Below are 42,508 nucleotides of genomic sequence, written 5' to 3'. Positions count from 1 at the left end.
CGCCTTCCTTGGACAACCGCTATGCCGACGGTGAGCGGTTGCTGAGCCTGACGCTGTTTAGCGACTGAACTTCTACTAAGTCCATAGTATGAATGCTGACTGAAAGTCCTTAATCCGCAGACTGAACTGCGGACTAAAGACGATTAAAGACACGGGCGCAGATACTGGCGGGGATTCGGTCTATCGTTCGACTGATCGAAGCTGTTGGATATTAGGTGTCGGCATCTACCATGCCGTTGGATGCACTATCAACCACTGTCTTTTTTGCTTTGCAAGCCGGTTTCGATCGACATCAAACTACCATTTTAATCATATCAATATCCTGCAGGCACTCACTTATAAACCCATCAATGTATTCATTATTCAATAAACGCAACAGATTATCGCAGTCCGAGTGAACATTAAATAGTGGCTTTGAACACCAGTTCATAGCCTCCCAATTGCTTACCTCAAATCCTTTTTGACAATCCTCCCTTTTCTCTTTCGAAAGAAAGACTCCATTATTGCTGTTAGTGGTTTTTACAAAACCGTAACGCAACCATGTATCTGCAACTTGCACGTGAAATAAAGTGTCTGTAATTCCTATATCAACAAAAAACCCAATATATTTGATGCTCCTCTTGCCTGTATAGAACCATTTTTTGCATTTTTCTTTATTGTAAATCCTGGCCACATCTGATATGTCAACGCATGGGTATTTTTCTTCTTTAAGTGCACTCGAGACCTTATTAAAAAACTCAAACAATATTTCGCCTTTTGCGTCGGCGATTGAATTCGCAACCTGCTGTGCGTATTTGATATTATCATCTTTCAGCAACAGCTCGACGATTTCTTTGTTATATTCATCGGACATAGCAAGCCCCGTTATTTTTTTAACCAAGTACAGGTATTGAACAATAGCCTCTCGAACTACTGGAATCAATGCTGCGCTTTTTATGCAATCCTCCAGCCATTTGGAAATATCGTGACTATATGAAATAGGCGTATATTGTGCACCGTTATGGCTTGCATCTGATGCTTCAGATCCATATCTTGTCAAGTAAAGCACATAAACTTCCTTGCCCAGCTTTTTTTCTAACTCACAATATCTTTGTATCTGCCCATCACCATCGCTTGCATCTATCTTATTTTCAATGAAGATATTCCGGTTTTTGAGTTCTATAGCAATGTCTATGCGCTCTTTTCCGTTATTGTAAGGCTTTTCCTTGAATACTTTTGCGTTATTCAGGTCCGACTCTGTAAAATTTAATTTTTCGCAAACGGTCTCAATAAAGCTTTTTAAGAAAATCGTTCCTTGGCCATGACTTCCGTTTGGGTTGAGCAGTTCGCTCAAAATCGCTGAATGCGTTGAAACCTCGTAACGTTCTACTTTTGTAATAGAAAAGATGTTAAATTTGACCCCCATATTTTTTTCGATCTTTTCATAGTATCGACTAATACTCGAAACCTGCTTTAACAAGAGTGCTATATTCACAGTCATTTCCTTTATTGTTTCGGCCTTGATCATACCCTGTTCCATCTGCTTCAGCTAGCCCAAGAGCAGTAGATCAAGAGTCTAATTTTGCTCACTTATTCGGAGTCGTCCAGGGGGCATCCGGATCGGCGATCCGAGCGCGCATCGAGGCGCAAACCGCCTGATCGATCCGCTTGCAACCATCCCAGACGGGCATTCAATCACACCAGGCGATCGATGTCCTCCGGGCTGAAGTCGTCGTCCGCCGTCTGCTGGGCGGGGAAGAGCGCCTGCATACGGTCCGTTTTACGACGCAGCCGTTCCAGTGCGTCAACTGCGTCGCCGATTCGATGTTGCAAGTCCGCCAGGGCTTCACGCTGTTTGGGTGTCATCGATGATCTCAACGCCTAGATGCTGAATCCCGGCGTGCTTAGCAACGTTGTGCGACAGAGTCGGCCACTAGGGATATAGCGCCGCCATCTTGCGCGCCTGCTCGGCCACGACGTGGCGCAGTTCCTTCGGTTCCAGCACGTCGAGCTTGTCGCCCGCCCCCAGCAGCCAGCGCAGCAGTTGCCCGGTCTGCGGCAATCGAGCCTGGATGCGCAGCTTGAAGCCGGAGTCCTCGGGTTCGTCTTCGCTGGTCTGCTCATCGCTGAGCGGGCAGTCCAGCAAAAACTGCGTGAGATATCCACGCACGCGAATCACCAGATCGATCACTTGGCTGCGGCCGAAGTCGACTTTGCCCTCGGCCATGGCTCGGTCCAGATCGAAGTCTTCGGCAACGCGGGCGGGCATCTGGGGCTTGGGCTCAGCACGAATGAAGCGGTGCAGCGCATAGAAGCGCAACAGGTCTTCGTCGTTCTTGAGCGCGAAGAGATACGGGATGGGGCCGCGCTGCACCAGGGCTTGTGGATGCAGGATCGGCGTGCTGCGCTCGTCGGACGCGTTCTTGTAGATCACCTGCAGGGCGCAGCCCTGGGCGAGCGCGCTGATCACGGCATGCAGGACATCGGGGTAGAGTTCGACCGGGCGCAGCCGCAGACTATCGGGCACCACGCGCAGTTGCTGATCGCTGAGCAGCGGGCGGTCGCGCTCGTAGAGCAGGCGCTCCCAGAGGCGGTCGAGCTGGCGTTTGGGCACGACCTCGGCGATGAGATCGCGCACCTGGCGCAGAGTGAAGTCCCAGATCAGCGCATCATCGTCGAGCGTGTCGTTGATGCGCCGATACCGCAGCGGCTTGCCGCCCGGATTGACGATCTCGATGCGCTGATCCTTGACCAAGGCCTCGAGGTCGCGCTGCAGTGCGCGGCGGCGTGCGGTGGGGCTGCCTGTGCCATAGGCTTGATCGAGGATCTCGAGCAGGCGGGCGCCGTCGAGGCAGTCGGCAGGTTTGGTGTCCGGTTTCGGCAACAGGGCCTCGAGCCGGCGTAGGCGTTGGATGCGGTCGTGGTGGGTCGCGCTCATGGGTGGAGTATCGGTCAAGGGATGAGACATGGATTGTCGCACAAGTGCGGTTCAATGGCCCTCGTCAACCAACCACACCGAGGTGTCGCCCATGAGCCGCAAAGACCGTTCTCTCTCCTCACGCGAACTGCTCAATCGCATCGGTCTCAATGAGGAGACGCCGCACAGCCTGCTTCAGGATCAGCCGCTCGATGATCTGCTGGAGGATCTTGAGGGGGATCTGGGCTCGGTGCTGAAGGAGCGCTATACACTGCTCCACCAGCCCCACCGCTTCCAGCCCGGCGATCTGGTGTGCTGGAAGCCGGGGCTGAAGAACCGGCGGGTGCCCGCCTATGGGACGCCAGCGGTGGTGCTCGAGGTGCTCGATGCGCCAATCGCGGACAGCGAGACCGAGAGCGGCAGCACCTATTTCCGCGAGCCGCTGACTCTGGTACTGGGGCTGTTCTGGGATCGCGAGCCGGGGCGCGGGGATTTCGTCGCCTTTCACTTCGATGGGCGGCGGTTTGAGGCTTGGGACTCGGGGCTCGCCTGAGCCGTAGTCGATACCCGCACCGGAGCGCAGGTGACCCGTGCGTCCATGGTGTGCAGCGCACACCGGTTCGCCGTGGCGTTGGAGGCCGAGATAATCAACGATGATGTTCGCGCGACCAGAGATGACTTCAGAATGTGACCCTGACAACCCTCATCCCCGAGACCTTGCGGTCGTTCAGCATCGGGGACTGATTTCTCGGCCACAGCAGGACGCGGTCTTGGCTGGCGGCGCGGTCGCGCAAAAGGCGGACCTGTCGCCATCCAGTGAATCCATCGACCCACGCGCTGGAGTCTGCGCGGTCGCCGATGGCGTCGCCGTCAGCTTCAAACCTCAACTCGCCAGCAAGAGGTTGCTTGAAGTCCTCCGAGACCTTCCGTCCGAGCGCGCTGAGCGTGACGCATCAGGTCTCAGCCGGGAACTCCAGGATGGCTGGATCGGCCCGCGCGCGTTGCGACGCTCTATCCATCCGCGTCTGTGCCGTCGCCTATCGATGCGCGCTTCGTTCAACCGAAGCGCGACCACCCTCGCGCTGCTGCAGTGGCGCGAGGGTCGCTTCAGCGCGCTCAATGTCGGGGATTCGCGCATCTACTGCATCAGCGCGGACGGGGAGTGGTCCCAGGTCTCGATGGACCACACCTATTATCAGTCGATGCTGCAGCGCGGCGAGCTGGCCCCGGGCGACGATGTCGGTCAGCTCTACCACGACCTCGAGCACATGATCAGCAGCGACGAGTCCGAGGACGATTTCGCCATCCACTGGCAGAGCGGTGTCTGGCCAGCAGGATCAACCTGGCTGCTGTGCACCGACGGATTGCACGACAGCCTCAACCCATCCGCGATGCAGGCCTTGTTCGCGCCCGATGCAACCCTCGTCGACCTGGCCGGACGCTACCAGCAAGCCGTGCTGGAGGCCGGCGCGCCGGATAATGTCTCCATCATCCTGTTGCGCTGAGCTGAGCGCCACCGCAGCGCGTTCCTTTGGGAGACCGCGTTATACGTCAATCAATGACGTATTCCTGTGGTCTCATGGCTTCATGGGCAGCGGAGGTTTCTACGCCTCACGCCACAAGAGCACCACGTGGAGCGCATATCATGACGGCAACCAGCCCAGCTGGACCTGTGCTAACGTAACGGGATGAAACCAAATTGGCTCACTCAGGCGACCAGGCTCGCACAGTCGGTGTCGCTTGTTTGCGGATCACAGAGTGCTGAGCCTGATTATGCTGAACAAGTTCATGACTTGTTGGGCAAGAAAATCCTCGCAACAAAATGCGATCCACAACCACAATGCGCAATACAAGACTCGACACGCTGCCGGTAAAGACCATGCACGCTACGATCAACATTCCTGATGAAGTCGCTGGCGAGCTATTCCGGAGAGCCCCTGAACCGGATGAGCGCTCAGCCTTACTAGAAAGAATTCTTAAAGAATATTTTCAAGCCCATCCCAAAAGTGAACAGTCAGACATTGATCTAATCAACGAACATGCTGACGAACTGAACAGGGAAGCGATAGACGTACTTGATTATCAGAAAATCCCGTGAAGCGCGGTGAACTATATCGTGTTGCTCATCCTTCTGCACGCGACCCAAAGAAATCCAGAGTCTTTGTTGTAGTCAGCAGACAAGTGCTTATTGACTCCAGGTTCTCGACGGTGATCTGTGCGCCGATCTACTCCGCTTATCATGGTCTCGAAACGCAAGTGCCACTGGGAACCGAAAGTGGCCTAAAGCACGAAAGTAGCATACATTGTGACGAGTTGGTCAGCTTGCCGAAAAGCGCTCTAAGCAATTTCGTTGGATGTTTGTCTGCCACAAAAACTGCGGAACTGCGTGCGGCACTGATTGCTTCACTGGAACTCTGAGACCCGCAAGACCAGACCTTTTATAGTAGGCGTCTTGGAGCCAATCTTGATGCAGATCACCTCACTGCCGTCCTCGTCATCCCGCAGGGTATGAGCGACGAGGAGCAACAGGTTGCCCTCCACGATGCCCAAGGTTTGCCAACGGTACTCTCCGTCCTCGATCCGCTCTTGCCTGACCAGTGCGAATGGGTCGGCAAAGACACGCACGGCCGTCGCGAAGCTCAGATGATGCTTCTTGAGATTGCTCTCGGCCTTTGCAGCATCCCATTCAAATCGGGTGTACATCTCAAGATGTTACTACATTTTTGTTTTTACATGCTCGGCGTGGTGTTGGAGACCAGGATCATGGAAGCTTGCTGACATCGGCAAAGATCGTCGCCATCTCATCCTCGTCGTAATCAAAGATCGGTTCCTGCTCAACCCTCAGGCGCTCGATGAAATCGAGCCTTGAATCGCCGGCAAGCTCCGCCGCCTTGCCCAGGGAAAGACGGCCCTTGCGATACCAGGTCAGCGCGGCAAAGAACCGCAGATCGCGGGTGAACTCAGGCGCTCTTTCCCTGAGTGCCAGCAGGATGTCGTCATCGATCGAGAACGAGATATGCATACCGATGCCTCCGGGGATAGGTCGGACAAGGCGAATTGAGGTTGCGGGCTCGGATGCGGTAAACCCCTTGCTTGATGGCCTCAACGGCGCTGTGTCCGAGCGCCGCCGCCCGCGCACGCGGCAGGTCGAGTGCCTCGCGGCATCGCGTCGCCTGCACGGGTGAATCGGCACAGGGAAGCACGGTTAAGTGGTTCATGATGCCTCCGTCGGCGTATTCCGCCAGTCGAGAAACTGCCGCACACTCTCGCAGGCGGCGATGAGCCGCTCGCAGTCCTCGGCGGCACAGCCGATGCTGCCGTCGCGGTACCAGACCGTCGGGGCGGCAATGGCGTCATCGAGCATCCAGCGCGCCTGCTCGCCGTCTCCGATGAAGGTCCAATCAGCTGGTGGCGGCGTGGTCTCGACACGGCGGTACTGGCCATTGGGCTGGCGTTGCAGGCCGAACAGGCGCTCGATCTCAGGCTCCAACTGGACGGCGAGGTAACTGGCGGCCTGGCGCACGGCCTCCTGCAGCACGCCATAGTCGGGATCATCGACATCGGGCTGGATCGCGCCATCCAGCGTCAGTGCGCCGGTCTTGCACAGGGTCATGCGCACCGGCGGCAGGCTGATCTGCAGATCGCCAAGGTTGTTACCGAGCGCATCCTCCTCGTTCTGCGCCTCGTTGAGGAGGTCACGATCCTCCGGCTCGAAGGAGATCTCGACCTGATCCTCAGTGATGCTCCAGCTCACGCGCGGATCATCCAGGGTCGGTGGCGGCTGCACCGGTTGCAAGGCACCGGCGACGACGCGATAACCGAGATGATCAGCGATCCAGGCGAGCTTGTCATTCGGTGTGACGCCGAGCGCCGCCAGCAGCCCTGGCAAATCGGCCCGCAGTGCCTGTGGATCGCCGATCAGGCCAGCATCCCGCAGTTGCTTGTCCTTGGTGAGCCGCAGGATCAGCACCAGGCGCTCCTGCGCGTCGAAGACCAGGAGTCGGCGCGGGCTGCCACCAAGTCGGTATCCGGTCGTGCCGATCGGCTCCTCAGAGGCGACCGGCCGACCGCGCTTGGTCAACAGCAGGGCTTCCTGGGGCTGATCGAACAGGAATAGCTGATGGTCGGTGACGAAGTCGGAGAACTGATTCGTCAGCTTGGCGACCTCGATGGCGCGCTTGAGTAGGGACAGCCCACGCGGGTCATGTCCAGGAGCTTGGATGTAGAACAAGCGCTTTCTAGGGCCTTGATGACGCACCAGCAGACCGGCGACGGGGCCATGGTCACGATGCCAACAGAGCCATTGTTCGCTGTCCTTGGCCATCGGCTGGTGGTCGTCGACTGGGCGGGAGCGGACCTCATAGACACGGTCTTTGGAGTGACCGCGTACCCGCCAACCCTGATCGGCGTCGACGCGCTGACCCTGATGGATGGTCGGCTCGAGGACCGGCGCGCCGACGACATCGTGATGCAGATCCGGATAGGCGAGGCCCAGATCCGCGAGGGCGTTCCAGAAAAACACGGGGCGTTCGTAGCGCTCGGCGACCTGTCGGAGCATGCGCTCACGCAGCGTCGGATCGATGGGGCGGTCATCGGCCTCGGTGTCGTACCAGACATAGGCCAGGCGGCGACCTGGCTCGGTGACCCACCAGGCGCGCTCGCCATGCGCGAGCAAGCGTCCCATACGGGTGGTGATGGCGCTCTCCAGCCCGTCACGCCAGTAGAAACCATCATCGGCGAACTCGTGAAAAGACGTCAGGTTGAGGCTCAGCTCATCGGCCTGAACCGCTTGGCTGAGGGCTCGGCAGAGTCGATCGAACCCCGGCCCATCGATCAGGGCGGGATCGATCTGGCGGCGCAACGACACCAGCCCGTAGGTACCGGCAGGCCAGTCGCAGCCCGCCTCATCGTCGGCCATGACGAACCCGCGATCAGCCTCATAATCGATGTCGATCTGGATGGCGAAGCTGCGTGCTAAGGGTCGAACGATCAGAGCGTTTTCAGACCACTGATACCAGAATCGGAACCCGTCGGCCTCGGCGAACTCGCAGTCGTTCAGATCGATTCGGCCGCAGATGCCGACGCGCTCGATCAACTCGCCGCGGTCGCCGAGATGGTGATCAGAGCGGCGATTGAGCGGACTGACCTCGAACCCGCAGTCGTTGAGCAGGTCGAGCAGATCCTCCTTGTACTGCCTGGCGGCCTCCTGGCGCGCGGATCGGTCTGACCCTTCGGCCTCAAAGTCATCGAGTTCACCGAAGTAGAAGGAGGCAGCGGCCACGACCTTGCCGGTGAACTCGAGATCATCATGCAGGTAGAACAGCCGCAGCCCGCTGTTGGCGCGATCCTCGAAGTCCTCGTCATAGTCGTCATCGGCGAGACAGTTGCCGAGCCGCTCCCCGACCCAGTGGACCTGCTTGAGGGTCTCGCACTCGCGCCATTGACCATGCCGGGTGTTGGGCAGATCGCCGCCATCGAGATCGCCGGTGGCTTGCAGCTCCTCCAGTCGAGCCGGGTCCAGCAACCAGGGCTGGCGTTGCGCGAGCAGCTCGGGCACCCCGATCTGGCGCCGCGTGAGACTCTTGAGCAACTTGCGCGCTCGGCGCTTGAGGGCTTCGTGGTCGCTGTCGTTGACGACGATCTGGGCTTCGCGCACCAGCCCGAGCACCTGGTGCAGGGTCTGTCGGGTCGCGTCCGAGGGGACGAAATGGTGCAGTGCCTGGCCTTGCGCGTTGAGGTCAACCGCCCAGTTGGGTGCGCCGTCGGGGAGTGCCTGAATGACCTGCGCGTTGTCCTCGCATTGGCGCGCCCAGTGGGCGAGTTGGATCTCGAGTGCCTCGAGGATGTCCTCTGGGAGCGGGAGGCCGGCCAGTTCGCGACGCGACCAAGCGCGGGCGGCTTCGGGGTAGAGATAGTTGGGCATGCGTGGACTCCTTGTGATGACGGGTTGCGATCAACGACCTCGATGGCCGTGACCGCTATCAGACCTGATTCGTCAGACAGGCCTTGTCGCACGCAGTCCTGTTGAGTCCCTGTTAGGGTCAGCTACCCGTGCTTGGCAGGCTGGCGGTAGCTGGTTTCAGGCATCGTCTGTGGCATCGGGCGAGATGGCAACGACCGGTGCCTGAGTCGGTACCGGCGGATACACGGCCGCCATCTTGCGAGCCTGTTCGGCCACGACGTGGCGCAACTCCTCCGGTTCCAGCACTTCGAGTTTATCGCCCGCCCCCAGCAGCCAGCGCAGCAGTTGTCCGGTCTGCGGCAGGCGGGCCTGGATGCGCAGATCGAAGTCGGAATCCTCTGGCTCGTCCTCGCTGGTCTGCTGATCACTGAGCGGGCAGGCCAGCAGCAGTTGGGTCAGATAGCCGCGCACGCGGATCACCAGCGTGATCTGCTGGCCCTGACCAAAATCGACCTTGCCCTCGGCCAAGGCACGGTCCAGATCGAAGTTCGCCGCAGCGCGGGCGGGGATCTGCGGCTCGGGCTCGGCACGAATGAAGCGATGCAGCGCATAGAAGCGCAGGTGGTCCTCGTCGTTCTTGAGGGCGAACAGGTAAGGAATCGGCCCCCGCTGCACCAGGGCTTGCGGATGCAGGATCGGCGTGCTGCGCTCACCGGCCGCGTTTTCGTAGATCACCTTCAAGCCGCAGTGCTGGGCGAGCGCGGTGATCACCGCGTGCAGCACATGCGGGTAGAGTTCGACCGGGCGCAGGCGCAGACTGTCGGGGACCACGCGCAGTTGCTGATCGGTCAGCAGGGGGCGGTCGCGATCATAGAGCAGGCGTTCCCAGAGCCGGTCGAGCTGGCGTTTGGGCACCGCTTCGGCGATCAGGTCATGCACTTGGCAAAGCGTGAATGCCCAAACCCCTGCGTCATCGTCGAGGGTGTCGTCAAGGCGCCGATAGCGCAGCGGCTTACCGCCGGGATTGACCGCCTCGATGCGCCCGTCCTTGACCAGGGCGTCGAGATCGCGCTGCAGCGCCCGACGCCGGGACGCGGGACTGGCGGTTCCATAGGCCTGATCGAGGATCGCGAGCAGGCGGGCGCCGTCGAGGCAGTCGGCGGGTTTGGTGCCCGGCTTCGGCAACAGGTCCTCGAGCCGGCGCAGGCGTTGGATGCGGTCGTGGTGGGTCGCGCTCATGGGTGGAGTATAGGCGCTCATGGGGGTCATATAGGCGATGGTGAGACAAGGACTGTCGTATCGATGCGGTCTAATGCCCCTGAAATCCTGGAGAGCCAACCACACCGAGGTATTGCTCATGTCCCGTCAAGACCGCTCCCTCTCCTCGCGCGAACTGCTCAATCGCATCGGCCTCAATGAGGCGGCCCCGAACAGCCTGCTGCAGGATCAGCCGCTGGATGATCTGCTAGGTGACCTGGAGGGCGATCTCGGCTCGGTGCTTTTAGAGCGCTATGCGCAGCTGAACCAACAGCAGCCGTTCAAGCCCGGTGATCTGGTGTGCTGGAAGCCGGGGCTGAGGAACCGCCGGGTGCCGGCCTATGGCACGCCGGCGGTGGTGTTGGAGGTCCTCGATCCACCGATCGCGGACAGCGAGCGCGAGAGCGGCAGCACCTATTTCCGCGAGCCGCTGAGTCTGGTGTTAGGGTTATTCTGGGATCAAGATCCGGGACGGGGGGATTTTGTCATCTTTCACTTCGATGGACGGCGGTTCGAGCGCTGGACCTCGACAACGGCCTGAGGGGGTCACCAGAGAAGCATGAAGCGCCACGGAACAGGGTGCCGGGAGCGGTGTGCGTCCAGCATCCATTTTGACATCAAGGCTACCGCCCTTCTTCGCGTTCAGCTTGGGACGACAGGCCACGATCAGTCTAGGAGCCGAATGTATTACTCCCGCGGCAACGGCGTTTCAACCACCTGCAAAAAAACCTCGCCATTCTGGATCATGCCCAGTTCGCTGCGCGCGCGTTCCTCGATGGCATCGAGGCCGGTCTTCAGATCCTCGACCTCGGCCGCGAGCGCGCTGTTGCGCGCCTGCATCCGCGCCAACTCGGCTTCGGTCTCGGCGATCAGCCCGCGCAGCGCGTGCAGCTCGGCCAGGCTGCCGTCACCGACCCAGAGCCGGAGCTGCAGCACGCCGAGCAGCACAGCCAAAGTTAGAACAAGCCAACGCATCGTATCAGCGCCTCTTGGCTAGTCAGTGGCGAGCCAGCATCAATCCAGCATCAATCGACGAGCGACGATCTAGAGCGACTGCTTGAAGGCGTCGCGACCGGCATAGATGGCCGCGCCGGCGAGCTGATCCTCGATGCGCATCAGTTGGTTGTACTTGGCCACCCGGTCGGTGCGCGAGAGCGAGCCGGTCTTGATCTGACCGGTGGCGGCGGCGACGACCAGATCGGCAATGGTCGTATCCTCGGTCTCGCCGGAGCGATGCGAGACCACAGCCGTATAGCCCGCCTGCCGCGCCATCTGGATCGCCTCCAGGGTCTCGGTCAGCGAGCCGATTTGGTTAACCTTGATCAGGATCGAGTTGGCGATGCCCTTGTCGATGCCCTCCTGCAGGATCTTGGTGTTGGTGACGAAGAGGTCATCACCGACCAGTTGCACCTTGCCGCCGAGGCGCTCGGTGTGGTCCTTCCAGCCGTCCCAATCGCCCTCGGCCAGGCCATCCTCGATGCTGATGATCGGATACTGACCGACCCACTCGAGCAGCAGATCGGTCATGCCGGCGGCGTCGAGCGTGCGGCCCTCGCCCTTCAGATCGTACTGCCCATCTTGGTAGAACTCGGAGGCGGCGACATCCATGCCGAGATAGATGTCCTGACCGGCCTTGTAGCCGGCCTTCTCGATCGCCTCCAGGATGACCTCGATCGCCGCCTCGTTCGAGGGCAGATCCGGCGCGAAGCCGCCCTCGTCACCGACGGCGGTCGCCAGCCCGCGCCCGTTGAGCACGGCCTTGAGTGCATGGAACACCTCGGCACCCCAGCGCACCGCCTCGCGCAGGTTCGGCGCGCCGACTGGCAGGATCATGAATTCCTGGAAATCGACGCTATTATCAGCATGCTCGCCGCCATTGATGATGTTCATCATCGGTACCGGCAGGCGATAGTCCCCCGTGCCCAGCGATTGATAGAGCGGAACCGCCTTTTCCTGCGCGGCGGCATGGGCCGCAGCCATGGACACGCCGAGGATGGCATTGGCGCCAAGCCGTGCCTTGTTCTCGGTACCATCGAGTTCGATCATGTGGCGATCGAGCGTCTCCTGCTCGGTCACTTCCAGGCCCGCGACCGCGTCCCGCAGCTCGCCGTTGACATGGGCGCAGGCGTTCAGTACGCCTTTGCCGCCATAGCGGGATTTGTCGCCATCGCGCAGCTCCAGCGCCTCGCGCGAGCCGGTCGAAGCGCCGGATGGCACTGCGGCGCGCCCGAGCGCGCCCTCGGCGGTGATGACATCGACTTCGACGGTGGGATTGCCGCGCGAGTCCAGGATCTCGCGGGCACGGACATCAACGATCTCGGACATGATTCAATCCTCTTTCCAAGCACAAAATGGTCGGTCTTTTCGGTAATTTTTGCCAATGGTGACGTCAGCGGTGACTCAAGCGCTGCCGATACGCTAGAGCCGCTGCTCCGCCAACCCTTGGGCCTTGACCAAGCGGTCCAGCCCCATCAAGGTCTCTAGCAGCTCAGCCATCAGAGGCAAGGGCCAGGCATTGGGTCCATCGCTCTTCGCCTGAGCCGGATTGGGATGCGTCTCCATAAAGACGCCGGCCACGCCAGCGGCGACCGCCGCGCGAGCGAGCACCGGCACAAACTCGCGCTGGCCGCCGGAACTGTGGCCCTGACCGCCTGGCAGCTGTACCGAGTGAGTCGCATCGAAGACCACCGGGCAGCCGGTCTCACGCAGCACGGCGAGTGCGCGCATGTCCGAGACCAGGTTGTTATACCCGAAGCTAGCTCCGCGCTCACACACCATCAACTGCTGATTGCCACTCGAGCGCGCCTTCTCGACCACTCGCAGCATGTCCCAAGGTGCCAGGAACTGGCCCTTCTTGAGGTTGACCGGTAGCCCTTGCGCAGCCACCGCAAGGATGAAGTTGGTCTGCCGACAGAGGAACGCAGGCGTTTGCAGCACATCGACCACCGCCGCGACCTCGGCCAGCGGCGTGTCTTCGTGCACATCGGTCAGCACCCGGACGCCGATGCGCTCGCGCACCCCCTCCAGAATCCTGAGGCCGGCCTCGACGCCGAGGCCGCGAAAGCCATCGATCGAGGAGCGATTGGCCTTGTCGAAGGACGATTTATAGATAAAGGGGATGCCCAACCGAGCGGTCAGCTCCTTGAGCTGCCCCGCCGTGTCCTGCGCCAGTGTCTCGCTCTCGATCACGCACGGCCCGGCGATCAAGAACAGCGGATGCTCGAGGCCGACCTCGGTGCCACAGAGCTGCATCAGACCAGCTCCTGCGACCCTTCGGCGCGCAGCAGTTCTGACTGCGCGGCGGGGTTCTCCCCTACGTTCGCATCCGGGTCCGCCTCCTCTGGGCGCTCGTCCAGCTTGGCCGACGGGCGCCCCTGCCGCTGTTGATAGGCCAGGGCCGCCTCGAGGAAACCGCGAAACAGCGGGTGGCCGTCGCGTGGCGTCGAGGTGAACTCGGGGTGGAACTGGCAGCCGACGAACCAAGGATGGTCCGGGATCTCGATGATCTCGACCAGGCGCGAGTCCAGCGACCAGCCCGAGAAGCGCATGCCGGCATCCTTCATCGCATCACAGTAGCGATTATTGAACTCGTAACGATGGCGATGGCGCTCACGCACCTGTGGCGTGCCATAGGTCGCGCGCGCCAGACTGCCCGGCTCCAGGCGGCAGTGTTGTCCGCCGAGACGCATGGTGCCGCCCTTGTCGGAGTCCGCGCTGCGCGTCTCGCGTCGGCCCTGCTCGGTCTGCCATTCGGTGATCAAGGCAATCACCGGATGCGGTGTGTCGGCGAGGAACTCGGTGCTGTGCGCGCCTTCGAGCCGGGCGACATTGCGCGCGTACTCGATCACGGCAACCTGCATGCCGAGACAGATGCCGAGGTAGGGGATGCGTTGCTTGCGCGCATAGCCGACCGCAGCGATCTTGCCCTCGATCCCGCGCTCGCCGAAACCGCCGGGCACCAGCACCGCATCCAGTCCATCGAGGCAACCGGGGCCTTGGGTCTCGATCTCCTCGGCGTCGAGGTAGCGAATCTTGACCCGGGTTCGGGTGTGCACGCCGGCGTGGATCAACGCCTCGGAGAGCGATTTGTAGGCCTCGGTCAGCCCCATGTACTTACCGACCATGCCGATAGTCACCGCCTCGCGCGGATGCTCGAGCCCTTCCAGTACACGCTGCCATTCGGAGAGATCGGCCTCGGGCACCTCGAGTCGAAACTGGTGCACTACCAACGCATCCAGCTCTTGGGCGTGCAGCAGCATCGGGATGCGGTAGATGTGATCGGCGTCGATGGCCGAGATCACCGCGCGCTCGGGGACATTGGTGAAGAGCGCGATCTTACGCCGCTCCTCGTCGGGCAGATCGCGTTCGGCCCGACAGAGCAGGATGTCGGGCTGGATACCGATCGAGCGCAGCTCCTTGACCGAGTGCTGGGTCGGCTTGGTCTTGATCTCGCCGGCGGCTGGGATAAAGGGCACCAGCGTCAGATGCATGAACAGCGCGTTGTCGACCCCGAGTTCGACGCGCATCTGGCGGATCGCCTCGAGGAACGGCAGCGACTCGATGTCGCCGACGGTGCCACCGATCTCGACGATGGCGATGTCGGCATCACAGGCGCCGAGCCGGATCGCATCCTTGATCTCATCGGTGATGTGCGGGATCACCTGCACGGTGCGACCGAGGTAGTCACCGCGGCGCTCCTTGCGGATCACGCTCTCGTAGATCTGACCGGTGGTGAAGTTGTTGTTGCGCCCCATGCGGGTGCGCAGGAAGCGTTCGTAGTGACCGAGATCGAGATCGGTCTCGGCGCCATCATCGGTGACATAGACCTCCCCATGCTGAAACGGGCTCATGGTGCCCGGATCGACATTGATGTAGGGGTCGAGTTTGATCATGGTCACCTTGAGACCGCGTGCTTCGAGCAGCGCGGCCAGGGACGCGGACGCAATACCTTTGCCGAGCGACGAGACGACGCCGCCGGTAACGAAAATATACTTGGGCATGACCTGAACAGGCAGACGACTTGGGTCCAGATAGGATACCCCTCTCAAGGTAGCAAAATGGCCCCAACCTCACAATTCGCACCGTGATCAAGCGCGCACTTCACAAGTCCCCGGTCGGTACGTATACTCGGTGATGTTCGTTACTCTACGGACCTCCACTCGGTTCGATGCGGGGCCAAACTCGAATACCGTGCGAGCCGGGATGGATCGATTCACCACCCTTCGGAGCATCACCAAATGAATAAGTTTGCAAAGGTTATGGGTATCGCCGCCATCGCCACGAGCGCGGCCTTCTCGATGAACGCTGCTCAGGCTTGGTGGGGGGGTCCTGGCTACGGTGGCCCTGGCTACGGCAACGGCTGGGGTGACGGTATGGGCGACATGTTCAGCGACATGGTCGGCGACGGCTACGGCGACTTCAACATGAGCATGAGCGGTGGCGGTCGTGGCTACGGTCGCGGACGTGGAAATGGCTATGGTCGTGGTTACGGCAACGGCTATGGCTATGGCCATCCGTATGGCTATGGTGGCGGCTACCCGGGCTACGGCTACGGCGCCCCCTACGGCTATGGCGCGCCTTACGGCATGCCCTATGGTGCTCCGATGGCTCCCGCCGCACCGGCCGCTCAAGAAGCCAAGTAAGGCACGGTCCACGACTGCTGCCTAAAGCCGCGCCTCGGCGCGGCTTTTTTGTATCAGGGCGAGCACCACTCCAAGGTCCCCAAGCCGGGTCGACCTTCCCTTTCCGAGGTTGTCTGAACCCCCTCCAAACTCCATCGAGCCAGACGCGACGGTTGGCCGCCACCGGCGCGCGCGATCGAAAAGCACGCTCGGGACAACCCGATCCATCGCCTCTCGGCCTCACGGGCGGGCCCTTCGGGCTGACGGACCTCGGAGCACGTATTTCATCGCGCAGTACGCGTGTATGTAAATCATATTGACGCTTGATGCATGTCAACTTGAGTTGCAGAATACAACCAAACCACACACTGGAACCTTGCCTTGACTCAGCGAAAAGTAATCTCGTTCGACACGATCCGAGTCGCCTGCAAGAACTGCTCTCTGTCGCAGCTCTGTCTACCGATGGGCTTGGCGCCGGAAGATGTCGAGCGACTCGACTCGATCATCAAGCGCTCCCGGCCCCTTCATCGCGGTGATCATCTGTTTCGTGGCGGCGAGCGCTTCCGCTCGCTCTACGTGGTCAAGACCGGCTCCGTCAAGACCTACGCGCCGAGCGAGGAAGGCGGCGAGCAGGTGCTCGGCTTCCATCTCCCTGGCGAGATCATCGGCCTTGATGCGATCGACAAGTCCTGCCATGCCTGCTCGGCCAAGGTGCTTGAGACCTCGGCCATCTGCGAGGTGCCCTTCCAGCGCTTCGAGGAGCTAGCGACCTCGATCCCCTCGCTGCAACACCAGATGTATCGGTTGCTGAGTAAGGAGATCGGACAGGATGCCGACATGCTGCTGCTGCTCGGCAAGAAGAACGCCGAGGAACGGCTCGCGGCCTTCCTCACCAGCATGTCCAGCCGCTTGAGCAAGCGCGGCCTCTCGCCGACCGACTTCTACCTGAGCATGTCGCGCCATGAGATCGGCAGCTATCTCGGCTTGGCGGTCGAGACCGTGAGCCGCCTTTTCACCCGTTTCCAGGAAGATGGACTGCTGCGCGTCGACCGCAAACATGTCGAGCTGCTGAATCTCCCAGCGCTGGAGATGATGGCGGGCTCCGCGCCCTCCAGCACGCATAAGCAACGCTCGAATTGAGCCCCCGAGGCTCGGGGCACAAGACCTAGCCTGATCGTCACACACCAGGGGCCGAGCGCCCACCAATGCCAGCGTTCAGGCCGTGCGTGACACCGTCCGCGCGTTCTCGTCGGTCAGCGACAGCCAGACACAGCCACTGGCGCTCGCGGTGCCAATCGCCTGCAGACGATCGCGATGCGCCTCGAGTTCCGAGTCGCTCGCGCGCACCACGCGCAGCGCGGGCCTATCCGCTCGTAGGCGCCTTGGGCGAGCCTCCGCTTCGGCGCGCGCGCCCTGTTGACCTCCACTCGCGTCACTCCCGAGCGCCAGTGCCACCTGCCCACCGGTCATCGCCAAGTAGACATCGGCGAGGATCTCGGCATCGAGCAATGCCCCATGCAGATCCCGGCGCGCGTTGTCGATCTCGTAGCGCCGACAAAGGGCGTCGAGGCTATTGCGCTGCCCTGGATGGCGTTGGCGCGCCAAGCCCAGGGTGTCGACGACCGTGCAGAGATCCTCGATGCGCGGCGCATCAGCGCGCCACTGCCTCAACTCGTGATTGAGGAAGCCGATATCAAAGGCCGCGTTATGGATCACCAGCTCGGCGCCACGAAGATACGCGATGAGTTCCTCGGCGATGTCGGCAAAGCGCGGCTTATCCGCGAGGAAGGCATTCGAGATCCCATGCACCGCGACCGCGCCGGCATCGATCTCGCGATCCGGTTGCAGATAATGGTGGAAATTGGCCTTGGTGAGCCGCCGCTCGATCACCTCAACGCAGCCGATCTCGATGATCCGATGTCCCTCGCTCGGCTCGAGCCCGGTGGTTTCTGTATCCAGTACCAGTTGTCGCATCCGGTTTGCTCCCACGTCAACGAGGCTCAGCCTCGCTTTGAAAGGCCCTTGGGAATGCCCTTGTTGGCAAGCTGATCGGCACGCTCGTTCTCGGCATGCCCGCTATGCCCGCGCACCCAGTGCCAACGCACCCGATGGCCGGCGAGCGCCTGATCCAAGCGTTGCCAGAGATCTTGGTTCTTGACCGGGGTGCGCTGTTTGGTCATCCAGCCGTTGCGCTTCCAGCCTTTCATCCAGCGCTCGACGCCATCGCGCACATAGCGTGAGTCGACGGTCAGGATGACCTCACTCTGGCGCTTGAGCGCCTCTAGGGCCTGGATCACGGCCATCAGCTCCATGCGATTGTTCGTCGTCTGCGCTTCACCGCCAAACAGCTCCTTCTCGTGTGCGCCATAGCGCAGCAAGGCTCCCCAGCCGCCCGGCCCCGGATTGCCCTTGCAGGCCCCGTCGGTGAACACCTCGACCGCTGGTGTTGGTGTTGGCGCCTGTGTTGGTTCCGGTGTTGGCGCGGGCGCTTGATGCTGGCCCGCAACCTCTGCTGAACGGCTATCGAGCATGGTTCGTCTCACGAGCGGTGGGTTTCATGGCTCCTCCAGGTAAAAAGGCCGGACGAGGCTTCCAGCGTTGGCGAACGGGGGTCGACAGACTCACCCGCTTCACGGCCCGAATCACATACACACCGCCAAACACCGGCCACCAGCGCGCGCCCGCTTGCTCCAGCCCCTCGAGACGGCTGTGATAGGCTGAGCGCAGCGGTGGCCGAAACAGTAGCCATTCGCGCACCTCGAGCTGAAAACCAAGCAGATCGAGCCAGTCGCCGAGCCTGGAGGCCGTCAACTGATGACCGCACCAGGGAACGCGCGGCTTGCGGAAGACCCCGCGCATCAGCCCCCAGGCGCTCAACGGATTGAAGCCGATGATCAAGATGCGCCCTTCCGGGATCAAGACGCGCTCAGCCTCGCGCAGCACGGGTTGCGGGTGCTCCACGAAATCGAGAGTGTGCGGCAGAAGCACTGCATCGACACTGGCCGCCGCAAGCGGCAATTCACTCGGGCGCGCGCGCAGTGGCGAACCGCCCCCCTGTGCGTAAGGCTGCTCGCCGAGGACCACCCGGGTCCGGATCCGGCTGCGCTCGAGCACATCGCCGAACTGCCCGCCACAGCCGATCTGCACCAAGAAGTGGCCGAATGAGTTCTCGATCATGCGTTCGACGCAAGCGCTCTCGGCGCATGCCACCCGACGGCCGATCGGCGTCTTGTACCACTTAGCGAGCACCTCAAGCGGCTCGCCATCCTGCTGTGAGCAGGATCTCATCGGACGCTCGCCCCTAGGTGAAGGTGCGAACGACTGGCACACCTCCGGGGTTTCCCGTATATTTTGGCCGCTAAGCGCATCAAAATAAGAACAAAGCGCATCATCTTCACATTCCAGCTGCTGCGTCATCTCTTATGCCAAGTGCTCTCCGCACCCCTCTGCTCGCCTATTCCGCCTCCAGCCTAATCCTTTTACTGAGCGGCTGCGCGACTCAGCCCACCGGTGAAGACAGCACCCTCCCGCAAAGCTTTTCCGTCTCGGCCCGTGAATATGGCTATGTGAGACCCGCCGTCGATGTCAGGGTCATCGGCCGGGCGCAGGGTACAAGCAGCAGCCAGCGGCATCGCTTCGCGCGTTCGGGCGACGACCTCTGGGATCGGGTTCGGTATGGAGACAGCCTGGGCGTGACGCCGCATGCGCGGATCGAGCGCGCCCTGCACAGCCTCAAGCGCAACCCGGATTATCTCACGGATCTGACCCGCCGAGCGCGACCTTATCTGCATCTGATCGTTGAGGAATTAGAGCGCCACGGCTTGCCCGCCGAACTCGCCCTGCTGCCCGAGGTCGAGAGCCGCTACAACCCGCATGCCATCTCGCCGAAAAGCGCGACCGGAATGTGGCAGTTCATGCCCTACACCGGCGTCGAGATGGGCCTGAAACAGAATAGCTGGTATGACGGACGCAACGACATCCTGGCCTCGACCCGAGGGGCCATCGCCTATCTGCGGCAATTAAACCAAGAGTTCGATGGCGACTGGGCGCTGGCGCTGGCCGGCTACAACGCCGGACCTGGCCGCGTGCGCGCCGCGCAGCGCGCGAACCGAGCCGCTGGCAAACCCACCGATTTCTGGTCGCTCAATCTGCCCGCCGAAACCGAGCACTATGTGCCAAAGCTGCTCGCGATCGCCACGCTGATGCGTGAGCCCGAGACGCATGGCCTGGAGATGCCGGTGATCGCCAATCAGCCGCGCCTCGAGATCGTCGAGGCAGGGCAACAGATCGATCTCGCGCAAGCGGCACAGGCCTGCGGGGTCACGGTGACTCAGCTCAAGCAATTGAATCCGGGCCTGAAGCGCGGCAAGACCTTGCCAGGCGGCCCACATCTCGTCCTCGTTCCCGCCGGTACCGGCGACAAGCTACGCACGGCCTTGGCCAAGGCCGGCAAACTCGCGGAACCCAGTCTGGCCGCGACCAAGCAGCCTTCAAGCACGGCAGGTGGCGACAGCTAGTCCCGCGTGCGCGGCTAGGGAATCCCGAGTAACTTATGCAGCTGTAGGCCGAGCCGCCATTGCGGATGGGCCTGGCAGTAGGCGAGCGTCTGCTGGGTATGCTCGGCCAACCTTGGGCCGTCCATCGGCTGCAGGAAGAACTCGGCGAAGTCGAGCTGGGCGAAACGCTCCGGTGGAGCCGCTGGCTGCGGGAAGATCAGCTTGAGTTCATCGCCGGTTTCGATCATCAAGGGCGCGTCCGCCTTCGGGCTGACGCAGAGCCAGTCGATCCCGCGCGGTGCCGGTTGCGTGCCGTTGGTCTCGACCGCGACCTCAAACCCGCGCGCATGCAGGGCATCGATCAGCGCCGCATCCAGTTGCAACAGCGGCTCGCCACCGGTGCAGACCACATACCCCCCATCGGCGCGCCCCTTCTCCCGCGTTGGCCACTGCCGCAGGATCTGCTCGGCGAGTGCCTCAGCGCTCTCGAAGCGCCCACCACCGGGGCCATCGGTACCACGGAAGTCGGTATCGCAGAAGTCGCAAAGCGCGGTTACGCGATCGCGCTCCAGACCTGACCAGAGGTTGCAGCCGGCAAAGCGACAGAACACCGCAGCGCGACCACTGCGAGCGCCCTCGCCCTGCAGCGTATAGAAGACCTCCTTGACCTGGTAGACGGACGGCATCGGCCTTGGCCTTCAGAGCGGTAGCACCGCCGCCGTTTGTTGCGCCGCTTGTTGTGAAGGCATCGTCTCCCCATTCGCCCCCCAGCGCGCGCCCCAGCTTGCCCCCCAGCACAGCAACACCCCGCAACCGGGCCGCTCGGTGAGTTCAAGCCGATCCGCTTGCGGCAGCGCCTCGGCGATGGCCTCGCGGATCCAGCAGGCGAGCCGCGCGGTGCTGGGGTCGGAAAGCCCCGTCAGCCCGTTCAGCTCATGATGATCGAGCTGCGCATAGACCGGCTTGAACAGCGCCTTCACATCGCCGTAATCGATGGTCCAGCCGCGCACCGCGTCCAAGGGCGCTGTGAGATGCAGGCGCAGCAGATAGCTATGCCCATGCAGACGGCGGCGCGGATCACCGACCGGCGCCCGTCCGAGGCGCAACGCGCCCTCGAAGCGCATCTCCTTCCAGATACGATAGTCCTGGCCATCATAATGACAGCCGGCGGTGGCGGTCTCGTACACACTGACCAAGGACAGCGCCGGCAGTCTGGGCTTGAGACGCCGCCAAATCCAAGCCGCAAGCAGTTCGCTGGTTGGATTCTCTAGCCCCGGTAGATCGTTCAGGCAACAGTGGTCGAGTTCGGCGTGCAGCGGCGCCCAGAGCGCGCCGAGCTGGTCGTCATCGATGCCCATGTGCGCGGCGGCGCCGGGAAGCGCATCCGACTCCCGCGCCAGTTCCTGCTCGGCATGCAGAATGACCTCGAACCCATGCCCATGCATGCGGCCGCACGGATGGTCGGGCGGCACATTCACCAACCGATGCGCGGCCTCGAATCGGAATCGGCGCCAGACATGGGCATGGGCGCGCCGCGTCCTTGGGCCTGCGTCATCGGCGCCAAGGCGCAGCTCGACGCCCTGCTCGCCGGTGCTCTGGATGCCGACCTGGGCGATGCCTGGCAGCGCGTGCCGGTGCTCCAGTTGCTGTTGCACCCAGGCCGCTAGATGCTCGTCGGTCGGCACCGCCAGTTGTTCATTGAGATCGGTGTAATCCAGCGCCTCGACGCTGTCGCGCAATGCCGCAGCCAGGGCCTCGGTTTCGGCGCCGTCGAAACCGCCCCAAGCGGGCGGCAGCTCGGCCAGGACGCGCGCCTTGAAGCCATGACCATGCAGGCGGCGCGCGCGATGCCCCTGTGGCAGCACGGCGACGCGGCGCGCCGCCTCGAACGAGGCGGCGGCTTGATAATAGAGTCGTTCGGTCATCAGCCCGACTCCGCGAACCGCTGCCACAGCGGATCGGCGAGCCCGGCCTCGGCAAAGCCCTTGGCCCGCAGCTGGCAGGAGTCGCAGTGGCCGCAGGGGCGGCCATCGGCGCCGGGATCGTAGCAGCTGCTGGTGAGTCCATAATCGACCCCGAGCGCGCTGCCACGGCGGATGATCTCGGCCTTGGTCAGGGTCATCAACGGCGCGTGGATACGCAGATGTTGGCGGCCCTCGGCGCCCGCTGCGGTGGCCAGATTGGCCATGCGCTCGAAGGCGGCGATATACTCGGGGCGACAATCTGGATAGCCCGAATAATCCAACGCGTTGACGCCGATGAAGATATCGTTGGCCGAGAGCACCTCGGCCCAGGCCAGCGCAAAGGACAGGAACACCGTGTTGCGCGCCGGCACATAGGTGATCGGGATGCCTTCGGCCATGGCTTGCGCATCACGGTCCTTCGGCACCGCGATCTCGGCGGTCAGCGCCGAGCCGCCGAAACGCCGCAGGTCGATCTCGCTGATCAGATGCTCGGCGACGCCGAGCGCCTTGGCCACGCGCGCCGCTGCGTCCAACTCGACCAGGTGGCGTTGGCCATAGCGAAACGAGAGCGCATGCGCGACGAATCCAGCCTCGCGACAGATCGCCAACGCGGTTGCCGAATCCAACCCACCGCTCAGTAGCACCACCGCACTCGCCATCGATCACTCTCCACAACGGTTCCCATCCGAGCCAGCGGCTACGGCGCAGCATGCGCAGCCTTGTCTCGAGCCAACGGTCAACGGTCACTGTACGCGAGACCAGACTAGGGCGCCTTAATCCCACGAGGCTCATCCCGCACTGCCTGTCGCAAGTCTCGCCCTGCGCGTCCCAAGATCGGCATCGGCACGCGATGCGTCTTCGCGTCTCGATCCTGAATCAGCGATAATGAAAGGCTATGCCAGCGTCTAGGTGCCAACTCAGGGAGGTAAGTCGATTCCCGCGCACGCGGACCTTCAGTCTGGTGGCTTGGAAAACAGATCCCATGGTCATTCCGATCGCAAGTCGCTCCCACTCAGCACGCCTCTGGTGCATTTTGCTGTTGCTCAGCATCTCGAGCATGGCCTTATCCGGCGTGGCTCGGGCTCAGGCGAAGGCCCCGCCACCGCAGCCCGTGCGCGTGGCGGGCGCGCTTTATGTGGCTGATCTGCCGACGCTCGTGGCCGAATCCAAGGGGCTGTTCGCCCGCCATGGACTCAACGCCGAGGTCAGTCGAGATGAACTCGACGCGCACAATCTCGCGCGCTTGCAGGCTGGTGAAGTCGACTTCGCCCTGATGAGCTTGGCACCATTGGTCCTTGACCTCATCGCCGATCCTCATCCCGGTGGTCCGGAGGATCCGGTGATCCTGGCCGGACTGATCCACTCCACCGACATCAATCGCATCGTCTTCCACCGCGAGCGCGCGATCAACGCACCGAGCGACCTGAGCGGACGCCAGGTTGCCCTCCCGCCGGGAACCAACGCCGAATTCCTCTGGTGGCTGTTCAGTACCTTTCACGGTCTGCCCCCAGATGTCAGGCTGCTCGATCAGCATGCGGCCGACGCGATTCCAGCCCTGCTCGCCGCTGGCGCCATCGATGCGGCGGTGATCCGCGAGCCCTGGATCGTCAGACTACGAGCGCGGCTCGGTGATGACCTTGGCCAGTTTCCAGTCAGTCAGCTCTACACGGCGAAGTGGGTCCTGGTCACCTCGCGTCGCACCGCCCGCGAGCGCCGCGACCTCTGCGCCGCCATGCTCGCGACCTATCGAGAGGCCATCGAGTTGATCAACCAGGACAGAGGCGAAACACTCACCCTCTATGCCGAACGCGTTGGGGTGTCAACGTCCGCCTTGGAAGACAGCTGGCGACAACGGGCGCTGGATTATGAGTTGAGTATCGACTGGTCGCTGATTGCCGCACTGCAGCAGCAGGCCGACTGGGCCGCAACGCGCCAAGCGCCGTCCAATCCGGACATCGATGTCATCGACCTGATCGATGATTCCATCCTGCGCGCGCTGGTGCCAGGAACCGTTGGCATACCGCCCGTGCCACACACTCCATGAAACTCCTTCATCTCTCGATCGCCAGCATCCTGGGCTCTGCCCTCGGTCTGCTGCTGCTGCTCGCGATCACCCTGCAGAGCCATGCCAAGCTCGAAGCCGCCAAGACCGAGGTCAACGATCTGTTCGCGTTGCGCCATCGCATCGACCATCTGTCGGTGGCCTCGGACAGCTTATTGCTATTCGGTGCTGGCCCTGAACTCTGGCAACGTCTGCGCGCGGACGCCGAAGATATCCAGCGGCGACTGCAGGTGCAGGGATTGCAGCATCCCGAGGCCCTCAAGGCTGCGCACCGCGTCCAGGTCCTGATCGATACCCTCGCCCATCTGGCAGTGCCAGCGCGTTCGGACCTCGCGCCGACGCGCGGCGCGGTGATCGAGCCGCCGCCGATGCCGGAGCGAACCCGGATCATCCTCAATCAGATCGCCAGCCACGGCGTCGTGCTGGACATCGCATTGGACGCCTTGCTGCGCGAGCGCCGACAAGCCATCACGCTCGAGGCGAATCAGATCGCGCTCCGACTCGCGGGCTCGGCGATCCTCTTCGGCCTGCTCTGCATCAGCGCCTTCGGCCTGCTGTATTGGCGCGTCGCCGCTCCCGTGCGCTCACTCACGCAGACCGTGGAGCGTATCCACCAGGGCGATCTCGACGCCCGCGCGACGGTTCAGGGAGGAGACGAATTGGCCCGCCTCGCGACGGCCCTCAACCGGATGCTGGACCATCGTGAGGCCAGTGCTCGGCGCCTGCGCCAGTATCGCGAGCTGGTCGAGGGCAGCGAAGACCTGATGGCGATCGCGGACGACCAGTATCGCTACCTGTTGGTCAACCAGGCCTATGCCCAGCGCTTCGGGCGTGATCGCGGCGAGATCGAAGGCGCCTACCTCTGGGATGTCCTCGGCCGCACCTATTTCGACAACGTGCTGAAAACGAAGCTGGATGGCTGTCTTGCCGGTCACAACCAGCGCTTCGAGACCGAACGCCTCGATCTCGACGGACATCCGCGCCAGTTGCTCGCGCGCTATTTCCCGATCGAGACGCAGTTCCCCTCGGCACGCCAGGTGGTCGCCGTGATCACCGACATCTCCGAGTTCAAGCAGGTCGAGACCAAGCTGCGTGAGCAATCACAGCTGCTTGATATCGCCGGACGCGTGGGTCGCATTGGCGGCTGGCGGGTCGATCTGGCGAGCAATCAGGCTCAATGGTCGGATATCGTCGCCGAGATCCACGGCATGCCCAAAGGCTTTTCACCCTCGGTCGACGAAGGCATCGCCTTCTATGCCCCAGAAGACCTTGAGACCATTCGGCGTGTCTTCACCGCCTGCGCCGAGCGCGGCATCCCCTATCGCGTGGATCTCAGGATCATCAATGCCCAAGGCGAGCGTGTGTGGGTGCGCACCACCGGCGAAGCCGTTTATGACGAGCAAGGCGGCATCAGCGCCGCGCAGGGGGCATTTCAGGATATCTCGGCTCAAAAATCCGCCGAATTAGAGGCGGAAGCCCTGAGCGAGCGTCTGCAGACGACCCTCGAGAGCATCACCGATGGCTTCTTCGCGCTCGACCGGGACTGGCGCTTTGCCTATCTCAATCGCGAGGCCGCCCGGCTCCTACAGCAGCCGCGCGAGCACCTGCTCGGCAAGCCCTTCTGGCAGTGCTTGCCGGAGGCGATCGGCACGCGCATCGAATCGGCCTATCGGCGCGCCATGCTCACGCAAGAGACGGTGACCTTCGAGGAATACTACCGCCCGTTCAGCACCTGGTTCGAGATCCGCGCCTTCCCTTCCCAGGAGGGCCTCGCGGTCTATTTCCAGGATGTGACCGAGCAGCATCGGATGGTGCGCCGACTGCAAGCGCAGAAGGCTGCGTTGCGCCAGTCGCGCGATCAGCTCGCCGAACTGGTGCAAACGCGCAAAGCGCTGATCGACTCCTTGCCGGCGCATATCGCGCTGCTCGATGCCGATGGCCGCATCATCGAAGTCAACGACGCCTGGCACCGTTTCGCCGAGCAGAACGATTTCTCGGGCGCCAGTGCGGGCACCGGGATGAACTATCTCGAGGTCTGTGAGCACGCGGTCGGCGACTTTTCCGAGGAGGCGCCGACCATTGCTCACGCGCTCCAGGCGCTACTCGCCGGCGAGCGAGACGCCTTTTCGTTGGAATACCCCTGTCATGCGCCGTATGAGCAGCGCTGGTTTCGTATGGCCGCGAACCGACTCCGGCAGACCGGCGAGAAGACCGGGAACGGGAGCGAGACCGGGAACGAGACGGAACGCCGAAATGGCGCCGTGGTGATGCATGTCGACATCACCGAGCGCAAGCTCGCCGAGCTGCAGTTGGACCAGCTCGTGCATCGCGATCGGCTCACCCATCTCTTGACCCGCGATGGCTTCACCGAGGCCTTGGCCACGCGGCTTGCCGAGGACGACCAGCCTTCGGCGTCCACGCTGCTGGCCTTGTTCGACATCAAGGATCTGCGCGATGTCAACGACTCCCATGGCTTCGAGACCGGTGATCAACTGTTGATCGAGATCGCCCGCTGGCTCGAGCGCCAAGCGGGTAAGGATGGACTGGTCGGGCGCATCGCCGGTGATGAGTTCAGCGTCTTCCTGCGCGGCGCGCCCGGCCTCGAGCCGTCGCACCAGATCGAGGCGCTCATTGCGATCACCGAGCAGTGCTTCCTGCTGCCCACCATCGGCATCGAGATCGACATCGACCTTGGCTACACCCTGGTCGGCGATCGGCGCTGCTCGGCCGAGACGCTGCTCCACCAGGCCGAGCTAGCGCTGTTCCAGCAACGTCAGCAGGGCACGGACACGGCCACCGCCTATAACGCCGAACTCGATCGGCAGGTCCATGAGCGCATCGCACTGACCCAGGATCTGCGTATCGCCCTGTATGAGGAGCAGTTCGAACTCCACTTCCAGCCGAAGGTGAATCTGGCAACCGGCGAGCTGGTCGCCTGCGAAGCCCTGCTGCGGTGGAACCATCCCCAGCGTGGCTTGCAGCCGCCGGGGCTGTTCATCCCCATCGCCGAACAGAGCCAACTGATCGGGGCCATTGGCGATTGGGCCTTACACGAGGCCTGTCGACTGCTGCACGACTGGCAACAGGCCGGCTTGAATGTGGTGGGCATCGCGGTCAATGTCTCGCTGATCCAATTTCGCACCCCTGATTTCCCGCAAGCGGTGCGCGCCATCTTGCACCGATTCGAGATCGCGCCCAGTGCGCTGACCCTGGAGATCACCGAAAGCGTGTTCGCCGAGGCCTCTGAAACGCTGCTCGAGCAGTTGAACGCCCTGCGCGCGTTCGGCATTCGGCTGTCGTTGGACGACTTCGGCACCGGCTATTCGTCGCTGGCCTACCTGCAGCGCTACCCGTTCGATGAGATCAAGGTCGACCGCTGCTTCGTCGCGCGCGTGCGCGAGGATCGCTATAGTCGCACCGTGCTGCAGGCCATCAAGGGGATTGCCGATGCGCTCGGCGCCGAGCTGATCGCCGAGGGCATCGAGACGGAGGCGGTACAGCAGGCCCTGATCGAACTCGGCTACCAGTTCGGGCAGGGCTATCTGTTCAGTGTTCCGCTGGAGACCGAGGACTTCCGCTGGCTGCTGGAGCAAGGCTCGCGGCTGCCGTTGAAGACACCCAAGACCAACCGACCGGAGACATCCGCGTGACTGAAGCCGCCGAAGGACTCGTGAAACGCGCCACCGGCATCAGGGGCCTGGATCAGATGACCCAAGGCGGACTCCCGGCCGCCGGTGGCACCCTGATCCTGGGCCGCCCGGCCGCTGGCAAGACCGTGCTCGCGCTGCAGATCCTGGCCCTGGCCATCGCCCGGGGTGAAGGGGCGATCTTCGTCTCGTTCGAGGAATCGCGCCGCCAGGTTCTGCGCGATGCGGCGTCCTTTTCGTGGTGGCACCACCTGCGGGACGAGCAGCGCTTCGAGTTGATCGATGCACGCCCAGCACCCGGCGCGCGGGTCTCCGGCGAGTTCGATCTCGAAGGGCTGTTGGCGGCGATCGAACACTGCGTCAAGCGCACCGGCGCGCACTGGGTGGTCTTCGATGGGATCGATCAGCTGCTGCGCCGCCAGCAGGACGCCTTGATGGCGATCGATCAGATCCACAGCCTGAGCAATTGGTGCGAGGAGCGCGAGCTGTCGCTGATCCTGACCGGTAAGTTGAGTGAACACAGTCTCGCGCCGGCTCACCTGGAAGGCATCGAATTCCTGTTGCCCAGTGTGTTCGTGCTCTCCACGACCCTGGTCTCGAATCGGCTCAGCCGTCGCTTTCGCATCGCCAAGTTCCGTGGCAGCGCGCACACCACCGATGAGGTCGCGATGCTCCTCGACGACGATGGCGTGCACTTCCCCTATGCCGCGCGCCCGGTCGCGGCAGCGGGGCCAGCACCAAATGAGCGCATTGGCACCGGCATTCACCGGCTCGATGAGGTGCTCGGAGGCGGCCTCTATCGGGGCTCGACGACCCTGATCTCCGGCCAGCCCGGCACCGCCAAGACCACCCTCTCCGGCAGTTTCGCGGCAGCGGCCGCCGCCCGTGGCGAACGCACCTTGTTCCTCAGTTTCGATGAGCAGCAAGCACCGGTGGTGCGCAATCTGGCCTCGGTGGGGATTGCCCTCGGCGAGCCGATCGAGTCCGGTTTGGTCCAATTCCACGCGCGCGAGGCTTGGAGCGGTCTGATCGAGGATCACTACCATGCCCTCGAGCAGTTGCTTCACAGCTTCCAGCCCGATTGTCTGATCATCGATCCGATCTCCGCGCTGCTGAAAGCCGCTGGGGCCGATAGCGCCCAGGTCGCCATCGAGCGGATGCTCAGCGCCACCCGCGCGCGCGGCATCACCACCCTCTTGACCTCATTGGGCACCCAGACCGATCCCACCAGCGAGGCCACCCTGAGTCATGCCTCGACCCTGGCCGACACCTGGCTGGTGCTCGGGTTCAACGTCTATGGCGGCGAGCGCAATCGCTCGCTCTCGGTGGTGAAGTCACGCGGTTCGGCGCATTCCGATCAGGTGCGTGAACTGATCCTGGCGCACCACGGGATCGATCTCGCCGATGTCTACGAATATGGCACCGAGGTCCTGATGGGCACGGCGCGGATGCAGAAGGAGAGCGAAGAGGCGATCAATCAGCGGCTCAAGTGGCTCGAGGATGATCAGCGCCAACGCGGGCTGGAGCAACGGATTGAGCAGACCGTGGCCGACGCCGAGCGCCTGCGGCTGGAATTGCAAGCCCTTCAAGAAGAACGCTCGGCGCGCGAGCAAAGCGCTCGGCGTCATGAGCACGAGGTCATGAGTCGTCGGAATCCGAGTGCAAGAGAACAACCTCCACCCAAGGGCGCGGCATGAACCAGCGTGCAGAGACCATGACCGTTAACCCGCACAATCTCAGGCTCTTCGTGACCGGCGATGCGCCGCGCTCACAGCGCGCGCGCGCCAATCTCGCCGAGGCGCTCGAACAGATCGGACTCGATCCTGCCTCGGTGCCGGAGATCGATCTGACCGCTGATCCCGAGCAGACCCTCGTGTTTGGGATCTTTGCCACGCCGGCCCTGCTGCGTACCAGCGACGCCGGCAACCCCGAAATCCTCTATGGCGACCTCTCCGAGCGTCCGGCATTGGAACGCTTTTTGGCGCTGGGCTAGCGCTTTGGCGCTAGGCTAGCGGCACCTTTGGATCGACAGCAAAAAGGGCGCCGAAGCGCCCTTTGCTCTCTTCGCAACTGCGAAGGTGGCCGGTGATCAGTGATCAGTGATCAGTTGACCTTGGGGTCGAGTTCGCCCTTGGCGTAACGCTGGGTCATCGCTTCGAGCGAGAGCGCACGAATCTTGCTCGCATTGCCAGCGGTGCCGAAGGCCTCGTAGCGGTGCTTACAGATGTCTTTCATCGCCTTGGTCGAGGCCGCCAGATACTTGCGCGGGTCGAAGTTCTTCCGATTCTCGGCCAGGTGCTTGCGGATGGCACCGGTGGAGGCCATACGCAGGTCGGTATCGATGTTGACCTTGCGCACACCATTCTTGATGCCCTCGGCGATCTCCTCGACCGGCACGCCGTAGGTCTCGCCCATGTCGCCACCGAACTCGTCGATGATCTTCAGCCACTCCTGTGGCACCGAGGAAGAGCCATGCATGACCAGATGGGTATCCGGGATGCGGGCATGGATCTCACGGATGCGCTGGATGGCGAGGATGTCGCCTGTCGGCGGCCGGGTGAACTTGTAGGCGCCATGGCTAGTGCCGATGGCAATGGCCAGGGCGTCGACATGGGTATCCTGGACGAACTTGGCCGCCTCTTCCGGATCGGTCAGCAGCTGATCGTGGCTGAGCTTGCCCTCGGCGCCGGAGCCGTCCTCCTCGCCGGCCATGCCGGACTCAAGCGAGCCCAGGCAGCCAAGCTCGCCCTCAACCGAGACGCCGCAGGCATGCGACATATCGACCACTTGGCGAGTGACGCGCGCGTTGTAGTCGTAGTCCATCGGCGTCTTCATGTCCTCGCCCAGCGAGCCGTCCATCATCACCGAGCTGAAGCCGAGCTGGATCGAACGCTGGCAAATCGCCAGCGATGCCCCGTGATCCTGATGCATCACGACCGGGATGTGCGGGAATTCCTCGATCGCCGCCAGGATCAGGTGGCGCAGGAAGGGCGCGCCGGCGTACTTGCGCGCACCGGCCGATGCCTGACAGATCACAGGAGAATCGGTCTCGTCGGCGGCCTCCATCATGGCCCGCATCTGCTCGAGGTTGTTCACGTTAAAGGCTGGGACGCCGTAGCTGTACTCAGCGGCATGATCCAGCAACTGGCGAAGCGAAATAAGAGCCATTGCGGTTCTCCTCTGTCGTTGTAAAGACGTAAAAACGGGGTCGAAATCGGTTGCCGATGCGTCAGTCGTCGGTCAGCAGGCGATGCTCGCCGACGCGCATGATCTTCATGATATTGGTCTGCCCCTCGACACCAGAGCGATCGCCCTTGGTGATGATCACCAGATCGCCTTCCTGCACGGTGCCATGGCGCAGTAATTCCTCGATGACCTCCTTGTTCACCTCGTGGATGTCCGTGCTCGAGACATCGAATCTTACCGGATAGACACCACGGAAAAGGGTTACTTTTCGGCGGGTTGGTACCTGACGGGTCATCGCGTAGATCGGGATGCCGGAACTGATGCGAGACATCCATTTGACCGTCGAGCCGGATTCGGTCAGCGCCGCGATCGCCTTCACGCCGAGGTGGTTGGCGGTGTACATGGTCGCCATCGCGATGGCCTCGTCGACGCGGCCGAAGACGGCATCAATGCGATGGCCGGAGCGACGCACCAGGCGCTCCTTCTCGGCCTCGGCGCAGATGCGCGACATCGACTCGACCACCTTGGCCGGGTTCTTGCCAACCGAGGTCTCGGCCGAGAGCATCACCGCATCGGTGCCATCGAGCACCGCGTTGGCGACATCGAAGACCTCGGCTCGGGTTGGGATCGGGTTCTCGATCATCGACTGCATCATCTGCGTCGCGGTAATCACCACGCTGTTGCGATCACGCGCCATGCTGATCAAGCGCTTCTGCACCGCCGGCAGTTCGGCGTCGCCGATCTCGACCCCGAGGTCGCCGCGCGCGACCATCACCGCGTCCGAGGCATCGATGATGTCCTCGAGCGCGTGCAGCGCCTCGGCGCGTTCGATCTTGGCGACGATGCCGCCCTTGCCGCCCGCCTCTTCGAGCAGTTGTCGCGCGAGCCGCACATCGTCGCCATTGCAGACGAAGGAGACGGCCAGGTAGTCGGCCTCGACCTCGGCGGCAAAGACGATGTCGGCCTTGTCCTTCTCGGTTAGCGCCGGCGCCGAGAGCCCGCCGCCTTTCTTGTTGATGCCCTTGTTATTCGACAGACGGCCGCCGACCAATACCTTGCAATCGGCTCGCCCGCCCTCGACGGCCTCGACCTGGAGTTCAATGGCACCGTCGTCGAGTAGCAGGATATCCCCCGACGACAGATCCTCGGCCATGCTCGGCAAGGTGGTCCCAACGCGGCTGTGATCGCCCGCATCGAGCGGACACTCGGCATCGATCGCAAACGCCGCTCCCTGGGCCAACTCGATGGCACCTTCGACGAATTTGCCGATGCGGATCTTCGGGCCTTGAAGATCGATCAGCACACCCAGCGCATGGCGCTTGGCGAGCGCCACGCGACGCACGCGCTCGACGCGCTCACGCTGGCGCTCGTGCGAGTCGTGCGACATATTCAAGCGAACCACATTGAGCCCGGCATCGACCATGGCTTCGAGTACGCCCGGCGCATCGGTGGCGGGACCAAAGGTGGCAACGATCTTGGTACGTCTTGGCATCAAGGTATCGATCCGAGCAAAAAAGGCGTGTGGAGCGCGTTGATTAGGCGTTCGCGCGGGCCTCGAGCATGGCCACCGCCGGCAGGGTCTTGCCCTCGAGATATTCGAGGAAGGCCCCGCCAGCGGTCGAGATGTAGGAGACACGGTCGTAGATGTCGTACTTCTGGATCGCCGCGATGGTGTCGCCACCACCGGCGAGCGTGAAGGCATCGGTCTCGGCGATCGCCATCGAGATGGTCTTGGTGCCCGCGCCGAACTGATCGAACTCGAACACGCCGACCGGGCCGTTCCAGACCACGGTGCCGGCCTGCTTGATGATCGCTGCGAGCGCCTCGGCGCTGTCCGGGCCGATATCGAAGATCATGTCGTCATCGGTGACTTCCTCGACCGGCTTCTGCACCGCCGGCTCGTTCTCGTCGAACTGCTTGCCGCAGACGACATCGGTCGCGATCGGGATGGTGGCGCCGGCGGCGGTGGCCTTGTCCATCAGCGCCTTGGCGGTGTCGACCAGATCGGCCTCGTACAGCGACTTGCCGACCTGGTGCCCGGCGGCCTTGATGAAGGTATTGGCGATACCGCCGCCGACCACCAGCTGATCGACCTTGGTCGAGAGCGCCTCGAGCACGGTCAGCTTGGTCGAGACCTTGGAGCCGCCGACGATCGCCACCATCGGCCGCTTGGGCTCGGCCAGGGCCTTCTTCAGCGCATCCAGTTCCTCGGCCAGCAACAGCCCGGCGCAGGCCGCCGGCGCGAACTTGCCGGCGCCATGGGTCGAGGCCTGCGCGCGGTGCGCGGTGCCGAAGGCGTCCATCACATAGACATCGCAGAGCGCCGCGTACTGCTTCGACAGCGCCTCGTCGTCCTTCTTCTCGCCGCTGTTGAAGCGCACGTTCTCGAGCAGCACCAGCTCGCCGTCGGCGACCTCGGGCGCGGTCTCCAGATAATCCTTGACCAAGCGCACCTCGCGGCCGAGCTTGGCGCCGAGATTGGCGGCCACCGGTGCCAACGAGTTCTCCTCCGAGTAGACGCCCTCTTCTGGACGCCCCAGGTGCGACATCACCATGACCTTGGCACCGGCCTTGAGGCAGTGCTCGAAGGTCGGCAGCGAGGCCGTGATGCGGGCATCGGAGGTGACCTTGCCATTCTTGACCGGCACGTTGAGATCGGAGCGGATCAGCACCCGTTTACCGGCCAGATCAAGATCGGTGAGCTTGGTGAAGGACATAACGGACAGCCTCTTCGAGATGGTGTTTGATGAGCGTTTGATGGGCGCTGGAGCGATCTGGAAAACCAAGCGGCTTTCCGCATCGTTCAAGCGGGCCCGGCCGGACACGAAGGCTCGGTTCGCGATCGGGCGCGGAGGGGCACAACCCCACCCCGCGCGCCGATCAGCGCGAATGGCTCAATCAGCCGGCGATATGCTGCGCTAGGCGCAGGTAGTTGCAGGTGTAGCCGTACTCGTTGTCGTACCAGGCGACAACCTTGACGAAGGTGCTATCGAGCATGATGCCGGCACCGGCATCAAAGATCGACGGCGTGCCATGTCCACGGAAGTCGGTCGAGACCACTTTCTCATCGGTGTAGGCCAGCACGCCGGCCAGGTCGCCGGACTCCGAGGCCGCCTTCATGGCCGCGCAGATGTCCTCATAGGTGGCCTCCTTGTTCAACTCGCAGGTCAGGTCGACCACCGAGACGTCCGAGGTAGGCACGCGGAAGGCCATGCCGGTGAGCTTGCCGTTGAGTTCAGGCAGCACCTTGCCGACCGCTTTCGCCGCGCCGGTCGAGGACGGGATGATGTTCTCGAGGATGCCGCGACCGCCGCGCCAATCCTTCATCGACGGACCATCAACGGTCTTCTGGGTCGCGGTGGCGGCATGCACGGTGGTCATCAGGCCGCGCTTGATGCCCCAGTTGTCGTGCAGCACCTTGGAGACCGGCGCCAGGCAGTTGGTGGTGCAAGACGCGGCCGAGATGATCGCCTGGCCGTCGTAGGTGTGGTGGTTGACGCCGTAGACGAACATCGGCGTGCCGTCCTTCGATGGCGCGCTCTGCACCACCTTCTTGGCGCCGGCGTCGATGTGCGCCTGGCAGCTCTCGCTGGTCAGGAAGAAGCCGGTGCACTCGAGCACCAGATCGACACCGATATCGCCCCAGGCCAGCTTCGCCGGGTCTTTCTCGGCGGTCAGGCGGATGGCGTTGCCGTTGACGGTCATGGTATTGCCGTCGACCGCAATATCACCAGCGAAGTTACCGTGCACCGAGTCATACTTGAGCATATAGGCCAGGTACTCGGGATCGAGCAGGTCGTTGATGCCGACCACCTGCATGTCCGGGAAATCCTTCGAGATCGCGCGGAAGGCCATACGGCCGATACGGCCGAAGCCGTTGATACCAACTTTCAAGGTCATTGAGTGACTCCTCGTAAATGAGCGCTATCAAACGGGTGAGCGCCATCGGGCCCAACAGTGCGGGGCGCGGCGCCCCGCGCGACGGGCTCGCGGCATGGGGCTTTAGAGCAGGCTATCGACGGCCTCGGCCACGGCCTCGGCGGTGATGCCGAATGCCTTGTAGACATCGCCGGCGGGAGCGGACTCACCGAAGGTGTCGATGCCGACAATCTTGCCGTGCATGCCGACGTACTTCGGCCAGAGGTTGGAGACGCCAGCCTCGACGGCGACCCGCGCCTTGACCGCATCCGGCAGCACCGATTCCTTATAGGCCGCGTCTTGGGCGTCGAAGGTGTCCATCGACGGCATCGAGACGACACGCACCTTGCGGCCCTTGGCGCTGAGCTGCTCGGCAGCGGTCATCGCCAGCTCGACCTCGGTGCCGGTGCCGATGATGATCGCGTCCGGGGTGCCCTCGCAGTCACGCAGCACATAGGCGCCCTTCGCGATGGCGCGCATCTGCTCTTCGCTGCGGCTCATGTGCGGTGCGCCCTGACGCGAGAAGATCAGCGCGGTGGGTCCGCCCGTGCGTTGGATGGCGAGCTTCCAGGCCACCGCGCTCTCGACCGCGTCACAGGGACGCCAGGTCGACATGCGCGGGGTCAGGCGTAGGATCGAGACTTGCTCGACCGGCTGATGGGTCGGGCCGTCTTCGCCGAGGCCGATCGAGTCGTGGGTATAGACGAAGATCGGGTTGATCTTCATCAGCGCCGCCATGCGCACCGCGTTGCGGGCATATTCCATGAACATCAGGAAAGTGGCGCCATAGGGCTTGAGGCCGCCATGGAGCGTGGCGCCGTTCATGATGGCCGACATGCCGAACTCGCGCACGCCGTAGTAGATGTAGTTGCCGCTGGCATCCTTCGAGCCCACGCCCTTGGCGCCGGACCAAATCGTGAGGTTGGAGCCGGCCAGATCGGCGGAGCCGCCGAGCAGCTCCGGCAACAGCGGCCCAAGGCCGTTGAGCGCGTTCTGCGAGGCCTTGCGGGTGGCGATCTTCTCGGCCTTGGCGTCGACCGACTGGATGAACTCCCAGGCCTTGGCGTCAAAGTCCTCGGGCAGCTCGCCGGCGATGCGGCGCTCGAACTCGGCGGCCTCCTCCGGGAACGCGCTCTTATAAGCCGCGAATTTGTCGTTCCACGCCTGCTCGGCCTTGGTGCCGCGCGTCTTGGCATTCCAAGCCGAGGCGATCGGCTCGGGGATCTCGAACGGCGGCGCCGACCAGCCCAGGGCCTCACGGGTCAGCGCGATCTCGTCATCGCCGAGTGCCGCGCCGTGACACTCTTCCTTGCCCTGCTTGTTCGGTGAGCCGAAGCCGATGATAGTCTGACAGCAGATCAGGCTGGGCTTGTCGGTGATCGCGCGCGCCTCTTCGATCGCCGCCTTGACCGCCTCTGGATCATGGCCGTCGACCTTCGGGATCACATGCCAGTTGTAGGCCTCGAAGCGCTTGGGCGTGTCATCAAGGAACCAGGCCGGCGTATCGCCGTGACCGCGGACCTCGCCGTCGATCGAGATATTGTTGTCGTCATAGAAGGCAATCAGCTTGCCGAGTCCAAGCGCGCCGGCCAGCGAGCAAGACTCGTGCGAGATGCCTTCCATCAGGCAGCCATCACCGAGGAAGCAGTAGGTATGGTGATCGACGATCTCATGGCCCGACTTGTTGAACTGCGCCGCCAGGATCTTCTCGGCCAGCGCCATGCCAACGGCGTTGCTGATGCCTTGCCCGAGCGGACCGGTCGTGGTCTCGATGCCGGGCGCGTAGCCATACTCGGGATGCCCGGGGGTCTTCGAGTGCAGCTGACGGAACTGTTTGATGTCCTCGATACTCAAATCGTAGCCAGTGAGGTGCAGCAACGAGTAGAGCAGCATCGACCCATGCCCGTTGGAGAGCACGAAACGATCACGATTGGGCCAGTCGGGGTTGCCGGGGTTGTGCTGCATGTAGTCGTTCCACAGCACTTCGGCGATATCGGCCATGCCCATCGGCGCGCCCGGATGTCCAGACTTCGCTTTCTGGACCGCATCCATGCTCAGTGCACGGATGGCGTTGGCAAGTTCTCTGCGTGAGGACATCTGCCCCTCCTGTATTTTAAGTTTCTTTCGGGTGACGAACGCTGTTGATGAGCGTCACGGGCCTGCGGACACCAAAGCTTTTCATTCTCGCTGAAACGCGGGCGATAAGCCAAGAGAATTGCTAGGGATCATGTCCATGCTGCTTTACCAGATCGCAATATTAAGAATTACTGAACCGATTTACGCAAGTACTCGCTGCATCCCGGGGCTTGGGCAGCAACGTCGGCGCAGGCTGAAATCCAAGCCCTGGCAAGGCGTTAGACAACCATCAGCCGTCCCTGCCTAGCCTCTTCGCCAAGCCCCGCTTCCTCGCCAAACCCAGCCGTGAGCCGCTAGGCATCACGCCACTTGATCGAGCAGCCCATGCTCGGGGTCTGATGCTCGGGACCCTGGCCGGTCTGCGCCACCTGCTTCATCGCCTCGAACAGATCGCGGCGTACGCCCGCAGGCGCCGTCTCTTTGCGGCTTTCGTCGAGCCGGCCACGGTATTGCAGCTCTAACACGCTGTTGTAGCCGAAGAAGTCGGGCGTGCAGATAGCGCCAAAGCGCTTGGCGACCTCCTGGGTTTCATCCATCAGATAGGGAAACGGAAAATCGTGCTCGCGCGCGACCACCTTCATGTTCTCGAACGAATCCTCTGGATAATCCGAGGGATCATTGGCCATGATCGCGACGCTGCCGACGCCGAGCGTCATCAGTTCACGGGTATCGCGCACGATGCGCTCGCGCACCGCCTTCACATACGGGCAGTGGTTACAGATGAACATCACCAGCAGGCCCTTTGGCCCAGTGCAATCGTCGCGTCGCCAGATCTGGCCATCGACGCCGGGCAGTGCGAACTCAGGTGCCTGCCGGCCAAAGTCGCAGACCGGTGTTTCGAGTGAAACCATGGTGCAAGACCCTCCTCAACGCTTGGGTTTACGGGCGGCCTATGGTAACGCAACCAGACGCTGAGCCAGAACCTTCGCGAGACCGATTTCAGGCTCCGGATAGACCTCGGATAATCCTTATCATAGTGCTGTTTTTATTGGGTTTTACACCGGACCTCACCCCCCGCGCCTGGCCCTTTGTGTACCACCCCACCCTGTCAACTGGCCGAGAAACCGTATACACTGGGCTGCTCTCGTCAACTGATTAACCGTCCGTATCGCGGCTTCTTCGGCCTTCTGCCGGTGTTTGCGGCGGACCCCAACGAGAGACCCTCGATCTATGTCAGAGAACTACATCTTCACCTCGGAGTCCGTCTCCGAGGGCCATCCGGACAAGGTTGCCGATCAGATCTCCGATGCCGTCCTCGACGACATCCTGGCCAACGACAGCAACCCCGAACATGCGCGGGTCGCCTGCGAAACCATGATCAAGACCGGCGCGGTCATCGTCGCCGGCGAGATCACCACCGACCACTGGGTCGATTTCGACGAGCTGGTGCGTGGCGTGGTCAACGACATCGGCTATAACAGCTCCGATGTCGGCTTCGACGGCAACACCTGCGCGGTGATGTCACTGGTCGGCAAGCAGTCGACCGACATCGCCCAAGGCGTCGACCGCACCAGCCCCGAGGAGCAGGGCGCCGGCGACCAGGGCCTGATGTTCGGCTACGCCACCAACGAAACCGACGTGCTGATGCCGGCACCGATCACCTACGCCCATCGCCTGGTCGAACGCCAGTCGGAGATGCGCAAGGAGCATGTGCTCGAGTGGCTGCGCCCGGACGCCAAGAGCCAGGTCACCATGCGCTACGAGGGCGGCAAGGTCGTCGCCGTCGATGCAGTGGTGCTCTCGACCCAGCACGATCCGGACATCGACTACAAGCACCTGCAGGAAGCGGTGATGGAGAACATCATCAAGCCGGTGCTGCCGCCCGAGTGGGTGCACAAGGACACCAAGTTCCACATCAACCCGACCGGTAACTTCGTCATCGGTGGCCCGGTCGGCGATTGCGGCCTGACCGGACGCAAGATCATCGTCGACACCTACGGCGGCATGGCCCGTCATGGTGGTGGCGCCTTCTCCGGCAAGGACCCGTCCAAGGTCGACCGCTCGGCGGCCTATGCCGGTCGCTACGTGGCCAAGAACATCGTCGCCGCCGGTCTCGCCGATCGCTGCGAGGTGCAGATCTCCTACGCCATCGGCGTCGCCGAGCCGACCTCGATCGCGGTCGAGACCTTCGGCACCGCCAAGATCGACGAAGACCGCATCGCCAGCCTGGTGCGCGAGCACTTCGACCTGCGCCCCTATGCGCTGATCAAGATGCTCGACCTGGTCCGCCCGATCTATCGCCAGACCGCCGCTTACGGCCACTTCGGTCGCGAGCTGGCCGACCTGAGCTGGGAGCGCACCGACAAGGCCGCCGCACTCAAGGAGGCCGCCGGGCTCTAAACGCCCGTCCGACACGAGACACCTCCCCTCCCGCGCGAGGAGCGCTGCAACAGGACCCACGGGCGTCCTGCCAGGCTCGCGAGGGACACTTCAAGATCAACGGCGCTCACTCACGATACTCAGGAGCTGAATACCATGAGTGAGTTTAACGACTACAAAGTGGCCGACATCACGTTGGCCGATTACGGCCGCAAAGAACTGGACATCGCCGAGACCGAGATGCCGGGCCTGATGGCGCTGCGCGAGAAGTACGGCGCCTCCAAGCCGCTCAAGGGCGCGCGCATCACCGGCAGTCTGCACATGACCATCCAGACTGCGGTCCTCATCGAGACCCTGGTCGAACTCGGCGCCGAGGTGCGCTGGGCCTCGTGCAACATCTTCTCGACCCAGGATCATGCCGCCGCTGCCATGGCCGCGCGCGGCATCCCGGTCTATGCCTGGAAGGGCGAGACCCTGGAAGAGTACTGGTGGTGCACCGAGCAGGTGCTGAACTGGCCCGACGGCAAGGGTCCGAACATGATCCTCGACGACGGCGGCGACGCCACCCTGCTGGTGCACAAGGGTGTCGAGTTCGAGAAGGCCGGCGCGGTGCCTAAGCCCACCGCCGATGACGACGAAGAGTTCACCGCCGTGCTCGGCCTGCTCGGGCGCACCTTCGAGAAGGACCGCGAGCATTGGCACAAGATCGCCAAGGAGATCAAGGGCGTCACCGAGGAGACCACCACCGGTGTGCATCGCCTCTATGAGATGTTCAAGCAGGGCACCCTGCTGTTCACGGCGATGAACGTCAACGACTCGGTCACCAAGTCCAAGTTCGACAACCTCTATGGCTGCCGCGAGTCGTTGGTCGACGCGATCAAGCGCGCGACCGATGTAATGATCGCCGGCAAGGTCGCGGTGGTCTGTGGCTATGGCGACGTCGGCAAGGGCTCGGCGGCCTCGCTGCGCGGCCTCGGCGCCAACGTCTGGGTCACCGAAGTCGATCCGATCTGCGCCCTGCAAGCGGCGATGGAAGGCTATCGCGTGGTGCGCCTCGATGAGGTCATCGACCAGGCCGATATCTTCGTCACCGCCACCGGTAACAAGGACATCATCACCTACGACCACATGGCGCGGATGAAGAATCAGGCCATCGTCTGCAACATCGGCCATTTCGACAACGAGATCCAGGTTAACTCCCTGAAGGATCTGGAGTGGATCGAGATCAAGCCGCAGGTCGATCAGATCATCTTCCCCGATGGCCATCGCATCACCCTGCTGGCGCGCGGTCGACTGGTCAACCTCGGCTGTGCCACGGGGCATCCGAGCTTCGTGATGTCGAACTCGTTCACCAACCAGGTGGTCGCGCAGATCGAGATCTTCAACAAGCCCGATGAGTACCCGCTGGGTGTGCACATCCTGCCCAAGCATCTCGATGAGGAGGTCGCGCGCCTGCATCTGGAGAAGGTCGGCGCCAAGCTGACCCAGCTCTCGCCCGAGCAGGCGGCCTATATCGGCGTCACCGTCGAAGGGCCGTACAAGTCGGAGCATTACCGCTACTAAGCGGAATCGCGCCCGCGCGTCGCCAAGGCGGCGCACGGGCCGAGGTCGCCACGGAAGGCACTGAACACCGCGCGCGGGACCTACCCCGGCCGCGCGCCTCCCGGACCCTGTCGGTGACGCGCCACTCCCCGTCTCGCAACAGGCGCCCGCAGACAGAGGTCAACGGCTCATTCGACGCTCGGAGACCTCCTCATGAACACCCCCACCCCACGCACCTTCAGCTTCGAGCTGTTTCCGCCCAAGACCGACGAGGGCATGGACAAGCTCAAGACCGCAGTGAAACGGCTCAACGCGGTCGGACCGCGTTACTTCTCTTGCACCTATGGCGCCGGCGGCTCGACCCGCGAACGCACCTTCGCCACCGTCGATTGGCTGCGCGAGCAAGGCATCGCCACTGCGCCGCATCTGGCTTGTATCGGCTCGGAGAAGGACGAGATCCGCGACATCGTCGGCCATTACATCGAACAAGGCATCGACCGCCTGGTCGCGCTGCGCGGCGACATGCCCTCCGGCATGGGCCGCACCGGCGTTGGCACTTTTCGCTACGCCAACGAACTCGTCGCCTTTCTGCGCGAGGAATATGGCGATCGCTTCAAGCTCGAGGTCGCCGCCTATCCGGAGTTCCATCCGCAGGCCCCCAGCGCCCAGGCCGATCTTGAGAACTTTAAGCGCAAGGTCGAGGCCGGCGCCGATACCGCGATCACGCAGTATTTCTACAGCGCCGAGGCCTACTTTTGGTTCCTTGAGGAATGCCAGCGCATGGGCATCGAGGTGCCGATCATCGCCGGCGTCATGCCGATCAGCAACTACTCACAGCTGGCGCGCTTCTCGGACGCCTGCGGCGCCGAGATCCCGCGCTGGATCAGGAAGCGGCTGGAAGGCTTTGGCGATGACAAGGAATCGATTCGCAGCTTCGGCCACGACGTAGTGCTCGAGCTGTGCCAGCGCCTGCTCGACGGCGGCGCGCCTGGGCTGCATTTCTACACCATGAACCAGTCGGCGCCGACGCTGAAGCTCTGGCGTGAGCTTGGGTTGCCCGAGGCTGGTTAGGCGGGCGCGATCGCTTGAACGCCTGTCTGAATGCTGGAACACACGCGCTGTTTCAGAAGACTCTGCCCGCCCGCACTGCGCTCAGTGCGGGCGGCTTTTTTTGTCCAACCAGTGCCCTGCTCCGATTCAACACCCAAGATCGCCGATCACCCAAGCGGCTTGGCCGGATTGATTGCACCTGGGCCTAATACCTGTGCAGCTTTGACCAACACCTTATCCAGGCTGAGGATGACGCTCGTGTGGCGACGAGCGACAGCAAGGTGCAAGGCATCTCCGGCTCGCAATCCGAGTCGCCAATGACGCAGCAGTTGTTCCGCACTTTGATAATCCTGCTCCATCACTGAGAGATGGACAAAACGAGCGCGAATCTCTTGGTATTTGGCCAAGGCAGCATCGGCGTCGTTTTCGTCGATCTGTTCGGTGCGGCACTTGATGCCACCTGATTAGCAAGCTTCTTCAGCCAAGCCCCTTTTCCGCCGAGGAAAGGCGCA

At 62.7% G+C, this 42,508-nt stretch carries 38 protein-coding genes, 1 pseudogene and 1 riboswitch; of the genes and pseudogenes, 15 read left to right on the top strand and 24 right to left on the bottom strand.

What is annotated here, in order from left to right:
• Positions 1-292: 292 nt before the first annotated feature.
• The 3 genes from AC54T3_RS13040 to AC54T3_RS13030 form a co-directional block, all read right to left on the bottom strand.
• Positions 293-1,507: a PDDEXK-like family protein gene (locus tag AC54T3_RS13040; RefSeq protein WP_496625360.1), complete on the bottom strand. Its 1,215-nt coding sequence runs from the start codon at positions 1,505-1,507 to the stop codon at positions 293-295.
• 167 nt (positions 1,508-1,674) lie between these two features.
• Positions 1,675-1,845, bottom strand: coding sequence for a hypothetical protein (locus AC54T3_RS13035; protein WP_496625359.1), 171 nt, complete (start codon positions 1,843-1,845; stop codon positions 1,675-1,677).
• Positions 1,846-1,912: 67 nt separating this feature from the next.
• Positions 1,913-2,917, bottom strand: a complete 1,005-nt coding sequence (locus AC54T3_RS13030) for a helix-turn-helix transcriptional regulator (RefSeq protein WP_496625357.1) — start codon at positions 2,915-2,917, stop codon at positions 1,913-1,915.
• Positions 2,918-3,008: 91 nt separating this feature from the next.
• Between AC54T3_RS13030 and AC54T3_RS13025 the strand changes: the two genes are divergently transcribed.
• From AC54T3_RS13025 to AC54T3_RS13010, 4 genes are all read left to right on the top strand, one after another.
• A complete protein-coding gene (locus AC54T3_RS13025; protein ID WP_496625355.1) occupies positions 3,009-3,449 on the top strand; it encodes a hypothetical protein in 441 nt (146 codons plus the stop codon).
• A 100-nt stretch (positions 3,450-3,549) separates the two neighbouring features.
• A complete protein-coding gene (locus AC54T3_RS13020) occupies positions 3,550-4,401 on the top strand; it encodes a PP2C family protein-serine/threonine phosphatase (protein WP_496625353.1) in 852 nt (283 codons plus the stop codon).
• Between the two features lie 374 nt (positions 4,402-4,775).
• The gene (locus AC54T3_RS13015; protein ID WP_496625351.1) at positions 4,776-4,994 is read left to right on the top strand and encodes a hypothetical protein; all 219 of its coding nucleotides are present in this window, start codon (positions 4,776-4,778) and stop codon (positions 4,992-4,994) included.
• Positions 4,991-5,314: a type II toxin-antitoxin system PemK/MazF family toxin gene (locus AC54T3_RS13010; RefSeq protein WP_496625349.1), complete on the top strand. Its 324-nt coding sequence runs from the start codon at positions 4,991-4,993 to the stop codon at positions 5,312-5,314. Before AC54T3_RS13015 ends, AC54T3_RS13010 begins: the two co-directional genes overlap by 4 nt.
• Here the strand turns inward: AC54T3_RS13010 and AC54T3_RS13005 are convergent.
• The 4 genes from AC54T3_RS13005 to AC54T3_RS12990 form a co-directional block, all read right to left on the bottom strand.
• A complete protein-coding gene (locus AC54T3_RS13005; RefSeq protein ID WP_496625347.1) occupies positions 5,300-5,599 on the bottom strand; it encodes a BrnT family toxin in 300 nt (99 codons plus the stop codon). The two genes, AC54T3_RS13010 and AC54T3_RS13005, sit on opposite strands and share 15 nt — an antisense overlap.
• A 58-nt stretch (positions 5,600-5,657) precedes the next feature.
• Positions 5,658-5,918 carry a UPF0175 family protein gene (locus tag AC54T3_RS13000; RefSeq protein WP_496625346.1) on the bottom strand — a complete coding sequence of 87 codons (261 nt, stop codon included), beginning with the start codon at positions 5,916-5,918 and terminating at the stop codon, positions 5,658-5,660.
• Between the two features lie 192 nt (positions 5,919-6,110).
• Positions 6,111-8,819 carry a hypothetical protein gene (locus AC54T3_RS12995; RefSeq protein WP_496625344.1) on the bottom strand — a complete coding sequence of 903 codons (2,709 nt, stop codon included), beginning with the start codon at positions 8,817-8,819 and terminating at the stop codon, positions 6,111-6,113.
• A 156-nt stretch (positions 8,820-8,975) separates the two neighbouring features.
• A complete protein-coding gene (locus AC54T3_RS12990; RefSeq protein ID WP_496625343.1) occupies positions 8,976-10,058 on the bottom strand; it encodes a helix-turn-helix transcriptional regulator in 1,083 nt (360 codons plus the stop codon).
• Positions 10,059-10,155: 97 nt separating this feature from the next.
• Here AC54T3_RS12990 and AC54T3_RS12985 point away from each other — a divergent pair, with 97 nt between their 5' ends.
• A complete protein-coding gene (locus tag AC54T3_RS12985) occupies positions 10,156-10,596 on the top strand; it encodes a hypothetical protein (protein ID WP_496625342.1) in 441 nt (146 codons plus the stop codon).
• A 146-nt stretch (positions 10,597-10,742) separates the two neighbouring features.
• Here the strand turns inward: AC54T3_RS12985 and ftsB are convergent, their stop codons facing one another.
• From ftsB to pyrG, 4 genes and pseudogenes are all read right to left on the bottom strand, one after another.
• Entirely contained in the window at positions 10,743-11,030 is a 288-nt protein-coding gene (gene ftsB / locus AC54T3_RS12980; RefSeq protein ID WP_496625340.1) for a cell division protein FtsB, read from the bottom strand.
• Between the two features lie 69 nt (positions 11,031-11,099).
• The gene (gene eno / locus AC54T3_RS12975; RefSeq protein ID WP_496625338.1) at positions 11,100-12,380 is read right to left on the bottom strand and encodes a phosphopyruvate hydratase; all 1,281 of its coding nucleotides are present in this window, start codon (positions 12,378-12,380) and stop codon (positions 11,100-11,102) included.
• A gap of 93 nt (positions 12,381-12,473) precedes the next feature.
• Complete coding sequence (gene kdsA, locus AC54T3_RS12970; protein ID WP_496625336.1) at positions 12,474-13,307, bottom strand: 3-deoxy-8-phosphooctulonate synthase; 834 nt, start codon at positions 13,305-13,307, stop codon at positions 12,474-12,476.
• A gap of 122 nt (positions 13,308-13,429) precedes the next feature.
• Positions 13,430-15,055 (bottom strand): annotated as a pseudogene (pyrG, locus tag AC54T3_RS12965) (CTP synthase); the annotation flags it as partial.
• 237 nt (positions 15,056-15,292) lie between these two features.
• Between pyrG and AC54T3_RS12960 the strand changes: the two are divergent.
• On the top strand, positions 15,293-15,697 hold the full coding sequence (locus tag AC54T3_RS12960) for a sulfur globule family protein (protein WP_496625334.1): 405 nt from the start codon (positions 15,293-15,295) through the stop codon (positions 15,695-15,697).
• 360 nt (positions 15,698-16,057) lie between these two features.
• Entirely contained in the window at positions 16,058-16,816 is a 759-nt protein-coding gene (gene fnr / locus AC54T3_RS12955; protein ID WP_496625333.1) for a fumarate/nitrate reduction transcriptional regulator Fnr, read from the top strand.
• Between the two features lie 75 nt (positions 16,817-16,891).
• Here the strand turns inward: fnr and dnaQ are convergent, their stop codons facing one another.
• From dnaQ to AC54T3_RS12940, 3 genes are read right to left on the bottom strand one after another with little or no spacing between them, the layout of a single operon-like run.
• Positions 16,892-17,650, bottom strand: coding sequence for a DNA polymerase III subunit epsilon (dnaQ, locus tag AC54T3_RS12950; RefSeq protein ID WP_496625332.1), 759 nt, complete (start codon positions 17,648-17,650; stop codon positions 16,892-16,894).
• Positions 17,651-17,676: 26 nt separating this feature from the next.
• Positions 17,677-18,207: a ribonuclease HI gene (gene rnhA, locus AC54T3_RS12945; protein ID WP_496625330.1), complete on the bottom strand. Its 531-nt coding sequence runs from the start codon at positions 18,205-18,207 to the stop codon at positions 17,677-17,679.
• Positions 18,197-18,964, bottom strand: coding sequence for a methyltransferase domain-containing protein (locus AC54T3_RS12940; RefSeq protein ID WP_496625328.1), 768 nt, complete (start codon positions 18,962-18,964; stop codon positions 18,197-18,199). The genes rnhA and AC54T3_RS12940 overlap by 11 nt, the downstream gene beginning before the upstream one ends.
• Positions 18,965-19,098: 134 nt before the next feature.
• Here AC54T3_RS12940 and AC54T3_RS12935 point away from each other — a divergent pair, with 134 nt between their 5' ends.
• Positions 19,099-20,193: a transglycosylase SLT domain-containing protein gene (locus AC54T3_RS12935; protein WP_496625326.1), complete on the top strand. Its 1,095-nt coding sequence runs from the start codon at positions 19,099-19,101 to the stop codon at positions 20,191-20,193.
• 14 nt (positions 20,194-20,207) lie between these two features.
• Here the strand turns inward: AC54T3_RS12935 and queE are convergent, their stop codons facing one another.
• From queE to queC, 3 genes are read right to left on the bottom strand one after another with little or no spacing between them, the layout of a single operon-like run.
• Positions 20,208-20,858 carry a 7-carboxy-7-deazaguanine synthase gene (gene queE / locus AC54T3_RS12930; protein ID WP_496625324.1) on the bottom strand — a complete coding sequence of 217 codons (651 nt, stop codon included), beginning with the start codon at positions 20,856-20,858 and terminating at the stop codon, positions 20,208-20,210.
• Positions 20,859-20,870: 12 nt separating this feature from the next.
• Positions 20,871-22,097: a 6-pyruvoyl trahydropterin synthase family protein gene (locus AC54T3_RS12925; RefSeq protein WP_496625322.1), complete on the bottom strand. Its 1,227-nt coding sequence runs from the start codon at positions 22,095-22,097 to the stop codon at positions 20,871-20,873.
• On the bottom strand, positions 22,097-22,795 hold the full coding sequence (gene queC / locus AC54T3_RS12920) for a 7-cyano-7-deazaguanine synthase QueC (RefSeq protein WP_496625320.1): 699 nt from the start codon (positions 22,793-22,795) through the stop codon (positions 22,097-22,099). Before queC ends, AC54T3_RS12925 begins: the two co-directional genes overlap by 1 nt.
• Before the next feature lie 323 nt (positions 22,796-23,118).
• On the opposite strand from queC, the gene AC54T3_RS12915 reads away from it, so the two are divergent.
• Genes AC54T3_RS12915 through AC54T3_RS12900 form a run of 4 tightly spaced genes read left to right on the top strand, consistent with a single transcriptional unit; the run spans position 23,119 to position 29,838 of the window.
• Positions 23,119-24,180, top strand: a complete 1,062-nt coding sequence (locus tag AC54T3_RS12915) for an ABC transporter substrate-binding protein (protein WP_496625318.1) — start codon at positions 23,119-23,121, stop codon at positions 24,178-24,180.
• Positions 24,177-27,848, top strand: coding sequence for an EAL domain-containing protein (locus tag AC54T3_RS12910; RefSeq protein WP_496625316.1), 3,672 nt, complete (start codon positions 24,177-24,179; stop codon positions 27,846-27,848). The genes AC54T3_RS12915 and AC54T3_RS12910 overlap by 4 nt, the downstream gene beginning before the upstream one ends.
• A complete protein-coding gene (locus AC54T3_RS12905; RefSeq protein ID WP_496625314.1) occupies positions 27,845-29,542 on the top strand; it encodes a DUF7125 family protein in 1,698 nt (565 codons plus the stop codon). The genes AC54T3_RS12910 and AC54T3_RS12905 overlap by 4 nt, the downstream gene beginning before the upstream one ends.
• Positions 29,539-29,838: a circadian clock KaiB family protein gene (locus AC54T3_RS12900; RefSeq protein ID WP_496625312.1), complete on the top strand. Its 300-nt coding sequence runs from the start codon at positions 29,539-29,541 to the stop codon at positions 29,836-29,838. Before AC54T3_RS12905 ends, AC54T3_RS12900 begins: the two co-directional genes overlap by 4 nt.
• A gap of 110 nt (positions 29,839-29,948) precedes the next feature.
• Here AC54T3_RS12900 and fba read toward each other — a convergent pair whose 3' ends face one another.
• From fba to AC54T3_RS12870, 6 genes are all read right to left on the bottom strand, one after another.
• Positions 29,949-31,013 (bottom strand): class II fructose-bisphosphate aldolase, encoded by a 1,065-nt coding sequence (gene fba / locus AC54T3_RS12895; protein WP_496625311.1) that lies wholly within the window; start codon positions 31,011-31,013, stop codon positions 29,949-29,951.
• A 61-nt stretch (positions 31,014-31,074) separates the two neighbouring features.
• Complete coding sequence (gene pyk, locus AC54T3_RS12890; RefSeq protein ID WP_496625309.1) at positions 31,075-32,523, bottom strand: pyruvate kinase; 1,449 nt, start codon at positions 32,521-32,523, stop codon at positions 31,075-31,077.
• 43 nt (positions 32,524-32,566) lie between these two features.
• Positions 32,567-33,748 carry a phosphoglycerate kinase gene (locus tag AC54T3_RS12885; protein WP_496625307.1) on the bottom strand — a complete coding sequence of 394 codons (1,182 nt, stop codon included), beginning with the start codon at positions 33,746-33,748 and terminating at the stop codon, positions 32,567-32,569.
• Between the two features lie 181 nt (positions 33,749-33,929).
• A complete protein-coding gene (gene gap, locus AC54T3_RS12880; RefSeq protein WP_496625306.1) occupies positions 33,930-34,931 on the bottom strand; it encodes a type I glyceraldehyde-3-phosphate dehydrogenase in 1,002 nt (333 codons plus the stop codon).
• A gap of 102 nt (positions 34,932-35,033) precedes the next feature.
• Positions 35,034-37,046: a transketolase gene (tkt, locus tag AC54T3_RS12875; protein ID WP_496625304.1), complete on the bottom strand. Its 2,013-nt coding sequence runs from the start codon at positions 37,044-37,046 to the stop codon at positions 35,034-35,036.
• 332 nt (positions 37,047-37,378) lie between these two features.
• Positions 37,379-37,936, bottom strand: a complete 558-nt coding sequence (locus tag AC54T3_RS12870) for a thioredoxin family protein (protein ID WP_496625302.1) — start codon at positions 37,934-37,936, stop codon at positions 37,379-37,381.
• 319 nt (positions 37,937-38,255) lie between these two features.
• Here AC54T3_RS12870 and metK point away from each other — a divergent pair, with 319 nt between their 5' ends.
• From metK to metF, 3 genes are all read left to right on the top strand, one after another.
• A complete protein-coding gene (gene metK, locus AC54T3_RS12865) occupies positions 38,256-39,425 on the top strand; it encodes a methionine adenosyltransferase (protein WP_496625300.1) in 1,170 nt (389 codons plus the stop codon).
• Positions 39,426-39,455: 30 nt separating this feature from the next.
• Positions 39,456-39,540, top strand: a riboswitch (S-adenosyl-L-homocysteine riboswitch).
• 20 nt (positions 39,541-39,560) lie between these two features.
• Complete coding sequence (gene ahcY, locus AC54T3_RS12860) at positions 39,561-40,967, top strand: adenosylhomocysteinase (RefSeq protein WP_496625298.1); 1,407 nt, start codon at positions 39,561-39,563, stop codon at positions 40,965-40,967.
• Positions 40,968-41,159: 192 nt separating this feature from the next.
• Positions 41,160-42,017 (top strand): methylenetetrahydrofolate reductase [NAD(P)H], encoded by an 858-nt coding sequence (gene metF / locus AC54T3_RS12855; RefSeq protein WP_496625297.1) that lies wholly within the window; start codon positions 41,160-41,162, stop codon positions 42,015-42,017.
• 146 nt (positions 42,018-42,163) lie between these two features.
• On the opposite strand, the gene AC54T3_RS12850 is transcribed toward metF, so the two are convergent.
• Positions 42,164-42,430, bottom strand: coding sequence for a type II toxin-antitoxin system VapC family toxin (locus tag AC54T3_RS12850; RefSeq protein ID WP_496625361.1), 267 nt, complete (start codon positions 42,428-42,430; stop codon positions 42,164-42,166).
• Between the last annotated feature and the right edge of the window lie 78 nt (positions 42,431-42,508).

The sequence above is a fragment of the Halochromatium sp. NSM3 genome (assembly GCF_059621085.1).
This window is presented reverse-complemented; position numbering and strand designations above follow the sequence as displayed.

Bases quoted from the DNA above. Each gene is read 5' to 3' on its own strand.
- rnhA (WP_496625330.1), bottom strand. From the start codon at position 18,207: ATGCTCGATAGCCGTTCAGCAGAGGTTGCGGGCCAGCATCAAGCGCCC.
- AC54T3_RS13035 (WP_496625359.1), bottom strand. From the start codon at position 1,845: ATGACACCCAAACAGCGTGAAGCCCTGGCGGACTTGCAACATCGAATC.
- queC (WP_496625320.1), bottom strand. From the start codon at position 22,795: ATGGCGAGTGCGGTGGTGCTACTGAGCGGTGGGTTGGATTCGGCAACC.
- AC54T3_RS13005 (WP_496625347.1), bottom strand. From the start codon at position 5,599: ATGTACACCCGATTTGAATGGGATGCTGCAAAGGCCGAGAGCAATCTC.
- eno (WP_496625338.1), bottom strand. From the start codon at position 12,380: ATGTCCGAGATCGTTGATGTCCGTGCCCGCGAGATCCTGGACTCGCGC.
- fba (WP_496625311.1), bottom strand. From the start codon at position 31,013: ATGGCTCTTATTTCGCTTCGCCAGTTGCTGGATCATGCCGCTGAGTAC.
- AC54T3_RS12885 (WP_496625307.1), bottom strand. From the start codon at position 33,748: ATGTCCTTCACCAAGCTCACCGATCTTGATCTGGCCGGTAAACGGGTG.
- AC54T3_RS12915 (WP_496625318.1), top strand. From the start codon at position 23,119: ATGGTCATTCCGATCGCAAGTCGCTCCCACTCAGCACGCCTCTGGTGC.
- ftsB (WP_496625340.1), bottom strand. From the start codon at position 11,030: ATGCGTTGGCTTGTTCTAACTTTGGCTGTGCTGCTCGGCGTGCTGCAG.
- AC54T3_RS12935 (WP_496625326.1), top strand. From the start codon at position 19,099: ATGCCAAGTGCTCTCCGCACCCCTCTGCTCGCCTATTCCGCCTCCAGC.
- AC54T3_RS12925 (WP_496625322.1), bottom strand. From the start codon at position 22,097: ATGACCGAACGACTCTATTATCAAGCCGCCGCCTCGTTCGAGGCGGCG.
- ahcY (WP_496625298.1), top strand. From the start codon at position 39,561: ATGAGTGAGTTTAACGACTACAAAGTGGCCGACATCACGTTGGCCGAT.
- AC54T3_RS13025 (WP_496625355.1), top strand. From the start codon at position 3,009: ATGAGCCGCAAAGACCGTTCTCTCTCCTCACGCGAACTGCTCAATCGC.
- AC54T3_RS12960 (WP_496625334.1), top strand. From the start codon at position 15,293: ATGAATAAGTTTGCAAAGGTTATGGGTATCGCCGCCATCGCCACGAGC.
- AC54T3_RS12995 (WP_496625344.1), bottom strand. From the start codon at position 8,819: ATGCCCAACTATCTCTACCCCGAAGCCGCCCGCGCTTGGTCGCGTCGC.
- AC54T3_RS12985 (WP_496625342.1), top strand. From the start codon at position 10,156: ATGTCCCGTCAAGACCGCTCCCTCTCCTCGCGCGAACTGCTCAATCGC.
- kdsA (WP_496625336.1), bottom strand. From the start codon at position 13,307: ATGCAGCTCTGTGGCACCGAGGTCGGCCTCGAGCATCCGCTGTTCTTG.
- AC54T3_RS13020 (WP_496625353.1), top strand. From the start codon at position 3,550: ATGATGTTCGCGCGACCAGAGATGACTTCAGAATGTGACCCTGACAAC.
- dnaQ (WP_496625332.1), bottom strand. From the start codon at position 17,650: ATGCGACAACTGGTACTGGATACAGAAACCACCGGGCTCGAGCCGAGC.
- AC54T3_RS12870 (WP_496625302.1), bottom strand. From the start codon at position 37,936: ATGGTTTCACTCGAAACACCGGTCTGCGACTTTGGCCGGCAGGCACCT.
- AC54T3_RS12910 (WP_496625316.1), top strand. From the start codon at position 24,177: ATGAAACTCCTTCATCTCTCGATCGCCAGCATCCTGGGCTCTGCCCTC.
- tkt (WP_496625304.1), bottom strand. From the start codon at position 37,046: ATGTCCTCACGCAGAGAACTTGCCAACGCCATCCGTGCACTGAGCATG.
- AC54T3_RS13030 (WP_496625357.1), bottom strand. From the start codon at position 2,917: ATGAGCGCGACCCACCACGACCGCATCCAACGCCTACGCCGGCTCGAG.
- AC54T3_RS12990 (WP_496625343.1), bottom strand. From the start codon at position 10,058: ATGAGCGCCTATACTCCACCCATGAGCGCGACCCACCACGACCGCATC.
- AC54T3_RS13015 (WP_496625351.1), top strand. From the start codon at position 4,776: ATGCACGCTACGATCAACATTCCTGATGAAGTCGCTGGCGAGCTATTC.
- queE (WP_496625324.1), bottom strand. From the start codon at position 20,858: ATGCCGTCCGTCTACCAGGTCAAGGAGGTCTTCTATACGCTGCAGGGC.
- gap (WP_496625306.1), bottom strand. From the start codon at position 34,931: ATGACCTTGAAAGTTGGTATCAACGGCTTCGGCCGTATCGGCCGTATG.
- AC54T3_RS12900 (WP_496625312.1), top strand. From the start codon at position 29,539: ATGAACCAGCGTGCAGAGACCATGACCGTTAACCCGCACAATCTCAGG.
- AC54T3_RS13000 (WP_496625346.1), bottom strand. From the start codon at position 5,918: ATGCATATCTCGTTCTCGATCGATGACGACATCCTGCTGGCACTCAGG.
- AC54T3_RS13040 (WP_496625360.1), bottom strand. From the start codon at position 1,507: ATGATCAAGGCCGAAACAATAAAGGAAATGACTGTGAATATAGCACTC.
- pyk (WP_496625309.1), bottom strand. From the start codon at position 32,523: ATGCCAAGACGTACCAAGATCGTTGCCACCTTTGGTCCCGCCACCGAT.
- metF (WP_496625297.1), top strand. From the start codon at position 41,160: ATGAACACCCCCACCCCACGCACCTTCAGCTTCGAGCTGTTTCCGCCC.
- AC54T3_RS12940 (WP_496625328.1), bottom strand. From the start codon at position 18,964: ATGAGATCCTGCTCACAGCAGGATGGCGAGCCGCTTGAGGTGCTCGCT.
- metK (WP_496625300.1), top strand. From the start codon at position 38,256: ATGTCAGAGAACTACATCTTCACCTCGGAGTCCGTCTCCGAGGGCCAT.